Below are 57,671 nucleotides of genomic sequence, written 5' to 3'. Positions count from 1 at the left end.
GGTGTATGACCATGAACTATAATCCGATCTCCGATAACCTCTTTTAAATCCAACGGGGGAACCTTATACATTTCATCGATTTCTATAAATGTAACTTCATCATACTGCTTATTTAATTCACTAACTGGATCAATCCCTGCATGCACATATAAATATTCCTCATCCATGCAATAGTATCCGAGATTTGCTAACCAAACCAGGTGCTGGTCTCGTTCAGAAATCATTTTAAATGCGTTTTTTAAACTTTCTATTGTTTGATATCCCCCAAAGCGAAGCCATCTGTCACTTTTTCCCTCAAATACGAATTCTCTCATCATAACTTCATGATTTCCGATGATTGCATATACATTATTGGGATATTGTATTTTAAGATCTCTTACGTATTTTACAACCTGAGCAGAATCGGGCCCTCGATCAATAAAATCACCGAGGAAAATTAATTGATCTTTTTCATAATTCACATTTGAAAACTCTAGCAATTTTCTCATTGCATTGTATTGTCCGTGAATATCACTCATGACCCATTTTCGCATATTTTCCATCTCCAACATTCAGGGCTTTTTTTCTATTAAATTTACTCGTAATTTCGTTAGCATTGAAATTAAGAAAAATACTTTAAGAAGTGCTTAATCTCTTATATCAAACATATAAGATTAATAGACCGCAAGTTGCTTAAGTGCTAGCAGCGGAAAAGTTGCATTGGCAAAAGTCACTACCGCGGTATCCGGTTCAACAAATTCAAATGTTGTAGATTTTGTTGGCTTCGGTTCTGCAAATGATTCAGAAACCATGTGTTCCAAGAATCTATTGGTAACACATTCTTTTTTCTTAAAAAAGGAAAACAAAAAACCTATACTGGCAGTCAACGTTAAAAGCGGATACCCTCATTCCATAAAAATAGAGCAGGCGGCTAAATCAGCAACCTGCTAATTAATTTATTTCAAAATTCCAATTCTTTAACTGAACATCTTCACTATCGAAATTTTTTCATTTTTTGAGCCTAACTTATTTTCTTTTGTTTCTGCCTTTCTACTCCATATATTTTTTCATATTTACTATACATGAGCCATGCAGCAATTGAGAAAATAACAGGTCCGGCCAGACTCCAAATGGTTGTTTGCATATCTCCTTCTAAAGCTGGCTGGATGATACTAAAGAAGTTTGCAAGTCCAACTGTTAGAACCACTATTACCGTCCAAAAATTAGCACTTCCTTGTGATTTAAATACAATAAACGGCTTATGGATATCCACTTTCTTTTTAAAATACGGGAATGCAAGTCCTATAAAAATGTATGGTATCGTCATAGCCACGTTCGTCATCGAAACTAAGATGTTAAAGAATGCGGCCATTGTGTTTCCGCCAAAAGCGATGAGTGCAATCATTACACAAACAATAGCTGCTTGAATCCACATAGCATTTACAGGCAATCCATTCTTCGTTTCACCGATTCTTCCGGGCCACAATTTTTTTGGTGTTCCTTCAATCAGTTGCTTAAGCGGTGAAAACATCAAGGTGAAGAATGCACCGGACAATGCCAAGAACATTGAAAGTCCAACAAATCTAGCAACCGCAAAGCCCATAGTTGCAGCTGTATCGTGACTCGCTCCGAAAGCTGTTCCAAGTGAATATCCTAAGTTCGCCATAACGATATAACTTGCGTTTCCCAGGTTAACATTCTCAATCCCCATTACAGTTGACCAGTTTGTGAATACTCCAATTAACAGTATCCCTAATGAATAGCCAATAGAGATTATAGCAGCTGAGATAAGAATTCCTTTCGGAAAATTTTTCTCTGGATTTTCTGTTTCATCTACTAACCCACCCACTGCTTCAAGTCCGCCATACGCAAATAAGGCATATACGACAAATGCCAATGCAGCAATCGTATCACCTGCATAAATAGGATTTGGTGTTTGCTTAAAGGAAATCCATCCTGCGATTGGTTGTGCTAGTTGTCCCTGATTCCCTATGAGGATTGCTATTGCCCCAACCCAAAGAAATACATTTAATAATAAGACTGCAGTACCACCTAAAGAGGTTACTCTTTTGATCTTATCCAGACCCTTGGTCGATGTATACGTTACAATCAGAATCCATATAATTCCCAAGACTCCTAGCACTTGGGGCCCTTGAAGATTAAATAAGGCCCAGTCTTGAGTGGTATCTTTTCCAAATATAGCATTTGATACCGGAACCCACATTCCGGATGCGACGTTAACCATCCAAGTTATATAAGAAAAATACCACATAAACGTTCCTATAAAAGCAAACCTTGGACCAATTGATTTTTCCATCCATGAATAGATCCCGCCCTTCTCTTCTTTGAAGGCAGAACCAAATTCAGCTACCATTAAGGCAAAAGGAACAAAGAAGGTTATAGCAGAAAGCATGAACCAAGGTATAGCAGCATACCCCATCTTATAGAAAGATCTTGGAATGTTGTTGAAACCATAAACAGAAGTAAAAATCATTAATACAAGGGATATCAAAGTCAACTTTTTCATAATCTTTGCATTTGACGCCACATTTTTCCTCCTTCATGATGATCTGAAAACATTCAACGCCGAATGTTTTCTTAGTATTTCCACAAATGTTTTTTCTAAATAAAAATACAAACTCCTCTTGGGCAACCAGCAAAATGTCCTTCATCCACCTTATGAAGGACAAAATCCTCTTTCCAAGCTTCAAAATGTCCTTCATCGGATAGGAAGGTTTACAATTTATAAAAAAACTGCCTCTACTTATGGTAAGGTTCCCCGTGACATATCTAAATGAGTTTTTGAAATTAATAGAATAAACACCTATAACAAATAGTATCATCTAAATAATTGTTTTTGGCATTTTGATTGATGCTCTGTTTTATTTGCAAAAAACCCCCATGGTTATAACTCAATCGTTTTTTCAAAAATAAATACTGATACAGCCATATCCTCTTCAATCTTTGCATCCGAAAATAAATGAAGCAGTTTTGAACCTACGATCTCCTCCATTCCCTCAGGTATTTTCTGCTTATATATATCCCGAATCATTTCGGTTCGGGCACTATGAATTACTTTTTTACCCTCTTGAGATTGTGCAATAAATTTTTCTGTTGGAGTTAGAATACCATACATGGTTGTGATAGCCATATTATCCACAAAGTGAGTAAAAATTCGCTCCGGTCCCTTTCCAAAAATCTCTTTCCGCATTTTCCGTACAATATCATTAAACGCTGTTTCCTTTTTCCCCATGTCTCTCCTCCTAACAACTCGATACTATACAACAAAGTCTACAAAAAATTCAACCAGTCCTAAATTTGTCTTGTTTTTCTGGTTGAGAGGAGTATAATCAATGCCGTTGGACAAAATTTAGACAAATTTTATTGATGGAGCCCTAATAAAACTTTTTGTTAGAACTCTATTTATTATTTCCAATGGAATGATTTATTAGTATGCAATGCTAGTTGATTACTCCACCGCAAACTGTCGTCTGATGAGACGATTTCTTGTGGTGGAGTTTTTTGTTTAAAATTGGAAAATGATGTTTTTCTCTCTTGCAAAGTATTTTCCACCGTTCGTATTTGCGTCTGAAGAGATTAGGAAAATAAATTATTCATATCAGGAGGTTTTTAAAGAGATGTCTTGGATCGCCCTTCATTTTATCGGAATTATTTCATATGCAGCAAGCGGGGCTTTTGTAGCCCTTGAAGCAGAATATTCCTTTGTTGGGGTTTTCGCATTGGGTTTAACCACAGCCTTTGGGGGAGGGATCGTACGAAATTTGATTATCGGTGTCCCTGTTTCAGAGCTTTGGGACCATTCCATCATTTTAACAGTTTTAATAACACTGACATTCATCGTACTATTGCCGCTAAAGTGGATTAATCATTGGAAGCGGTGGGGTTTATTTTTTGATTCCATTGGTCTTGCTTCCTTCGCTCTTCAAGGAGCAATGTCAGCCCAAGAGGTTTTTTCGAATGATTTGGGCATAATGGTCTTGGCGTCGATGTTTACCGGCGTTGGAGGGGGGATGATTCGTGACATCATAGCGGCCCGAAAACCCCTTGCTTTAAAGGAAGAAATCCATGCAATTTTAACTATTTTATGTGCCATATGTATTTGGCTGGGTTGGAACACCCCCATTCAGTTGACGCTGATTGTCCTTATTGTTATAGCGTTACGCATGTCTGCTATTCGCTATCAGTGGCGGCTCCACCTGCCCTGCAATCATAAAAAGGGTAGGAAAACACAGATACGTATTTCTCTAGGTAGGAAATTCATAGAAAAGCCAATCTATGAAAAAAGCAAATAAAGATTTACCAGTCCAATTCTTATCAGTACCACTTTACTATTTAAGCTTTAATAACCATTTATGCCCAGTAGTCAGCCTACTGGGCTATAACAACGTACTAAAGAAAAATTTATCCGGTGACAATTAGCTTGGACTATCGAAATTATACTTCGTCAATGGGTGAAGGCAGTAAAAAACATGTTCAGCCGATTTCCATCTTTTTAATTCTATAAGAGTATTTTCTACTTAATAACCTCACTTACTTATGATACGGTTCACCGCACCTGTTTAAGAGGCAGTTTTTCTTATCATTACTAATTGTTTCACGTGGAACAAGGTATCAGATTTGGATTAAGCAATCACTGATTGCTTTGTTTTTAGGCATGTAAATCATTATTAGATTGTTCATTTATTTTCCTCCTAAATAAAAAACTCCATATCTTTAAAGATAGGAGTCCATAAATTAAGGATTCTATTAAAATAATATATATATTGAGAATTCAATCGTTACCATTACTACCCTGAACATGCCAATCTAATGTCAAATTCAATCGGTATTCTTTAATTGCTAAATAAAGCGGAATCAAACCTAAGATTGCTGGCATATCCAATCCATAATGGATCAAAATCCAAGAGGCACCTAAAGCAGATAAATAGGATAGAACGACCGTAATAATAAGATAAACACACGCTACTATTGACCGTAAATATATTAACAACAATGCAGCTGTAGAAACTGTTCGGCTCATAAAAACCTCATTACTTATGATATGGTTCACCATGGTTATTTAAGAGGCAAAAAGGCATTGTTAAACTGACCGATGCCTTTTTATAGTTTGAACTACATTAATTCTCATATGCTTATACATACTTATTTATGCTTATTTAGAGGTTTTCTGCCACTTCTCTAATTTCATTAGGATGTTTCCGTACTCGGACTGCAGATTACAGATAAATTTATAGACATAACTTTGTTACCGATACCTAAATAAATACCTATTAATTTCCTTAATGATTTCTTGTATTTCCTTAACTATCCGATTGCGTTGTCTAACAAAAAAAGTCAAAGTGAAAAGAAATTCTTCTGGCGATGAATTTCCTCGGTACATATCTTTTACCTTTGCTAAGCCAGGATAAGGCCGAAAAGGGAAGGTATTATCGTAATCATATTTACTTGAATACGAAAATTTAAGTCTGTTTAATGTACCACCAATGGTCTTCAAAAGTTTATTGTACTTTTTCGCATCTCGGACTTCTTTTCCTAATAAATCTCTTATTACTTCTGTTAATTTGTCAAAAGACTCATGAACAACGGTAAAATCGAAGGCTTTATCAGAATGATTGTCCAATTCATTCATAATCTTTTTGCTAGTTGCAATAAAATCTAAAAGGTTTAACGGCAGGATATTTACATTCGTTAATTCATTAACAAGCACTAGATGTATCCCTGTATCTCTGAACAACAAATCAAAATCCACCTTATCTGGCAGGTCTTCCTCTGTGTGCCACCACCAGTTTCCCCCTGGAGTCTGATAAATTTTTTCCTCTTGGATTGGTTCATATTTCATCATAAGATGAATGGGAATATTTGTCCCCCAAAACGATTGGTCTGCTCCCCGTGGCAGATTCTCAAAGCGTGTTGGCTCTTTATCCGTAAAGGATGCAATGATATCTTTTAGAAACTGGGCATCCTCAAGGGATGTAAATCTTGGAACCACATTGACATTTCCTTTTGTTCCGGGGAAGTCAATATTAATATGGGCTACACAATGCTCATTAATATCTTGCCAAAAATGGTCACAATACCAAGCCGACCCTGCATATCTGCCATTGGAATGTCCAGGCCACCAGGCTATTTGGATGCCGCGTTTATGTGGCTTGTTTGAAAGGATCCTCGCCAATTCAAGCATTAGAGCATTGGCGGTCGCATTATCTGTTGCTCCTTTATGCCAGGAATCATAATGGCCGGAAATAAGAATATATTCGTCCGTTTCTCCTGGAATAGTGGCAACCGGCAGACTCACACTTTTGATACCATTTTTTACAACAGTTTTCAGAACCACTGTAACTTCTTCATCTCGTAGAAGTTTAAGTAGCTGCAATCCATCAGAGTTGTTAATTCCAACAACTGGTATTTTTGTAAGCTGATCAACGTTGTCGATGGTTGGAGTGCCCCAAACGGTACCGACGGTTTCTTCATGGATTGCTTCTTCTTTGGATGGCCAAATGTGAATAAGACCTATTGCACCAGCATTTTCAATTTTTTTCACATAATCCTCGTAATAGTTCCAGCTAACCACAATTTTATCATTCATTTTTTCGAAACGATCAGTGGACTCATTGACACTTCGAGTCTTTTCACTATCGGAGTCATAGAACAAATTCCCTTTTAGCCCCTTTGGAATATGTAAACCAAAGGATCTTGTTTTTGCACGAATATCAAGTTTCTCAGGCGCAGTCACGGACACCTGTCCATGAATGGGGTCACTGAAATAGCCATCGAAATGGTAACGGTTATATTGAATATGATTACGTTCCAGTTCTTCTACAATATAATCAACCGCTTTTTCAGCCTCAGCTTCCCCGGTTAACCGTTCCCATTGGGATAGTGTATTGACATGCTGATATAAAAGATCTTTATCAATTAAATCTAGTAACTTTATATATTTTTCCAATGCTTTCATCCTCTATGAATATTGAATGATATCGGCAACGACGACAAAAAAAGCACCAATGACGACCCAAATTAACAATAAAGGCCAGAAAAACTTCACCCATTCTTGATATTTAATTTTCGAAACAGCCAGGCTTCCCATTAACATTGCAGAGGTAGGCAGGATGCAATTGGATAGTCCGTCTCCTAGTTGATACGCGAGAACAGCCGTTTGTCTTGTGACATCAATTAGATCCGATAACGGCACCATAATTGGCATGGTTGTGGCAGCGAGCCCTGTTCCTGAAGTAATAAAGACGTTCATAATCGTTTGGAAAAAGTACATGCCCAGCACTTGAATAAACCCTGGCATATGGTCAACCATCATCGCTAACCCATTAACAACCGAATCAATGACATGTCCTTGTTCTAGGACCACAACGATTCCTTTAGCCAATCCGACAATAAAGGCACCAAAGGTAATGTCTCTCGCTCCAATTACAAATTCACTTGCAATTTTGCTAGGACTATATTTTGAAAGGAATCCAACCACAACTCCTAATGCGAGGAAAAATGCAGCTAATTCCTGCATCCACCAGCCCTTTTCCGATACTCCCCAAATTAAAAGACCAAATCCGGCTAAAACGGCGAAAATCGTCAAATAATGACTTACCTTCATAGTTGGCAAGGATTTAATATCAATATTCCCGTGTGCTTCTTCTTTTTCGAGTTCAACGACAATACTGGAGGCTGGATCTATTTTCACCTTTTTAGCATAACGAATAATATAAAGACTCGTAGCAATTAATAGAACAACTAATATAATAGCGCGTAGCCACATCCCTGAAAACATCGGAATTTCCGCAATCGATTGTGCAATACCAACGTTAAAAGGATTTAGCAGTCCCGCAGTAAAACCAGCCGCAGCACCAAGCATAACCATAGCCGTCCCAGTTACCGCATCATAACCTAACGCTCTGGCAATTGCGATTCCAATCGGTACAAACGCCATGACTTCTGCAGACATCCCAATTGTCAACCCACCGACTGAAAACAATGATAAGAAAATCGGAATGATGAGAAGACCACGGTTCATAAAGGTCTTACCAACCCTTGCCGCCATCGCTTCTATCATTCCTGTAGAATTAATGATTTGAAATACACCACCAACAATGAAGATAAAAAAGACCGTATCACTTGCACTAGCCAGCCCTTTGACAATCGCTAATGGAAGATCGATAAGACTGACGGGGTTTTCTTCTACATGATGGTAGGAATTTTGGACAACTACGGTATTTCCTGAGCCCTTGTCTTCTGCGCGATCAAATTCACCTGCTGGCAAAATATAGGTAAGAAGAGCAGCAAATAATACCATGCTTAAAATGATGACAAACGTGTGGGGCATCTTAAACCTTTTTACCTTAGGCTTTCCGGCTGTAACTTGTACATTTGAGGCCAACTTATTCAATTTCACATTTCTTCACCCTTTACTGTTTATTTTGCAATAAAACGCTTACATTTGTTTGTTTCTTTTCCATTCTTCAAATTCGCTGCGAATGGCTTTAAGGTAACGATCATTTTCACACACATCAAAGGCTGTCATCGCTAAAGCCTTCGCCGCTTTATTTAAGCCTGTCAACCCTTCTTCAGAACAGGCTGCCTCTACAAATTCAGGAGTATGTGTATTTGCTGAATCTGTAATTTTGATGTATGGATGAATGGTGGCTGTCACCTGTCCAACATTTCCAATATCAGAGGAACCAATTCCACCCTTTTTAGGCGGTTCGCATACTTCTTCACCTAAAAGCTCCAAGTTATCTTTGAATATAAGGGCGAGCGCTTTGTTATTGTTTCTTTCGGCGTAGATCAAGCCTTCTTCAATTTCGATTTTGGCACCAACAGCTTCTGCAGAATAACGTGCAGCTGCATACACCTTTTCACGAACAAGCTCTAACTGTTCTACTGTCTCTGCTCTTAATAAAAATTCAGCCTCGCAGTACGCTGGGACTACATTCGTTGCCTCTCCACCCTTTGTAATAATGCCGTGAATTCTGACATCGTCCTTGAAAAACTGACGTAAGGAGTTGACAGCAACAAAGGTGTTGATGACGGCATCCAATGCACTGATCCCTTTTTCAGGACTTGCAGCTGCATGAGTTGCCTTTCCGTAATACTTAAATTTCGCATCCACACAGGCTAATCCGCCTCGCAAGACCATGGTACTCTTATGAGGATGACACATCATGGCCACATCGACATGATCGAAAACTCCATCCTCCACCATTAATATTTTTCCGCCTCCTAACTCTTCTGCAGGTGTTCCCAGAACAACGATTTTTCCCTTTAAATTTGGAATGGCCTTCTTAAGTGCCAATGCAGCACCTACCGCAGACGTCCCGATGATATTATGGCCGCACCCATGTCCCAAGCCTGCCAGTGCATCATACTCGGCAAGCAGTGCAATCGTTGGACCTCCAGACACACCTTCCCATGTTGCTCTAAAAGAGGTTTCCAGATTAGCAATCCCTTTTTCAATTGTAAAGCCAGCCTTTTCTAATGGCTCTGTCAGCCATTTCATTGCATGATGCTCTTGAAAACTCACTTCCGGATTCCGATGAATTTTTAACGCCAGGTCACGCAATTCAACGTCCATAGCATCAACTGCATCCAAGAGTGGTTTTTTCTCTTGGCCTAACTTAATATACACAAATATACAACCTCCTAAATATTCAGAATTCTCATGAGCTTATTGTTATTTTACTTTTACACCATTAATAAGTAAAATTAAGCTTTTTTAGTATTTCTATAAAAAAATTTTATAGATTTCTTAAGCATTTCATTGCAATATATTGAATATTTATTAATCTTGCATTTTTTAAAACAAAAAAGAGAATCACGTCTAACGCGTTCTCTTTCAGCTCAGTATTCCCTGATCAGCTATTTTTTTAACATAATGAACAAACTCAGCTACTGTTGCCAAACTCATGGATGCTTCTCTGTAATACATCCATGTTCTTCTTTTCATTTCCTGTCCGTTCTTAAAAATCAAATTAGAACAATGTAATTCATCACTTTGCTTTAGAAAGACACTCGGTATGATTGCATACCCAAGCCCTTTTTTCACCATCTCCCTGCAAGTTTCATAGCTATCCACTTGCATCGTTACCAAAGGTGGTTCCATAAACCTTTCATTCCACCAATATTCAATACTTTGGTCGTATGGATTATAAGGAATCGTTTTATATTTTAGAAGAACTTTTGGCTCTTTTCTGTTAATCATCGGCATTTGAGGAAGCTTCTCTAAATCAATCGGTTCATTTGCTATAATACAGACATTTTCTTCACTTAGGAGATACTTTTGCTCAGGCCAGTTATAATCCCCTCTCACGATCGCCACATCAATCTGTCCGTCCAATAGTAAATCCATTATTTCTGTACTAAAACCTGTATCTACATTCAATTGCACTCTCGGGAACATTTTCATATAGGACTTCAAAATAGACGGAAGATTGTACAATCCAAAGTGGCTATTGACTCCAATTATTAAGCTCCCGGTAAGTTCATTTTCCATATTCAATAGAAACTCTTTGATCCTTCGTAAATCGATTAAAACGCTGTTTGCATATTCAGCCAAATGATTTCCAGCAGTGGTCATCTTTATATTTTTTCCGTTCTTAGAAAAGATTTCAACCTGAAATTCTTTTTCAATTTGCCTGATACGGTATGTTAAGGCAGGCTGTGTCATAAATAGGTGTTCCGCTGCCTTTGTTAAATTTTGATCCTTTTGTAAGTATAGCAGCAGTAAACAATCTTTCTCATCCATTTCGTTTCACCACATGCTTTCAATAAGACTCATTTCTATTTAAACATACGGTGGCGATGTTTACCAGATACCTTTAAATCGTCTAGCTCCAATCAATACCTTGTATAAAATTTACTTTGTGAATATTATGATCTTCGAATGTGTTCACGCGAGATTACTAAATCCTATTTAGTGATCATTTTTACAGAGTTGCCCGTATTTATCAAGATGATTCTGCTCACCAAAAAATTCAGTTATCAAATGATGCTACAGGTAATATTGTTGATATCTTACGTTATATTGAAAAAGAAGAGGAAGTATATACAAATTCTTCAAAAAAACTACCTCTATTTATGGTAAGGTTCACCGTAACGAATCTAAATGAGGTTATAAAACCATGAATATATTTTAAAATTCATTTAAAGATTTACTATACTACAGTCAAAACTAATATCTGTTTCATTTTATTTGCCATTTTTCAACGTTGAAGTTTTTTATTTTTCAATAAATAATTTTGGTGTCTAAAAAAGTTTTAAAAATTCTTTTGCTGCTTTTGATAAGTAACTATTCTTCCTCCAAATTACTTTGGGTTCAGATATTAAGGTCTGATCCTTTAGCTGAATGACTCTCAATCCTCCCAATGAATGGAGGGATAATAACGATAGCGGTAAGATCGTCGCACCAAACCCCGATGAAACGAGACCAAGTAACATAATTAAATCCTGACATTCGCACAGTATATTTGGTTCTAAATCTAACCGTTGAAATTCATTGACAATTTGTCCATACGCACCTAAACCATAGTTTGGTCGCAGAAGAATCAATGGCAAATCGATGATTTCCTCTAACCTGCATTGTTCTAATCCACTCCACGTCCATTTTTCAGGTAAAACAAGCACATATGGGTCACTTTCCAATGTCATTTGAGAGATACTTTTTTCTGTTATTGTACTATTTGTTATCGCAATCTCAATCTGACGTTTAGATAACATTTTTATGAGATGAATCGTTTCACCTTCCCATACTTTGAAAGTAAGACCAGGATTTTTCTCACGAATATCTACCACCTTAGAAAGAATTAAAGAAGCACAATAAAGATTGGATCCAACAGATAAAATCCCACTGGCGCCTTTCCTCAATTCTTGAACTTCAACCATTGTTTCATCAAGTTTATTTAAAAGTTCTTTTGCTCGAAGAAGTAATCTTTCCCCCTCCAAGGTTAAATTAAGACTTTTGTTATCTCGATCAAATAAAACGACGCCTAGCTCTTCTTCCATTTGTTTGAGTTGTTTGCTCAAAGGGGGTTGAGCAATATTTAATTTCTTTGCAGCGGTCGTGATCTTACCTTCTTCTGCTATAGTGACAAAGTATTTTAATTGTCGAATATCCAAGATGAAACCTCCATCATACCCAAAAGATATAGTAAAAAGATAAAACAGATATTTTAAGTATTGATAAATTGAGTATACACTAAGATGTAGTGTAATTCATAAGTTGAAGGAGTGTGACTTTGTTGTTCAAAAAAAATATCATACAATTTCCAAAGCTTTTATCGGTTGGGAATATATCGAATGGATTTGTGGCCTGGCTATTTGGTTCAGCAGGACCATTATTAATTGTTTTACAAGCTGCTGCAAAAGGTCATTTGTCTAGTACCATAACCAGCTCATGGATTTTCGCCATTTATGGAATGGGGGGACTCCTAACGCTCATCGTCTCCTTATATTATGGGCAACCCATAGGCTATGCCTTTTCAATACCTGGAGCCATTCTTGTCGGCTCAAGCTTAACCCATTATTCTTTCAACCAAGTGGTTGGTGCCTATATTATAACCGGGATCCTTATTTTTCTTTTAGGATTATCTGGCCTTGTTACAAAATTGATGAAGGTATTGCCTATGCCGGTTATGATGGGGATGGTGTCAGGCGTCTTACTCCCTTTCGGAACTGAAATGATCGGCTCGGTTGTAAAAAATCCTTTACTCAACGGAATCCCGTTACTTGTCTTTCTTGCTCTTTCTTTTTTCTTACGATTTTCAAAAAAGTTTCCGCCTATATTAGGGGCGATCATTGCAGCAATTCTTTGTCTTAAATTTTTGCCGAACATTTCTGCACAGCCTCTCCATATAACAATGGGCATTCCCCATTTTATCATCCCATCATTTAGTTTTTCCGTTGTAGGGGAACTTGTCATTCCATTACTCTTAACGGTTATTGCCATTCAAAATGCCCAAGGGATTGCTATGTTAGAGACTCATGGCTATCGTCCACCGATCAATGCCATGACCAATTGGAGCGGAATCGGTACCATTATAAATGCTTTTTTTGGGGGCCACCCAGCCTGCATTGCAGGTCCCATGACGGGCTTACTTGTTAATAAAGAATCAGGCAAACTTGAACATAGGTATGTCGCTGCTATTGTATTAGGAGTATTATCCTGTCTATTAGCTCTATTTTCTCCAATAGCTTCGCAAATTCCACATGTCATTCCTGCCTCATTAATTCAATTACTAGGTGGCCTCGCCATGATTAGTGTACTGGTTGACTCTTTGAAAATGAGTTTCTCTGGTTCATTCAAATCAGGCGCCCTCTTTTCCTTTATAATCACAATCTCTGGGATCTCTATTCTCCATATCGGAGCGCCATTCTGGGGTCTGGTTGGGGGTACATTAGCCACCGTATTCTTGGATAAACAAGATTTTTATAAATCCGAATCAAGTGACCAAAACAAGAAACTAACTTGAGTGAAGCTCTTTGCAAGGACAAAATTTCCTAACACTGTTTCTTTAGACCTCGGATACATCTCATGACACAATAAAGGGACACCTAGACATAGTGCGGTCTAGGTGTCATTTATTTCTTTGTATAGAATAAAAACCTCATTTATTTATGATACGGTTCCCCCCGATTAATCCGAAACGCCCGATAAATCTGTTCCACCAATATCAGCCTCATTAACTGATGGGGGAAGGTCATTCTTGAAAAAGACAGCTGCTCGTTCGATCTCTTCACAACCTCATCGCTCAGACCCAAAGATCCTCCGATAATAAAGGCGATTTTACTTTTTCCATATGTCGCTAGTTTATCAAGCGTATCCGCAAGTTCCTCTGATGATTGCAATTTCCCCTGAATCGCTAAGGCAATCACATATGTATCTTGACTAATCTTTGCTAATATTCTTTCGCCTTCTTTTTGTTTGACCTGGAGCATTTCCGAGTCGCTTAATTCCTCAGGCGATTTTTCATCGGCAACTTCAATCACTTCAACTTTGGCATAAGCCGTTAATCTCTTTAAATATTCCTCAATGCCCTGCTTCAAATATTTCTCTTTTAATTTACCAACCGTCACAATCGAGATATTCACAATCCACAACCCTTTTTTATTTGATTACAAACAGGTTACAAACAAGATATCCACAGAAGTTATCCACATTGTCCACACCTTTATCCACATTTAGTATGGAATCACTTGTTCGCCACAATATATACAGCCGAGTTTTGACAATATTCACAGGTTGTTGATAAATTATCCACACCAATTTTTGATAAAACCGGGAACGTTTCCGTTTCATCCACAACCGTATCTAACGCAATATCCACATGTTCCTCGCAGCTATAAATCATTTTTCAACATTCCTTCCTACCTTTGTTATTTCCAGTGTTTACGATACAGAAGTCGCTCATACGACAACTATCATAACATAAGAAAAACAGGACAGTTTCAACCATCCTGTTTTCAATATATTTATTGTAATTTTTCGCTCGATAATGTCAGCGTTGTTTCTTTAAGCTTGCCATCTCGATAGAATTTAACCTTTAGTTTCTCGCCGATTTTCTTTTTCTGATATAAATGCTTACGTAGGTCAATGACGTCATTTATCTTTTGACCATCCATCTCGACAATCACATCTAACTCCTGTAAACCTGCTTGCGCTGCTGGAGAATTCGGCACTACCTGTCTTAAAGCAACACCGTAAGTCACATCCCGAGGCAATTTCAAGGCTTCTTCCTGATAGTAAGCAGGTATTTCTGATACGGATTTTAAATCCACACCCATATATGGACGTTTCACAGATCCAAACTGCTCCAAATCACTGATGATTGGCTTGGCTGAATTGATAGGAATCGATAATCCAATCCCTTCAACGGCCTCTTGGGAAATTTTCATCGAGTTAATCCCAATGACCTGGCCTGCCATATTAATTAAAGCACCGCCGCTGTTACCAGGATTAATGGCTGCGTCTGTTTGCAGAACCTCAGACTGCCAATCAACCACGCCATTTTGGTCGATATCAACCGGTATGGTCCGCTTTAACCCTGAAATAATTCCTTGCGTCACGGAGCCAGAAAAAGTCGCTCCAAGTGGATTTCCGATGGCGATGACAGGTTCCCCCATTTTTAAACTATCGGAATCACCGAATTCCGCCTTTTTCTTTACTTTGGCTGAGTCAATCTCAAGCACCGCTAGGTCCGTCCATACATCGCTTCCTAGAAGCTTTGCCGGAATCTTAGTTCCATCTGTTAAACTTACCTCGAGTTTCGTGGCACCTTCAACTACGTGATGATTAGTCACCACAAAAGCCTTGTTGCCTTCAATTTTATAAATAACACCGGAGCCTGTTCCCGCTGCCTCTTCACCGCTATCTCCATTGTTGTCAGACCAAAAGCTGGTAGACTGAATATTATTGATGCCGACCACCGCTGCGGCTGTTTTATCAACGGCATTAGTAGTATCCGTCTTTACATCATAGGAGACCTGCTGGTGAATGACATTCTGTTGGTTACCGTTGCTCGTTGTATCGGTTGCTGTATTTTGATTAGTATCAATTTTGTAAGGAAGCAAACCTCGATTGGACAAGGCTGGAATAGTAATGATAACTATAATTGCACCAAGGATGGCGCCGACTAAACTTGCAACAAAAAAACCGCCCCTGTTTCCTCTCTGTTCCCTGTAACGCCCCTGTGAATGATCATCATAATAACCCAATGAACACCATTCCTCTCTCTCGAAATGATTGCTATCTTTTATTTTGGCTTATAATAACAATTATACTCTTTCCACTTAAAATTTAATAAATTTTCCCATTTGTTTCAAAAAACTTCCCACTTTGTTCATAGATTTTTCATACTTATAAAAAAAGAACGAAGATTTCTCTTCGCTCTTTAAACAGCTGTTACTTTCGTTGGTATTTTTGGGTCTGTATCGTAAAGGTCGAATTGTTCGCCGACAATTAGGCCTCGGCTCTCTAATGTTTGCGATACTGACATTTTCGCCAAGTCTTTCATATTATTATCAAGGCTTAAATGGGCGAGATACACTCTTTTGGTACGGTCCCCAATCACATCACTCATTGCCAAAGCTGCATCTTCGTTGGAAACATGGCCGACATCGCTAAGAATTCTTCGCTTAATATTCCATGGATAGCGTCCCATTCGCAGCATTTGCACATCATGATTCGACTCAAAAATATACACGTCCGCATTCGAGATCGTCCCTTTCATCCGGTCACTGACATAGCCAGTATCCGTAATCAGGACAAGCTTTTTCCCTCCATTATGAAACACATAAAACATCGGCTCTGCTGCATCATGAGAAACTCCGAAGGATTCAATATCCACTGAACCAAAGCTCTTTACCGTTTCCATGTCAAAAACAAACTTTTGCTCAGTAGGAATTACCCCTACATTGCTTTCCATCGCCTGCCATGTTTTTTCATTCGCATAGACAGGCAATTTATATTTCCGTGCAAGTATGCCAATCCCTTTAATATGGTCGCTGTGCTCATGAGTGACAAAGATTCCAGAAAGCTTGCTAATATCACGTTCAATTTGCCCGAAAAGCATCTCCATCTGTTTGCCGCTAAAGCCGGCATCCACTAGGAAGGAATGTTCATCTGACTCGACATAAAGGGCGTTCCCCGTACTCCCGCTTGCTAGAATGCTATATCGTAACGACATACAATTTCACTCCACACTTATTTTTTCTTCGCTGTCAAAATTAATGATTTCACCCTCAAAGGCATTTACAAACAGACTCTCCTTATCATCGACCACAAAGCGCCAGGTTGGTGCTAATAATTGCGAGGCCGACAGTGGGATTAGGTTCGAATAGCCAAGCTCAATCTTCGTAATTTTACTTTTAGGTTTTAGGACACCCTTTTGATGAAGCGTTTCAATCGCCTTTAACGGAGATAATATTTCTTCTTTATTCTCTAGCTTATCAATTCCTTCGAGATAGGCTTGCTGATAGGAAACAATTTGATTATCAGCATTATATTTAAACGTAATCATCCCATTAATATTCTTATAAAAGGAGATATTCTCACTTTGCTGGTAGTAAGTAATCGTATTCTTCTTGTCGTTTTTCTCCCCAAAATGATAATGATCACCAAAAAGGACATTTTCATTCAAAAAGTTGGAAAGCTCAGCTGGTTCGAACTTAGAATTTAGCTGTATGGGTTTCTCCAGCGTAGACTCAAGCGTCGTCCCTGTTCCCATCAGAGTAACGGACTGCCCCTTTAGCTTTGCGATTTCCCCTTTAGTAAAGGTTTTCGGCTTAGCACTAAGATATTGGGCTTTAATCGGATTCTTTGGAATCTCGACATCTATTTTAATCTCATCTGCTTTCAGTTTCTCTTCGAAGGAAGCCGGTGTAATAACCTCATATTTATTGGCATCACGAATTTTCATGAATTGAAATAAAAGATAAACATCTAAGATCAAGAACGTTAAGATAAATATGGTTTTTATTTTACTCCAATCCATGCTTCAATCCCCCCAGCTCATCCATCGAAATTTCTTTCCAGGTTTTATCATAACGATAGAACCAGGCTGGTTCTAGGAGAATCAGCATATCTTCTTCCGAATCCCTTTCCATACGATAGCCCAATACCATGTCTTCAAGAAGCTCTGGCTTAAAGTTCTTTTGTTCTTGTAAAAATTTCAACGCCTCATGCCCGGAGGGAAGTGTCATCTTCTGAATTTCTGTTGTTAAAGGAAGTTCCAAGGCAATGTTCGGGCGATTATATTTGTTAATTTTATCACGGCCCCAGACCTCTGTAATTTCCGACAGCCCTCGGTCGTTAAACACAGGAAATCCATCCTGGCTGTACATTCTAAAGGTCACCGAACGCTTATACTCACTTTTTGAAACAAAGCGGTAAGGATCCGTCCAGCCGCCATGTCCATTGACAAAATCAATGCTGCGTTTCACTAAATCATACGAATTCGCAATATATTGATCGTCTACCGTCGGATTAACATAAAGAAGGATGTTGCTTTCAAAATTGACACTCATTTTACTTGAATCGTCCGTATACTCTTCCCCGCTTGGAATCGAGCTTTTTTGCACAAAGCTTGGATCACTAAAAAGCGCCTCTTTGAATTCATCGGAATTTAAGGTTTTAGGCAAATACTTATACCTCATCATTCCCCTAATCCCTTCAGGTAGGAACAGTGTCCGTCGATCCGTCGCTTTAAAGGCAAAGTAACGCGGTAAACTTGTTGCATTTTTATAAAAATCATGATTAAACTCGTTTAAATTAGTTGATGAAATGTGGCTAATATAAACCTGCTGATTTTCAGTAGAAACAAAATATACGATTCCATTTTCCTTATCTGAATTCTCAACATTAATAATGATTCGATTAAAATTAAAGGCTGGTATCTTTTTCCCTTCAATATTTAACACACTGCGATATAACTCAATCGGAATTTCACCAGGAAACATAATTTCAGCGTTGCCGCTGCTATGACTTAAGTCCTCAATATTTTCGAACTTGTCCGTCACATTTTTTATATCAAAAAATGTCCATTGCCCAATTTCCTTAATCACTTTGTCTATTTCACCGGAATTATTGATTCCATAATGTTCACCTTTGACATGGAAAAAGACTTGGTCAGGTCTGACAATTTTTTTTACCTCTTGTTTTTCACTTACGGTAACTTCTTCAACATAATTATTTTTTTCCATCAAGTCGTAATTGGGCTGGTATGTCCAAAGATTCCATGTTAAAAGAATACTAACCAATACTAATATCGTTAAAATCACTGATTTAATATTTTCGTATCTCATGACCATTCATCCTCTTCAGAACGCTCGTACGGCAGGGAAAAAGAAATGACAGTTCCTTTTCCTTCTTTACTTGTTGCCCAAATTGATCCGCCATGAGCATTCACCATTTCTTTGGCTATGGCAAGGCCCAGTCCCGTACCGCCTAATTTCCGGGTTCTTGCTTTATCCACTCGGTAGAAACGGTCAAATATCTTTCCAATATTCTCTTTCGGTATTCCCATCCCTTGATCGGATACACTGACGATGATTCTTTCTTCCTCCTCTTTAATCGAGAAGGTGACAAGCCCGCCTTCCGGGGAATACTTCAAGGCATTAGAAATAATATTGTATAAAACCTGTGTCATCTTATCCTCATCCACCTCAACAAAGATGGCGTCTTCTGGCAGCATTCGTTTAAAGGTAACGTTTTGCTCCTTCGACATTTCAAACCGGTCGATGATGCGATGATAGAACGCAACAAAATTGACCCATTCCTTAGTAAGCTTGTAATCCGTGCTATCCATTTTAGAAAGCTGAAGGAGGTCATTGACAAGACGAATCATTCTTTCAGTTTCTGTTTGTGTCACTTCTAAAAAGTTCGATGCGATTTCCTCATCCTGCCAGGCTCCGTCTGCAAGAGCCTCTAGATAACTCCTCATCGTTGTCAAAGGAGTTCGTAGTTCATGTGAAACATTGGCAACAAACTCGCGTCGTTCTTCATCAATTTTTTCCTGTTCGGTAATATCGTGAAGAACCGCAATTAGCCCGTTGACAAAGCCGGTTTCTTTTTGAATAACGGAAAAATTGGCGCGGAGAATATAACGTTTCTTTTTCGTACTATAATCGAGGATTAACGAATCCTTTTCTTCCAATAGATCCTCAAAGGTATTCGCATCGTCCAAATCTAATAACTCCACGATTGGCTGGGACAGCACTGTTTCACGTGAAACATTCAGCATCTCAGCAGCAGGTTCATTGATTAAAATAACGCGCCCTTTGCGGTCTGTAGCTATTACACCATCCGTCATATATGACAAGACAGAGGACAGTTTTCTTCGTTCGCCTTCCGTCATGGCTTGGGCTTCCTGAAGCTTTTTCGTTAAATTGTTAAAGGTAATCGCCAGGGTGCCAATTTCATCATACCCGTACACTTTAACTTTTCGCGAGAAGTTCCCCTTTGCCATTGCTAATGCTTGTTTCTTCATATCAGCAATCGGCCTCGTAATGGTTTGGGCTAATAATATCCCTAGAAGTGCTGTAATGGATAGGGCAATGGCTGTCCCTGTTGCAAAGATCCCATTAATGGTTTTCATTTGTTCAAATACATTTTCAATTTTGGCAACAAGATAAATCGCGCCAATGACTTTTTTCCCCGATTTAATTGGGGTGGAGAGGACCCAAATCCGATAACCGTTTTTCCGGTCGATTTTGATGGCGCTTTGATCTACTTCCAATGTCATGGACTGTTTCACCTGAAGCACTGTCGTCCTTTGACCCACAACCCCCTGACTGCTGGAGGGGGAAGCTCCAAGGATTTTTAGTGAGCCATTTTCAATCACCTGAACTTCTAAAATATCTCCAGTGACAAAATCCTTGAGGGTCTTTTTAATATCATCCTCGAGGACCGGGTCTTCATTAGTTCTTTCCTTTTCCATTTCCTGAACGATATTATAGCCCAGCAAATTAACACGTTCTTTTAAAGAGGTTTGGAAGTTTGTTCGCAATGTTTCTTCCAGCTGCCTGACAAAATAGACGCCGATAATTTGCATCGCCACTAATATTAGGAGGACATAGATGATTACAAATTTTACGTGTATGGAGCGGAAGAATCCAACCTTTCTCATCACTTGGATTACTCCTGTTCAGGATTACGCAAATAATAGCCAACACCACGGCGCGTAACAATCCAAGTTGGATGGCTAGGACTATCCTCTATTTTTTCACGCAGACGTCTTACGGTCACATCCACAGTCCGCACATCTCCGTAATAATCATAACCCCACACAGTTTGCAACAGGTGTTCTCTGGTCATAACTTGGCCAATATGCTTGGCTAAATAATAGAGAAGCTCGAACTCTCGGTGGGTTAATTCAATTGTTTCACCGCGCTTTGAAACCACATAGGCATCAGGGTGAATCACCAGTGAGCCTATTTCAATTTCGTTTGTCTCGGCTTCAGCATCAGGCTGCGCCAGGATTTGCTGATGGCGACGTAAATTGGCTTTCACACGGGCAATTAATTCTCTAGTGCTAAAAGGCTTTGTCACATAGTCGTCGGCACCTAGCTCAAGGCCAAGAACCTTATCAATTTCTGAATCCTTTGCCGTCAGCATAATGATCGGCATTTCGTATTTCTTACGGATCTCTCGGCAAACTTCCATTCCATCACGGAGTGGAAGCATAATATCTAAGAGAATTAAGTCTGGCTGAATTTCTTCTACTAATTGGAGCGCTTCATTCCCATCATAAGCACAATAGACAGAATAACCTTCTTTTTTCAGATTAAACTGCAAAATATCTGCAATTGGCTTTTCGTCATCAACAACAAGAATTTTCTTTTCCATACCATTTCTCCTTTTTTAAAAATTCATCTATTCCATAAATTAACTACTAGAAGTCATACCTATTCTATTTTACTTTACCACTGTTTCAGCTTAAATTCACCTATTAGTAGCATTTGTCAAGATTGGAAAGGTAATTTTTCCAATAAAATAGAAAAGTCTCTAGCAGGAACTAGAGACTTTGTTTTGGTTATCTTCTTAAAAAGTTCATCGGGTTTACCAGGCCGCCGTTTTTATATACTTCAAAATGAAGATGAACTCCGGTTGCATCGCCTGTTGCACCCATAATTCCAATCGCCGTACCTTTAGAAACCGTTTGACCCACTTTCACCTTAATCGATGACATATGTCCATACAATGTACGGAAACCATTTTTATGGTCTATGATTACTTTATTTCCATAACCGCCATTATCATAGCCTGCAAAAACCACGACGCCGTTGTCAGCTGCCTTAATGGTCTTGTTACTTGGTCTTGCTATATCGATCCCTTTATGCATCTTACCCCAGCGATAGCCCATTTGGCTGGAAACATAGCCGCCTACAGTCGGCCAGGCAAAGCTGCCCTCACCGCGGGAAGGGATTTCTTTTGTTCCTCTTACGACAATATGATTTACAGGCTGCTGTAGAATTTGTTCGCTTGTTTGCGTTTTCTTAACAGCGACACCATTTTGTTCTGAAATTAAATAATTGACAGTTCGAGACCCGTTTTGCCCTGATTGTTTTTCCTTCGTCTCACCCTTTGGCATCGATGAGTCTTCAACCACTTGATCGGAATAAGCCAGTTCTTCTTTTTGGTTTACTTCCTTTTCAACGATTACTTCTACATATGGCTTTAAAGCTGTAATATTAATTTCCTGTCCAATCTTTATAGGGGAAGCGGCTGTTAAACCTGGATTCAAAGCCAAAAGCTCTGGAACCTTTAAGCCGTATTGATGGGCAATAGATTCAAGTGCATCGCCCTCTTGAACAGCGTATTTCTTTTCTTCTAAAGTTCCTTTTTGTAAAAAGGCAACGGCATCCTTAGGAGACAGAATTTTCTCTGGAGCAATATTTTCGGCTTCAATGGAAGCATTTTTAGACAAACGAACATCTAAAAGCCTTGTTTCATTTTCTTTTAATGGTGGTAGAGCCGAAGCGTCTTGTGCTTTCCTAGACTCTAGTTCTTTTAATTGATCTTCTGAAACATATTGTAGCTTTAAGTTCGTAATAACTTCTTCAGCTGCCTTTTTATCAGCTACATATACGGCGGGCTTCCCATCGATGACAATCGCTGCTGCCTCTGCTTGAAGCTCAAACGTGTTTTTAAAGTTTTGGACGGTGTCAAGGTTATTGGCAGATGAAGGGAAAACCTCTTCTGGTATGTACTCAACCTGCTGACCAATAATAAAATTGAAATCCTGGTTGGATTTCTTAAATTCGTTTACTTTCTCATCAACCAATCTATCTACCACAGCTTTATCATTGACGTTTCCAATGTAAGTACCATTAAGATATACATGATAAACAGTGGTTAAATTTGATGATGTCGCTAATGCGACAGGACCATTACTTAAAGCAACCACGGATGCTGCTAAAGTGGTAATTATTGTTGTTTTTAACATTAATCTTTTCGTTTTAGAAATTGTATTTAACAAAAACATTTTTTCCTCCTAAACCACGGTAAACCCCTATTAAACTAGTTAAGAAATTTTCCAGAATTTTAGACCTTCTTTACTTTAACATAACTTTTTGTCAATAGATTAATAGTCTTAATAATGTAACATAAATGTATAATAGCTGACATTTTCCTACATATTTATGAAATATACTAGTCGAATTATCCCGTTTTTTCTTTGGGAATTTTTAAAAAAACAGGGAGGATTCCTTATAAATTCAGGGGTTTGGTAGTTCTAGAGTAGTAAAGTGCTTATATTAAAGCAGGGGACATTTAGAATTAAGTTTTGTAAAATAGTGGAGGAAATATTACAATAATTTTACAATGGAAGCGTTTTAAGAATAATCGAGGTTAAGAATCCAGCTAAATATGGCGGATTTATGTCCATTTTGGATAACTAATCGAGTTAAAAAAAGAAGCCTGCGCGATTGCAAGCTTCTTTTTGGAATGGCTCAGGACGGAATCGAACCGCCGACACAAGGATTTTCAGTCCTTTGCTCTACCGACTGAGCTACTGAGCCACTTTAGTGGCGGTCTGGACGGGACTCGAACCCGCGACCTCCTGCGTGACAGGCAGGCATTCTAACCAACTGAACTACCAGACCATTATTTAATTGATTGTCAGCAAGGAGACCGTCCTTGCCAGCCACTCACTGACAATCAAAAGCCAATGACCCCTACGGGATTCGAACCCGTGTTACCGCCGTGAAAGGGCGGTGTCTTAACCGCTTGACCAAGGGGCCATCATATTAAAGATGGTGAGCCATGAAGGACTCGAACCTTCGACCCTCTGATTAAAAGTCAGATGCTCTACCGACTGAGCTAATGGCTCGTACAAAAATTGTTTCCTAAACTTTGATTGCTACCGGATGCCCCCGCCTCAGTAAGCTTATGCAAGCAGCAGCTCGGCGTGTGCCCTGAAGTCATTCGGAGGAGCGTATTCAATCGTGCTCTACCGACTGAGCTAATGGCTCGTACAAAATAGATCGTACAAAATGCCTCATTTGTGACGACGCTTTTTATAATAGCATGGTCATTACTAATTATGCAATACTTTTTTATAAAAAGTTTATATAAATAAAAATGAAGACTCTCACATGGTACGATTCGCCAATAAAATTATCAATAGATCTCAAAAAGGTATCCAAAAAGTGTTTTATCTGCGGAAAAATACACTTTATCTGCGAAACTCAATAGTTTATCTGCGAAAGATCCCATTTTATCTGCGAAAATCCATTATTTATCTGCGAAACCCATTATTTAAAACAAAAGCCCGCCAAAACAGCGGGCTCCACATTCTAATTTAGATCTGTCTCCAAGGACTACGAACAACATTTGTTTGATTACGGTCCGGACCTACTGAGAAAGTAGATAACGGAATACCTGTCAGCTGTGTAACACGTTCTACATAGTGGCGGGCATTCACAGGCAGTTCATCTAGTGATTTAACGCCGGTAATATCCTCCGTCCAACCTGGCAGCTCTTCGTAAATCGGTTCACATTGCGATAACACCTTTAGGTTTGCAGGATATTCTGTAATCACTTCATCCTTATAGCGGTAAGCCGTACAGATCTTTAACGTTTCAATTCCAGTTAATACATCAATTGAATTCAACGAAAGATCGGTTAAACCGCTGACACGGCGGGCATGGCGGACGACAACACTGTCAAACCAGCCAACACGGCGCGGACGTCCTGTTGTTGTACCATATTCACGGCCTACTTCACGGATGCGCTCACCAATCTCATTCTCTAGTTCTGTCGGGAATGGGCCATCACCTACACGGGAAGTGTAGGCCTTACAAACGCCAACCACATGAGTAATTTTAGATGGGCCCACACCAGAACCAATCGTCACGCCTCCAGCAACCGGATTAGAAGAGGTAACAAATGGGTATGTACCCTGGTCGATATCAAGCATAACTCCTTGAGCACCTTCAAATAAGACGCGGCGGCCTTCATCTAAAGCATCATTTAAAACAACGGAAGTATCACAAACGTACTTAGCAATCTGTTGGCCATATTCGTAATACTCATCAAGAATATCTTCAATCTTGAAGCCTTCTGTTTCGTAGAAGCGCTCGAATAAGCGATTCTTTTCTTCAAGATTATGCGCCAGTTTTTCTTCAAAAATTTCACGGTCAAGTAAATCAGCAATGCGAATACCAACGCGGGCAGCCTTATCCATATAAGCAGGGCCAATCCCCTTTTTAGTTGTTCCAATTTTGTTAGCACCCTTACGCATTTCCTCAACTTCATCCAATTTTAAATGGTAAGGAAGGATCACATGCGCACGATTACTGATTCGGAGGTTTTCAGTTGAAATCCCTCTTTCGTGTAAATAAGCAAGCTCACTTACGAGTGCTTTCGGATCGACAACCATTCCATTTCCAATGACACTAATCTTTTCTTTATTAAAAATCCCAGACGGAATCAAGTGCAATTTGTAGGTTTCTCCATTGAACTTAATCGTGTGGCCTGCATTATTACCGCCTTGATAACGTGCAATGACCTCAGCATTTTCTGAAAGAAAATCCGTAATTTTCCCTTTTCCTTCGTCTCCCCATTGCGTACCAACAACCACTACTGATGACATGAAAGGCACCTCCAAAGTTTTTTATATCCCATAAATAAATTATTTAATATCACACCACCATAGTTTAACAATTTCACGTCTAAAAATCAAACAAAACACGAACATTTTATATTAATATATGAAATTTGTTCGTATAAATAGTAATCTATGAAAATATAAAAAGAGCTAGCCCAAAAATTAGGCTAACTCTATCATTACGCTCCTGGTGGAGAATCATAGCGCGTCTCAATATTAACGAACTTATTATATTCTTTTACAAACGCCAGCGACACCGTTCCAACTGGACCATTACGTTGTTTTGCAATAATAATTTCAATGATATTCTTATTCTCTGATTCCTTATCGTAATAGTCATCACGATATAAGAAGGCAACAATATCGGCATCCTGCTCGATAGACCCTGATTCACGAATATCGGACATCATTGGCCGTTTATCCTGACGCTGCTCGACACCACGGGAAAGCTGGGAAAGAGCAATAACAGGAATTTGAAGCTCACGAGCTAATTGCTTAAGGGAGCGGGAGATTTCCGATACTTCCTGCTGGCGGTTTTCACCAGAGCGGCCGCTGCCTAAGATTAGCTGCAAGTAGTCAATCAAAATCATTCCTATACCGTGCTCCTGCTTTAAGCGACGGCACTTGGAACGAATATCACTTATTCTTACACCAGGGGTATCATCGATGTAAATCCCTGTGTTCGACAAGCTTCCCATTGCCATCGTCAACTTACCCCAGTCTTCATCTGTCAGTGATCCTGTACGAAGCCTTTGCGCATCAATATTCCCCTCGGCACAAAGAAGACGCATAACAAGCTGCTCAGCACCCATCTCTAGACTGAAGATCGCAATATTTTCACCGGTTTTTTTAGCCACATTTTGCGCAATATTTAAGGCAAACGCTGTTTTACCCACAGATGGACGAGCGCCGACAATGATTAAGTCATTGCGCTGGAATCCTGCTGTCATACGGTCAAGATCGACAAATCCTGTCTCGAGCCCTGTAATATCACCGACCCGGTTATGCATGGTTTCGATATTATCATACGTACGAACGAGAACATCTTTGATATTATGGAAGGCACCAGCATTTTTCCGATTCGCAACTTCCATGATGCTCTTTTCTGCTTCACTTAAAAGAGCATCGACCTCATCTTCGCGAGAATATCCATCTGTTGCAATATTCGTAGCGGTTCGGATTAATCTTCTTAAAAGTGACTTTTCGCCTACGATTCTAGCATAATACTCAATATTTGCGGCCGTAGGAACAGCTCCGGCAAGGTCGCTTAAGTAACTGACGCCGCCAATATCCTCAATTAGTTTCGCTGCAGCCAATTCCTCGGTAACGGTAATCAAGTCAACCGCTTTACCTTGGTCATTTAAATTGAGCATGACATTAAAGATCTTTTGGTGAGCAGCACGATAGAAATCCTCAGGTATCAAGATTTCAGACGCCACGGTTAAAGAAGACGGCTCAAGAAAAATAGCCCCTAATACAGCCTGTTCAGCTTCAATATTTTGCGGGGGCATACGGTCTACTAATACATCATTCATATATTTAGAACCTCCTAATGAAGAGGATTATTTCAAAATAATCATATCTCAAAAAGAAAAAAGTGACCAGTAAAAAAACCGATCACGTCCCATTGATTACTTTTTATATTCTATCATGTTTATCCTGAAATTGAACTGGTAATTATTTTACAGTCAACTTTATTTTACTTCTTTCACCGACACTGTTAATGTTGCTGTTACTTCGTGATGAAGCTTTACTGGAACCTTCGTGTGACCAAGGGTACGGATGGCATCTGTTAATTCCATTTTCCGTTTATCAATCTTAATGCCGTGTTTCTTTTGCAGTTCTTCGGCAACCTGCTTAGTTGTAATCGAACCAAACAATCGCCCGCCTTCACCAGCTTTAGCTGTTAACTCAACGGTAATTTGGTCAATTTGTTCTTTCAGTTTTTTGGCTTCAGCCAGCTCTTCAGCTGCTTCCTTTTCCTGCTTTTTCTTCTGGGCATCTAATGAACTGATACTAGCATTATTAGCCTCAACAGCAAGTCCCTGCTTAATTAAAAAGTTATGAGCGTAGCCATCAGCTACATTTTTTACTTCACCTTTTTTCCCTTTTCCCTTAACATCTTTTAAAAAAATTACTTTCATTCTTTTTTTCCTCCCTCGAAATATTCATCAATCGCCAGCTTTAATTTGCTTTCTGTTTCCTCGATGGTTAAACCCGCCAGCTGGGTAGCAGCATTGGTGAGGTGACCGCCACCTTTTAAGCTTTCCATGATGACTTGAACATTGATGTTTCCTAACGACCTTGCACTAATTCCAATTACGCCTTCTGTTCGTTTTGAGATAACAAACGACGCCATTACACCATCCATGGTCAATAAAGTATCGGCGGCTTGGGCAATAATCACTTGGTCATAAAGTTCGATTTCATTTCCTTTGGCAATTGCTATCCCTTCACGATAAAAGGAGACGGATTCAATAAGCTTTGACCTTTTGATATATGTATCCACATTCTCTTTCAAAAACTTCTGGACAAGGATGGTGTCAGCCCCGTGTGCCCTTAGATAAGAGGCAGCATCAAACGTCCGTGAGCCAGTTCGTAACGTAAAGCTTTTGGTATCAACAATAATTCCCGCTAACAGCGCTGTTGCTTCGATCATCTCAATTTTCCCACGCTTTGGCTGATATTCCAAGAATTCTGTCACGAGCTCCGCGGTAGAGGAGGCATATGGTTCCATATATACCAATAATGGATTGGAAATGAAATCTTCACCGCGGCGATGGTGGTCGATCACGACAACATTATCAATTTTGTTTAACAGCCTTTCCTCCATCACCAAAGATGGTTTATGGGTATCGACGACAACGAGTAATGTTTTATCTGTGGCAATTTCAAGTGCTTCTTCTGATCCAATGAAGTGAGAGAATAATTGCTCTTGGTTCCGAATTTCATTCATCAGGCGCCCGACGCCGTTGTCCATTTCCATCGTATTTAAGACGATATAGGCTTCCTTTTGATTCATCTGCGCCACTTTATAAATTCCAATACTCGAACCGATAGAGTCCATATCTGGATTTTTGTGTCCCATAATAATGACCTTGTCGCTCGCGGTAATTAAATCCTTTAAGGCGTGGGAAATAACCCGAGCCCTGACCCTTGTACGTTTTTCAATTGGATTGGTCTTTCCCCCAAAGAATTTCACCTTACCGTTTGCAAGCTTGATGGCTACCTGATCTCCTCCCCTGCCAAGTGCTAAATCTAGGCTCGATTGCGCCAGTGCTCCAAGTTCCGGCAAAGAGGCGACGCCCGTACCAACGCCAATGCTTAAGGTGAAGGAAACATTTTGTTTGGAGGTCATTTCTCGAACCTCATCCAATATCATAAACTTTCCTTTTTCAAGAATATGAAGAATTCTTTCGCTAAAAACAGCAATAAAACGTTCAGAAGAAACGCGCTTCAGGTAAATCCCATTATCTTGAGCCCACTTATTTAGGATAGATGTGACTAAATTATTGATGCTCCCGCGCATCTGATCATCCATGCCTTGCGTTAGGTCATCATAATTATCTAAAAAAATGGTGGCTATGACAGTCCTGTCATCCTGATACTTTTTCTCGATTTCTGTTTGCTCGGTAACATCAAAGAAGTATAAAAGGCGTTCTTCACGCTTGTGAATCACACGGAATTTTCGGTTATGAAGAGTAATAATTTCTGTTTCTACTTCCTGTTTTATTAATGGAATCAGGGTATCGGCCACATCATAAAGCGATCTACCTACAAGAGTGTCTTCATCAAAGCAGGAAGTAAGATAAGGATTTGTCCACTCGATATAATACTCATCATTAATAAGCATAATTCCTATCGGCATCTCCATTAATGCTTCTTCGCCGACTTTCTTTACCCGGTAGGAAAGGGTAGAGATATACTCTTCCATTTCCTTTCTTTGCCGCCGTTCAATAACAAACATATAGTAGAGCGGAAAAAACATTAATAAAAGACCTGCCACGCTTAAAATCCAATTATATAAGGACAGGACAATGAGCAGTACCACTGTAACGCCTATTAACCCGTAAAAAGGGTAACGAATCGATCGCTTTTCTAAAAATGCAGGCATTATTTCAGCTCCTAAACTCAAGTCTTACTCTTTTTTGGCAAAACGTTTTCTAAAATCAAATCCTATATCCGTTATACCCAATAACATTATTATATAATGAAAAGTTGGTATCATGAAAGTGAGAATTGCTGCGAGGACAACGAGTCCCTTAGCAACTGACCTTTGCTGAAGAATATAGACTAAAAAGGCAAGTCCCTGAAAAAACAAAAACATTTCTAATATGTACCTTAGATTAATTAAAGCCGTATATACGTATGTTCCCTCTTTTGGATGCATCACCAAATTCAATCCAATGGAAATTAAATAGTACCATAAGAGGCTTCTTGGAAGAGAGAGATTTCGGAAACTTTCCCATGGTTGAACCTTTACGCCAAATTTCTTGGCAATCGGTAAACACACCCACTGGATAATATAAGTATAAATGATAGAACACATGACCAGAAAATATGGCACCAGTGTGTCCAACATTTTTCTGTCTTTACTTGACATCTTGAACGCAACATTAAACTTGTCCATAATATCAATTTTTAAGAACGCATTGAGTATAACATAGAAAACAACTAATCCGGCCATAAACGTGAGTGTGCTTGATATTAAAATCGCTGTGCGGCTTTTATTGACTTGTAGCGAATATCCAATGACAACACCCGTCGCTCCAAAAAGAAGCATCAATCCCAACCCCATAAACGAGCCCGCAATATAGGAAATAAATAAAGCAGCTAAGAAAAAGGCTGCGATATTTTTCATAGTGCTTTTGGCGGAAAACATGAGAAATGGGAGCGGCAAAACAAAAATTAAAATCGAATTAAGGAATGGCACATAGATTGTTAAGATTAAAAGAACAGTAAAGGCCGCTAAAAGAATGGCTCCTTCTGTTAGTTTGCGTACATTTCTCACCACTTCACCCCTAAACTTTCTGGAAACCTATCTCTTTATTTTAGCTAGATATTTGTTGTTATTCAACTAAATAAAAAAGCAGCAAGGGTTAACCCCTGCTGCTTTAAAATATTATTCACCTGCAACGAATGGTAATAATGCCATTTGACGTGCACGTTTGATTGCAACTGTTAGTTTACGTTGGTATTTAGCGCTTGTACCAGTTACACGACGTGGTAAAATCTTTCCACGCTCAGAGATGAATTTTTTAAGTAAATCCACATCTTTGTAATCGATGCGAGAGATGCCATTTGCTGTGAAATAGCACACTTTACGACGCTTTGCGCGACCGCCTTTACGTCCTCCTGCCATGAAAATTCCCTCCTTTATTATTTTTTATATAGTAACGTTCAGAAAGGTTTGGTTAAAATGGAAGATCGTCATCAGAGATGTCAATTTGTCCATTTCCTGCGAATGGATCTTCATCCATACGAGTAAAACCTTTATTTTGATTTTGGTTCGGGCGTTGTTGATTCTGATTGCTGCTGCCATATGAATTACCTTGAGGTTCCATAGGAGGAGCACCGTAATAATCGTTGCTTCTTCCACCGCCACCGCCGCCAGAAGTAGACTTAGGCTCTAGAAATTGAACACTTTCTGCTTGAACCTCTGTAACGTATACACGTTTACCATCTTGTCCTTCATAGTTGCGGGTTTGAATGCGGCCATCAACACCTGCAAGACTGCCCTTTTTCAAGAAGTTCGCCACATTTTCAGCCGGTTTACGCCAAACGACACAGTTAATAAAGTCTGCTTCACGCTCACCTGACTGACTAGAAAATGGACGATTAACTGCTAGAGTAAAGGTAGCAACAGGAACCCCATTTGGTGTATAACGCAAATCAGGATCTTTTGTTAAACGGCCAACAAGCACGACACGATTCATCATCAGAATCAACTCCTTTTCTTTTGACAAATTGTTCCACGTGGAACAATTTTACCAAAAAATATATATTAATCTTATTCTTCTTCTTTAATTACGATATGGCGAATGATATCTTCGCTGATTTTTGCAAGACGAGAAAATTCTTGTACTGCAGCAGCTGAAGATGTAGTTTTAGCGATTTGGTAGTATCCGTCACGGAAATCGTTGATTTCGTAAGCTAGACGGCGCTTACCCCAATCCTTAGTTTCAGCAGTTTCCGCACCGTTATCAAGAAGAATTGTGTTAAAACGCTCAACTAGAGCCTTTTTTGATTCATCTTCAATATTTGGGCGGATGATGTACATGATTTCGTACTTATTCATCACAGTCACCTCCTTTTGGTCTAAACGGCCCGAATGGGCAAGGAGCAATTATTCATTACTCACAAGTTGAAATTATAGCACAGACAAAGTTTAAAAGCAATATCATTCACACGAATGCCATTTTAAAAGTAAAAAGCTCTGCAAATTGTGCAGAGCCTTATGTTATGGCTTTGTTACCTAGCCTGTTGATTTCCACTCCAGGCGGCTTCGCTTTCCGCGGGCGTGCCGGGGAGCCTCCTCGGAGCTTCGCTTCTGTGGGGTCTCCCCAGCCCCGTACTCCCGCAGGACATTGATTTACTTCCTCGAATCCGCCCACGCACGAAGGAAATGCGATAGCATTTTCGAGGAGTCTTCGCTGCCTTCCGCTCCAATCAACAGGGTACCATAAGAATTTAATATAGCCTTTTGATTAAACATTAAAGCGGAAGTGGATAACATCTCCATCTTTCACGATATATTCTTTACCCTCTAAGCGAACTTTACCTGCTTCTTTCGCCGCATTATGACTGCCGGCTGCTAATAAATCATTAAAGGACACTGTCTCAGCACGGATAAAGCCGCGCTCAAAATCAGAGTGAATGATTCCCGCACATTGCGGTGCTTTCATGCCGTTTCTAAACGTCCAAGCACGAACTTCCTGAACCCCTGCCGTGAAATAAGTAGCTAACCCTAGCAAGCTATAGGCGGCACGGATTAATTGGTCAAGTCCAGATTCCTCGATGCCAAGTTCTGAAAGGAACATGGCTTTTTCTTCACCTTCTAATTCCGCGATTTCCTCTTCGATTTTTGCACAGATTACGATCACTTCTGCATTGTCAGCCTTAGCGAATTCCCGAACCTTTTGAACATATTCATTTTCTGAAGGATCAGCAATATCATCCTCGCTCACGTTCGCTACATAAAGGACTGGCTTGATCGTTAATAGATGCAATCCTTTTACTAATTTCATTTGTTCTTCTGTAAAGTCTACGGTACGAGCAGGTTTTTCTGCTTCAAAAGCATCGCGCAGCATTGCAAGGACTTCAAATTCAGCCGCTGCTTCTTTATCTTTTTGCTTCGCTAATTTTTCCACACGTCCAATTCGCTTTTCAACAGATTCCATATCAGCTAGGATTAACTCTAAGTTAATCGTTTCGATATCATCGATTGGATCCACTTTCCCCGATACGTGGGTAATGTTTTCATCTGCAAAGCAGCGGACTACTTGGCAAATGGCATCCACTTGACGAATGTGGGAAAGGAACTTGTTTCCTAGCCCTTCACCTTTACTTGCCCCTTTTACAATTCCGGCAATATCGGTAAATTCAAATGCCGTTGGAACGGTCTTTTTAGGTTGAACAAGCTCGGTTAATTTTTGTAATCGGTAATCTGGCACTTCTACAATTCCAACGTTTGGATCAATCGTACAGAATGGATAGTTTGCAGATTCCGCACCTGCTTGGGTAATTGCATTAAATAACGTAGACTTACCAACGTTCGGCAGACCTACAATACCAGCTGTTAAAGCCATTCATGTTTCACTCCTCTAGAAAAATAAATCTATTTGTAAAAACTTAATTCTTAGTTTGAAATAGACAAGCCTTTCACAATTATAGGCATTCCAATAAAAAAAGACAACTGCCGCTTTTTAGGCGGCAGTTAGTTTATTTTATTAAGATTAACTAAACAATCGTATAATGTGCTTCCAAGCCCATTATCAGATTCTCTGCTCGAAGTTAAGTTATTGACCGACCCGCCAAATTCCTGCCAAATCCCTTCATCGATATTAATCGTATTAGGGTGGGCATTGGTTAAAATTGAAATTTGACCTTTTACTTCGCCTCGGTCATTCCAAACTCTCACATAATCACCATTGTGTAATGCCAAATCATCAGCAATATTTTTAGCAATCTCAACCTTTAACTTCGGTTTCGGAGTTAGAAGGTGATAGTTTTGAGAATGATTTGAGCGCATCGGGTGAATCGTCAGCAGATGATATGGAAACTTTTCCGCCAACTCAGGATTTACCCATTTGGATTCATCAGGAACGGCTAATTTTAATAGTCCGCCATCACCTTTATCCATAGCCGTAAACTCATATTTACCACTAGGGGTTTTAAATTTCCGGTCGTGCCAAGGAATAGCTGCAACAGGCAATTCCACGGTATGCTGCTCTTTTAATTTTTCAAGAGTAATACCGGACTTTGCTAATGGTCTCAATGTCATTTCAAGGAACTGATCTCTTGAAAAAGCAAATTCCCCACCAAATCCAAGCCTTTCTGCCAATTGCGTCCAAATCCATAAATCAGACTTTGCATCACCAGGGGCCTCAACAAGCTTTGGACCATAATTCACATAATGATGATACATTGAAGAGTAATAAAAATCCTCTTCTTCAAAAGCTGTCGTGGTTGGCAATACATAATCTGCCATTCTTGCTGTATCGGTCATATATTGTTCGATGACCACAAGTGTCTGTACAGAAGAGAAGGCCTTATCCACCACATGGGTGTCAGGCACCTGCGTCAACGGATTCCCACATGTGACGATAATCATCTGAATTTCCGGATTGGTGGCACGAAGCACTTCTTCCGCCTGTTTCATAATTGAAAATTGCCTATGCGTCTGTTTGCGGTCGGCAAGGGTTAACTCCTCAAAGGCAAAGCTTTGTCCTACTTGAAGATTGGCATAATTCGCCCCGCCGCCGGCAATTCCTATATTTCCACTGACAGCGACAAGCGCATCGATTAGGCGGATCGTATTCCCGCCATTTCGATAGCGCTGCAAGCCTAACCCCATATAGGTTGAAGTAGGTTTATCTCCATAAATCCTCGCTAGCCGAGTAATGGTTTCCATTGGGATTTCTGTCATTTCACAAATTTTTTCTAGGGAAATGCCATTAAGAAGTTTCTCTAGATCTGTAAAGCCGTATGAATGTTGTTGGATAAACGCTCGATCTTCTAATCCTAAACGAAGCATTTCTTTCATAATTCCGGCAGCCAATACTCCATCCATACCAGGCTTAATCGTAATGTATTCATCCGCTATTTTCGCGGTTGCATTGAAGAGTGGGTCGATCACATATAGAGAAGCGCCGCGCTTTTTGGCTTCCAATAATTGTTCGTAAAAATGCATGTTCGTCCGAGCTACATTTCTTCCCCATATTATAATATTTTTGCTGTTAAAAATATCATTCGGTTCATGACTAAACGCATTACCGAAATCCCATTTCTGTGCTTCAATCCCCGCACCCCAGCAAAGCGAGCCATAAAGCTCTGTTACACCACCAAAGGCATTAAAGAAACGCTGATCTAGGTTTTTCAACATCCCGTTATTCGCATAATCATGACTATGCAGAACCGCCGTGGACCCGTATTGTTCTTTTATTTCAGTTAATTTTGCAGAGATTTCATCGAGCGCCTGCTCCCAGGATATTTGTTCAAATTTGCCGTTTATTTTTTTCAACGGATACAATAATCGGTCTGTTGAGTTTGTTCTCGTTTCCAATTGACGACCCCTGCCGCAGATTTTCCCTTTTGTAATCGGATGGGATGGATCGCCGTCGACTTTGATCACCTTATTATTTTCGACTGTTACATGAAATCCGCAGCTATCCCAGCAATTTAATGGACAGGCCGCCTGCAGAATCTTAGCCAATTTCCCCACCCCCAAATTTCTACTATTTCTTATAAAAAATAATACAGCATTACAAAAAAAGAAGCATGAAAAAATTACTCTTCATGCTTAACCAAAATTTTCTTCATTTTTCTTGAAAACTCTTTTCTCGGAATAAGGACGCTGTGACCGCAGCCTTCACATTTAATTCGAACGTCCATTCCCATGCGAATAATTTTCCAGCGGTTTGCCCCGCACGGATGTTGTTTCTTCATTTCGACAACATCATTTAAAGCATATTCCTTTTCCTCCATCAAACTCACCTTCCTTTAAACACTAGGTTCTTTTACGTTACCTGAATCCTTTGAATACATAACCATTCGTGGATATGGAATTTCAATGCCGTTCGCATCTAGTTGAAGTTTGATATCTTTTCTTATTTTTCTCGAAACAGCAGTATGCTGCATTGGCAATGTTTCCGCCACAATCCTAATGACTACCTCGGAAGGGCCAAAACTTTGAATACCTAAATACTCAGGAACCTTCACCAATTCCACATACTGCTCTGGCATTTTTTCGAGCAGATCTTTAATAACCTTTTCAGCCTTATCAATATTTTCCTCATACGCAATGCCAACATCGATAATCGCCAGACTATTATTAAGCGAGAAGTTTGTTACTTCAATTATACTCCCATTAGGCAGAATATGGACTTCCCCTGTCCAACTTTTTAATTTGGTTGTTCTTAGCCCAATTGTTTGGACGGTCCCTTCAAACGGGCCAATGCGAACATGGTCGCCGACGGAAAATTGATCCTCAAAAATGATAAAAAAGCCGGTAATTACATCTTTAACCAAGCTTTGAGCTCCAAACCCGACAGCTAAGCCGACAATTCCTGCCCCGGCTAGCAATGCTTTCACATCAATCGTTAAAACAGAAAGAATCATCATAAACGCAATAAAATAAACAACATATGAAAGGATATTATCCAAAAGCTTCGCAAGTGTTTCTTCGCGCCGCTCGGATGTGTTAAGCGGAGAGAGGTTTCTGATTTTAAAAATATTATGGATTGCTAATTTACCAATCCGGATTAAAATATTGGCCATCACAATGATAGCAATAATTTTTAATATTCCTTCTCCAAGGTTTAGCCATGTATCTTCATTTTGAAATTTAGTGATTAGCTTTTGCATGCCTTTTTCAGTCAGACTCATTTTTTACTGCCTCCTCAAAACAGCCTTAATAAATCAAATTTTATCATAACAATTTTTCTACTTACTTTGTAGCATTATGATTTTTTCTTTTTCTATCCACTTCATGTATAGATTTACTGAATTTTCCGTATACTAATAAAACCTAGAGTGGGGAGTGGAATTAATGAATCTAAAATCAAGTTTTTTTGACAGGAGGGTCAAGACCCGCATCAATCATGATGATGATCTGGCGTCCGAAAGCTTAGCAGAGGAATTGCTGACCATTATTCCGAAAGTGACAAGCCGCCCGATTGTAATTGTTTGTATTGGGACTGACCGCTCCACCGGTGATTCATTAGGACCACTTGTTGGGAGCTTGCTCGAAGAAAAAAACCTCAAATCCTTTTATGTGTACGGCACTTTAGATGAGCCAATCCATGCAGTGAATTTAGCAGAAAAGCTGCAGGAAATCCATATCAAGCATGTTGATCCGTTTATCATTGGAATTGATGCCTGTTTAGGACGAATGAAAAATGTGGGTGTAATTCAACTTGGTAATGGACCAGTTAAACCAGGAGCTGGCGTCAACAAAGAACTTCCTGCCGTAGGTGATATACATATCACAGGCATAGTCAATGTAAGTGGATTTATGGAATTTTTCGTATTACAAAATACCCGCCTAAATCTTGTTATGAAAATGGCGAAAACAATTGCGAGCGGGATTTATGAGGCCAGTCTTCTTTATCCAAAGCAGCGCTGGAACGACTTAAAATGGTTAGATGAAGAGCAAACAAATTAAAAAGAGCAGAAAAAAATGTCTGCTCTTTTTTGATGCTGTTTATTGTAAAAGCCAATGATAAATATATGGAATGGTAACGATCATCCCCGTAACAACAATTCCAGGGAGGAGGTTCGCAACCTTGATTTTGACCATCCCTGTAAGATTAAGACCAATCGCAAAAATCATAATCCCGCCCGTTGCTGTCATTTCCACGATAAATTGGTCCATTAAGGCTTGGGGGACAAACCGGTCAATCTGGGTCGCAAATAAAGCAATCAAACCCTCGTAAAGAACCACCGGAATAGCTGAAAAAATAACACCAATCCCTAGAGTCGTCGTTAAGATTAAAGCAGTAAATCCGTCAATCAAGGATTTCGTGTACAAAACATCATGATCACCGCGAATGCCGCTATCCAGGGCACCAATAATCGCCATCGCCCCAATCACAAAGATGAGCGTCGCTGTGACAAATCCTTCCGAAATACTGCCTTTTCCATTCGAGCCAACCTTTTTTTCCAGCCAACCGCCTAAATCATTTAATTTATCCTCGAGCTTTAATAACTCTCCAATTACAGCACCGACTACTAAACTAATAATCACAATTAAGAAATTTTCACTTTTTAGACCCATTTGCAAGCCTAAAACCATGACAGATAGCCCGATTGCAAACATAACCGTTACTTTCATACTTTCAGGAATTCTGTTTAGCAGCTTCCCACACAGCGTCCCAACAATAATTAATAACCCGTTAACAAGTGTACCTAGTAAAAACATCGTGTATTCACCTTTGCTTCGCCTTTCGAAATAATAATATTACTAAACTACCATATTAGAATAAAAAAATAAACCATCGTGAGGATGGTCTAAAGGTTTTCTTCTTGTCCAAGCATTTCCAGGATCCGTTCAAGGTCTTCCTGCGAGAAAAATTCAATTTCAATTTTCCCTTTATTTTTGTTCTGCTTAATATTCACCGTCGTTCCAAACCGCTCACGCAATGTATGCTCACGTTCTTGGATGAAGACATCTTTTTTCTTCTCTGGCTTTTTTGTTTCACGTGAAACATTTTCATTTATTTGTTGAATTAATTTTTCCAACTGGCGGACATTTAAGGCTTCTTGAATGACTTTCTCTACTAAAACAGACAATTTAGCTTTTTGTCTGAGCCCTAGTAAAGCACGGCCATGACCCATCGATATTTTTCCAGTTGATATCAACTCTTGTATTTGCGGAGGGAGGGACAGCAGGCGGATGTGGTTGGCGACATGCGGGCGGCTTTTACCTAAACGCTTTGCTACCTCTTCCTGTGTCAACTTCAGCTTTTCCATTAACGTTTGGTAGGCTAGTCCCTCTTCAATTGGATTTAAGTCTTCTCGTTGTAGATTTTCGAGTACCGCTAATTCCATCATTTGCTGCTCGGTAAGCTCCCTGACTACAGCCGGAATCGTTTCAAGCTTTGCTGCTTTTGCAGCCCGGAAACGGCGTTCACCCACAACAATTTCATAGCCTTTAATCGTTTTCCTGACAACAAGCGGTTGTAAGATTCCATGTTCTAAAATCGACTCTTTTAATTCATCGATTGTCTCTTGCAGGAAGGTTTTACGTGGCTGATAGGGATTCGGTCGGAGTTCCTTAAGTTTAATTTCTTGGACTGTTTCTTCCTTACCAGCATCCGCAAAAAATGCATTTAGGCCTTTTCCTAAACCTTTAGCCATTTGAGACCACTTCCTTCGCTAAATCTAAATACACTTCCGCTCCCCGGGATTTTGCATCATAGGTAATAATCGGTTCCCCATGACTTGGAGCTTCACTTAGACGCACATTTCTTGGAATAATGGTTTTATAAACCTTATCTTGAAAGTATTTTTTTACTTCTTCTATGACTTGAATGCCAAGATTGGTTCTTGCATCGAGCATGGTTAATAATACGCCTTCAATTTTTAAATCTTGATTTAAATGCTTCTGCACTAATCTAACGGTATTTAATAACTGACTTAGGCCCTCAAGTGCATAATATTCGCACTGTACAGGAATTAAAACGGCATCAGAAGCCGTTAAGGCATTAATCGTTAACAAGCCCAAAGATGGCGGACAGTCGATAATAATATAATCAAATTGATCTTTCACTTCGCCAAGAGCACGTTTTAAACGAACCTCTCTAGATATCGTCGGAACAAGTTCAATTTCTGCCCCAGCTAGTTGAATCGTTGCTGGAAGAGCATATAAATTTTCAACCGATGATGGCTTAATAACGTCTTTTGCCTCGACATCATCTACTAAAACATCATATATACACTGGTCCACTTCTGCCTTTTCAATTCCAATCCCGCTTGTTGCATTTCCCTGCGGGTCAATGTCTACTAATAAGACACGTTTCCCTATATATGCTAAGCAGGCACCTAGGTTGACAGAGGTAGTCGTTTTGCCGACTCCACCTTTTTGATTCGCGATTGCAAGAACTTTGCCCACGATGTCACCTACCCTTTATTTCTTTAAAAATAATATTCTTTCATTCTATCTTTCTATAGCCATTATCCCCTATATAAGGAGGGAAAGTAAAATTCCATTCTATTATTTTATCATGAATTTGATAGGTTGTAGTTTTTTTTCAAAAAATATTCCAGTCAGTTAATTTTTCCAAAGGGCTGTGTTAAATTTGGTTGTTGATTTCCGCTCCGGGCACTCGCTTTCCGCGGGGAGGTCCTGGAGCCTCCTCGGCGCTTTGGCGCCTGTGGGGTCTCCAGTGACCTCTCTATCCCGCAGGAGTCGAGTGCCCTCCGCTCCAATCAACAAGGTGGAAAAACAATACTGACCTTTAACAAGCCTTTCAAAAAAGAAGAACCAAACAAATAAATTGTCTGGTTCTTCCAAATTCTATTTATTTTTTCTTAGGTATCCGAATTGTGAATTGGTAAAATTCGTCAAATTCTTCTTCTTCTGCGTCAAGATTAATACCACTGTCCGATACCATTGTAAGAGACTGGCGAATCGTATTGACAGCAATCCTCATATCTTTACTAAAAGCCTTACGTTTAGGCTTTGGCTTTTCATTTTTCTGTTCGAGCAGCCTGACTACTCGATCTTCGGTCTGCTTAACATTCAGGTTCTTTTCAATAACCTCTGCCATTAAGGTTACTTGTTTCTCTGGGTCCTTTAGAGGAATTAGTGCACGTGCATGACGTTCAGTAATAATTTTATTTAATAAAGCTTCCTGAACTGGCTGTGGCAATTTAAGCAGGCGCAGCTTATTAGCGACGGTTGACTGTCCTTTACCAAGACGCTGTGCTAATGCCTCTTGCGTTAAGTTGTGCAACTCAAGCAATTTTCCGTAGGCAATTGCTTCTTCAATTGGTGATAGCTCTTCCCGCTGCAGATTCTCAATTAAAGCAACCGAGGCTGTTTCGGTATCGGTAAAATTTTTCACGATGGCCGGCGCTTCTGCCCAGCCAAGTTTTTTCATAGCTCGCCAGCGGCGCTCACCGGCGATAATTTCATATTGGTCAATTGCAAATTCCCTCACAACAATCGGTTGAATGATACCATGTATGTGAATCGTTCGTGATAGCTCTTCAATCTTATCTTCATCAAATACTGTTCGTGGCTGAAAACGGTTTGGAACAATCTGGTCGATCGGTATTTTTTTAATTTCCTCGTTTCTTACCACTTCTATTTCCTGTTCAAGGTCAACCGCAACCTCTTGTTCTCCTTTATCGCCAAAGCCAAAAAAGCGTGTAATTGAATTCTTCATCCCCAACACCACCTTTACGAAACTCCCTATTACTAATTCTATAAACGAATAATTTCTTCCTGCCTAATGAGGCAACATTCACAAAAATTGCTAGTGTTCCTTATTCGATTGGTGCCTTACTTGGTGTTCCCGGTTTTCGCGGATATTTCTTCGGCGTTTGTTTTTCTTTTTTTATAATTAAAATGCTTCGTTCACTTTCTTCTAACGGTAAGGTAAAGGTAAACATTTTTTCAAGCTTCCCGCCGAGAGTAGTGATCGCCTTTTGACCCACTTCCAATTCATCCTTGGCAGATGCCGCCTTCATTGCTATAAAGCTGCCGCCTACTTTGACTAGTGGCAGGCAAAATTCACTCAAGACAGACATTCTGGCAACGGCTCTTGCTGTCACAACATCAAAATTCTCGCGATATTCTGGATTTACCCCGAAGGTTTCCGCGCGGTCATGGACAAAGTGAACATTTTCCAAACCCAATACGTTTGCAAGATGATTTAAAAAGGAAATGCGCTTATTTAACGAATCCACAATCGTTACCTCGATTTGAGGGAAAGCGATTTTTAACGGTATACTCGGGAATCCGGCACCCGCTCCGACATCACAAAGATGAAAGGACTTGGAAAAGTCAAAATAAAACGATGAGGTAATGGAATCATAAAAATGCTTTAAATAAACGTCTTCCTTATCGGTGATAGCCGTTAAATTCATTTTTTCGTTCCATTCCACCAAGGTCTCATAGTACTTTTCAAACTGGTCAAGCTGCCTGTCAGTAAGGGTGATACCCTTTTCCTGAAGACTTTCTTTAAATTGTCCTATGTTCATAAATCTTCCTCACTGTCTAGCGGCAACGCCTAGGCGCTTCCGCTTTTCTTACTCATTAATAATTCTCGCAACTCGGCCTTGCTCAAGATAGACAAGCAGAATGGATATATCTGCAGGGTTTACCCCGGAAATACGGGAGGCCTGGGCAAGTGATAACGGCTTGATTTGCTTCAGTTTTTGTCTTGCTTCTGTTGCCAGCCCTGTAATGGCATCGTAATCGATATTATCAGGAATTTTCTTATTCTCCATTTTCTTTAAGCGGTCAACCTGCTGCAGTGATTTTTCAATATAGCCCTCGTATTTAATCTGAATTTCCACTTGTTCTTTTGTTTCTTCATCAAGCAGAGACTCCGATTGCGTTAAGGTCTCTAACAAGGCATAGGTCATCTCCGGCCGCTTTAACAAATCAGAGGCGCGGATTCCATCCTTTAGTTCACTGCCGCCAATGCTCCTAATTAGTTCTTGCACTTCAGCAGTCGGCTTCAAAATAATCGAACGTAATCTTTGCTTTTCCGTTTCAATTGCGTCCTTTTTCACTAAAAAGGCTTCATACCGTTCATCTCGGATTAACCCAATTCGATGACCAATTTCCGTTAATCGTAAATCAGCATTATCATGTCTTAGCAGCAAACGATATTCAGCTCTAGATGTTAGTAAACGGTAAGGTTCATTTGTTCCTTTGGTAATCAAATCATCGATTAATACCCCAATATAGGCATCGGAACGACTTAATACTAACTGCTCTCGGCCAAGCGAATTTAATCCTGCATTAATTCCGGCCATTAAGCCCTGGCCTGCCGCTTCTTCGTATCCTGATGTCCCGTTAATTTGCCCTGCGGTATATAAGTTTTGCACGACTTTTGTTTCAAGTGTCGGCCATAGTTGAGTCGGCACGATGGCATCATATTCAATCGCATAGCCGGATCTCATCATTTGCACGTTTTCAAGCCCAGGGATGGTTTTTAGAATTTGCTGCTGTACGTCCTCAGGCAGACTCGTTGATAAGCCTTGTACATAAACCTCCTGGGTATTTCGGCCCTCCGGCTCAAGGAAAATTTGGTGGCGTGGCTTATCGTTAAATCGCACGACTTTATCTTCAATCGATGGACAATAACGCGGACCAGTTCCTTTAATCATTCCGGAATACATCGGTGAACGATGAAGATTATTGTCAATCAACTGATGCGTATGTTCATTCGTATACGTTAACCAGCATGGAAGCTGATCGGTTATATACTTCGTTGTTTCATAGGAAAAAGCTCTTGGCGTTTCATCGCCAGGTTGAATTTCCGTTTTGCTGTAGTCAATCGTATGACTGTTTACCCTTGGCGGCGTTCCTGTTTTAAAACGGACCAATTCAAAACCGAGCTCCTCTAGATGCTCAGACAGCTTAATCGATGGCTGCTGATTATTCGGTCCGCTTGAATATTTTAATTCACCGAGGATAATTTCTCCGCGCAGGAACGTGCCTGTCGTAATGACAACCGTTTTTGAACGATAGATGGCACCCGTTTTTGTGATGACACCTTTGCAAATTCCTTCCTCTACAATTAACCGTTCGACCATTCCTTGTATTAAGGTCATATTGGGCTCATCTTCAATGGTTTTCTTCATTTCATGCTGATAGGCAAACTTATCAGCCTGGGCTCTTAATGCCCGTACGGCCGGCCCCTTGCCCGTGTTCAGCATTCTCATTTGGATATGGGTTTTATCAATGTTTTTACCCATTTCCCCGCCTAAAGCGTCAATTTCTCTTACGACAATCCCTTTGGCTGGTCCCCCTACGGATGGGTTACACGGCATAAACGCAACCATATCAAGATTGATTGTAATCATTAATGTTTTGGCACCTAACCGTGCCGCCGCGAGGCCCGCCTCACAGCCCGCATGGCCGGCACCGACGACGATAACGTCGTAATTTCCTGCTTCGTATTGCATGTTGCTCCTCCTTTTCCATTTAGAACGGAAACATTCCTACTTGACTAGCTCCAGCGCCTAGGGGCGCTTCCGCTTTTCTACTTCCCTAGGCAAAATTGCGAGAATAGCTGATCGATGAGGCTTTCATGAACGCTGTCGCCAATGATTTCCCCTAGCAATTCCCATGTTCTTGTTAAATCTATTTGGACGATATCAATCGGTGTGCCTATTTCTACACCCTCGATTGCTTCTTCGATCGAATGTAAGCTTTGGTTTAATAATGCAATATGACGGCTGTTGGAAACATAAGTCATATCCCCAGCCTCCAGCGAACCTTCAAAGAATAAAGAGGCAATTGCTTCCTCCAGTTCATCTACTCCTTGATCCTCTAGAAGTGAAGTCGTTACAAGTTTATTATCCTTCGCTAATTCTTTAACACGCTCTAAATCGATTTGCTGCGGCAGATCTGTCTTGTTGACAATGACAATAACATCCATCCCTTTAACCGCCTCAAACAGATTTTCATCCTCTTTAGTCAGTTTGTCAGAATAGTTCAGCACCAGTAAAATCAAATCCGCTTCTTTTAAAACCTGACGTGAACGTTCCACGCCAATCCGTTCGACTATATCTTCTGTTTCCCTGATACCCGCTGTATCCAACAGTCTAAGCGGCACACCGCGCACATTTACATACTCTTCAATGACATCACGGGTTGTCCCTGGAATGTCGGTGACTATAGCCTTATTTTCCTGCACCAGACTATTTAATAACGAGGATTTTCCTACATTCGGCCGCCCGACGATGACGGTTGAAAGACCTTCGCGTAAAATTTTCCCTTGCTGCGAGGTTTGCAGGAGCTTAGTTATTTCTTCTCTGACCGCGTGTGCTTTTGGAAGCAGCATATTATGAGTCATTTCTTCTACATCGTCATATTCGGGATAATCAATATTAACTTCTATATGAGCCAAAATCTCTAAAATTTCCTGACGCAGCCGTTTGATCAGTTTTGATAAGCGCCCTTCCATTTGACCTAATGCCACATTCATCGCCCGGTCCGTCTTCGCTCTAATTAAATCCATCACCGCTTCAGCTTGTGATAAATCAATCCGTCCGTTTAAAAATGCCCGTTTCGTAAATTCACCTGGCTCCGCCAGCCTCGCTCCATTTTTCAATACATGCTGGAGAACCCTGTTCACGGATACAATTCCGCCATGGCAATTTATTTCAACTACATCCTCTTTTGTAAAGGTTTTTGGTCCCTTCATCACGGAAACCATCACTTCCTCGACGACTTGGCCACTTTTCGCATCAATCAGATGACCATAGTGAATCGAATGGGTTGGCTGTTCCAATAGCTGCTTCCCACCTACACCTCTAAAAAGCTGGTCCGCTATTTTTATGGCATCATCACCGCTCAACCGGACGATGGCGATTGCTCCCTCACCCATCGGTGTCGATATCGCTGCAATTGTATCAAACTCCATCTATCTCACCTCACCTAAAAACCATATTTATATGAAAAAAAATTTTTTTATCCAAAACACTAGAATACCACATCAATTTCGGTTAAAAAAGCAAACTAATCCACTTTTAATTATCCACAATACAGTAATGTCCATTTATTATTTTAACTTATCCACATGTGAATAACAATAAAACAAAAATAGTGAAACAACTCTCAAAATTTATGCACAAAAAAACACCCTATCATAATTGATAGGGTGTTTTTTGGATCATTTATCTTCTTACTGGTGAAATGATAATAAATCGATGAGGCTCCGATCCATCGGAAAAAGTTTTCACGCGTTTATTTTCAGATAAAGCGGAATGAATAACTTTACGCTCATAGGAAGGCATCGGTTCTAATGCTACATCTTTACCTGTCTTGACTGCCTTTTCAGCAAGACGATGTGCAAGTTGAATAAGGGTTTCACTTCTTCTGTTTCGGTAGTCTTCAGCGTCCAAAATAACGGTTAAATACTGATTCGAAAAGCGGTTTATCACTAATTGCGTCAAATATTGCAGCGAATTTAACGTCTGACCCCTTTTTCCAATCAGCAAAGCAATCTTTTCTCCAGTCATAATGAAGTGAACCTGTTTGCCGTCGCGTCTGATCTCTATTTCGGCAGGAGCGCCCATTTGTTCACTCACCTGAGTTAAAAATTTCTTTGCTTCCTCAAGTGGATCAATAATGACTGTAACCTTTACTACAGCTGGACGTGAACCAAAAATACCAAAAATCCCTTTTTTTCCTTCGTCAATAATGTCTACATCTGTGCGGTCTTTCGTTGTCTGTAATTGAGCTAAAGCTGATTCTACTGCTTCTTCGACTGTTTGTCCTGTAGCAGTTACCTGTTTCACTTTTTTGCTCCTCCCGCTTTGCCGGTGGCTTGTGCCTTCAGATCCGGCCCTTTAATAAAATAGGTTTGAACAATCATAAAAATATTTCCGACAACCCAGTACAATGAAAGAGCTGCTGGGAAATTAAAAGCAAAAACGACAATCATAATCGGCATCATCCAAAGCATCATCGCCATTTGTGGATTCTGCTCCTGTCCGGCCATCATCAATTTTTGCTGAATAAATGTAGTGATACCTGCAATAATCGGTAAAATGTAATACGGATCCTTTTCACCGAGGTCAAACCATAGGAAACTATCTTGGGCAATTTCTCTTGTTCTCGAAATCGCATGATAAAAACCAATTAAGATAGGCATTTGAACAATTAGTGGGAAACAGCCAGCCATAGGATTGACACCATGCTTTTGGAAAAGTGCCATCGTTTCCTGCTGAAGCTTTTGCTGTGTCTTTTGATCTTTTGAGCTGTACTTTTCGCGAAGTGCTTTCATTTCTGGCTGCAATGCCTGCATCGCTTTCGAGCTTCTGGTCTGCTTAATCATTAACGGTAAAATGGCTAACCGAACTAAGATTGTTACAACAATAAGCGATAAACCAAAGCTGCCACCAAGTATATGCGCACCTTCTTTAATCACCCAGGATAATGGATAGACAATGTATTCATTCCAAAAACCCGTACTTTCGGCAGTAATCGGCTTCTTTATTTCGCTGCACCCTGTTAGGAACAGAAATACAGACAGTAAACCGAATGAAAGTAATATTCGTTTTTTCAACCAATTTTTCCTCCTTGCCATATATAGTGAAAAAATTTTCTATGTAGGTTATATCATAAGTAGTTTATCATTTATTCAAATGGATTGTCTTCAATACTTTGACTAATCGTTTTCAATTATTGCCTTAAAGATTTTTCTTCAAAACCTTTCCTACCTTAAGTACATGAGACAAACTCTTTTTCACGTCAAAAAAATCCATTTCCGCTGCTGGCTTCCTTGCAATAATCACAAAATCAATTCCTGAAGCCAACTGATCCTTTATCTCAAAAACAGCCTGCCTAAGATATCTTTTGATTCTATTTCTTGTTACGGCATTTCCAATCTTTTTACTGACAGACAGGCCGATTCGGAAATAATCTTGATCCTCTTTTGTTAAGGCATAGACAACGAATTGCCGATTTGCAAAGGATCGGCCCTTCTGAAAGGCTGCTTGAAACTCTTTATTCTTTTTTACTCGGAATTCTTTTTTCATAAAAAAACTCCTTTTTCCGGGCTAGCCCGCTTTTAATTGAAAAAAAGACCACTGAGACGGTCAGTGGTCTAAGCTGATAATACTTTTCTTCCTTTACGACGACGACGAGCAAGAACCTTACGTCCGTTTGCTGTGCTCATACGACTGCGGAATCCGTGAACTTTGCTGTGTTTACGTTTATTTGGTTGGTACGTTCTTTTCATATATGACACCTCCCCGAGGAATAACTCTCAATTCAAATGACAGTCTTAATTATTATAAAGACGTCTATCATGAATTGTCAACTACTCTCCAACTATTGTTTCCTATTTCCAAATTTTTTTGCATACACCTGCTGGCTTCCAGAAAATCTAAAACGATAAAAAAAGGGAGCCGCTCCAAGAAAAAAATTTTCACTTTATAGTGTTCATTTATCACCTGTGGATAAAAAATCGACACTTTTCGCATTATCCACACAAGATATTGACAGGTTTTTCACAGAATCAGTACTTGTGGACAATTTTTATGCACATAATGTTACTGTTGTGGATAAACTTCGAAAAACCATTGCGTACCTTGCTATTATTTGATATTATATTTGTGTTTTCACTCTTAACAACTACATCGCAAATATTAATTATCCACAAATTGTGGATAAGCTGTGGACATGTTATCCAAGGTCTCTGTAAAAACTTGTCCACAAGGGGTGGATATTGTCGAAACTCCACATTATTTCCTTATTATATGTTTTCCACAACCACTGTTTCGTATAATACCAAATTAATAGATTATAATCCTTCGCTGACAAATCTTTTTCATAAAAACTTTGTCGAATAGGATACCTGGTTGAGAAAAGAATACTCCATATACAATAAATATTTTATGGAGTTAGACAGTAGGAAATCGCCGTATAAATAAAAATTTCATATAAAAAGGGAGGGAAACTAGTTGGAAAATATTGCGGATCTTTGGAATGCAGCTCTAGCCAATATTGAGAAGAAAATAAGTAAGCCTAGCTTTGATACCTGGCTTAAGTCTACAAAAGCTCATTCTCTTCAAGGCAATCTGCTTGTCGTAACAGCTCCAAATGAATTTGCCCGCGACTGGCTGGAGGAACGATACTCTCAGTTAATAGCTGGCATTTTATATGACATCACCGGAGAAGAATTATCGGCAAAGTTTATCATTCCGCAAAATCAAAAAGAGGAAGATCTCGACATCCCAACGCCTCCAAAAAAGGTGAAAAAAGATGAGGATCACGCAGAATTTTCTCCGAACATCTTAAATCCTAAATACTTGTTTGATACATTTGTTATTGGTTCTGGCAATCGATTCGCCCACGCTGCCTCACTTGCAGTAGCAGAAGCACCAGCAAAAGCCTACAATCCACTTTTTATTTATGGCGGAGTTGGATTAGGAAAAACCCACTTAATGCATGCTATTGGTCATTATGTAATAGATCATAATCCATCGGCAAAAGTGGTTTATTTATCGTCTGAGAAGTTTACGAATGAATTTATTAACTCGATTCGTGACAATAAAGCGGAAAGCTTTCGCAATAAATATCGAAATGTAGACGTCCTTCTTATTGATGATATTCAGTTTTTAGCTGGTAAAGAATCGACCCAGGAGGAATTTTTCCATACCTTTAATGCTCTCCACGAGGAAAGCAAACAAATTGTTATCTCAAGTGACCGGCCGCCAAGGGAAATCCCAACATTAGAAGATCGCCTCCGTTCACGCTTTGAGTGGGGCTTAATCACGGATATCACGCCGCCAGATTTAGAAACGAGAATCGCTATCCTTCGTAAAAAAGCAAAAGCCGAAGGACTTGATATACCAAACGAAGTGATGCTCTATATTGCTAACCAGATAGATACAAACATTAGAGAATTGGAAGGCGCCTTAATTCGAGTTGTTGCTTATTCCTCGTTAATAAATAAAGACATCAATGCCGATTTAGCGTCGGAGGCCCTGAAGGATATCATTCCTAGCTCGAAGCCAAAGGTGATCACCATCCTTGATATTCAAAGGGTTGTTGGCGAGCACTATAGCGTCAAACTAGAAGACTTCAAGGCCAAAAAGCGGACAAAGTCTGTGGCTTTCCCTAGACAAATCGCTATGTATTTATCACGCGAATTAACTGACTACTCTTTGCCAAAAATAGGAGAAGAGTTTGGCGGACGTGATCATACGACAGTGATCCATGCTCATGAAAAAATTTCGAAGCTGCTTCAGTCTGATTCCACACTTCAAAAGCAAATGAAGGAATTAAATGAACTGTTGAAAATCTAACTAAATTGTGAATAACTACCTAAGACTTGCACACAGTCTGTCCACATGTGGATAGGCTGTGTTTCTATTGAAAACAGGAGTTATCCACATACTAACAGGACCTACTAGTACTTCTTCTATTTTTTAAAAAAATAATATTATATGCTTTCGCATTAAAATTGATGCTTACGAGGAGGATTTTTCAATGAAATTTATCATCCAGCGCGACCGTCTTGTACAGAGTGTGCAAGATGTTATGAAGGCAGTTACATCCAGAACAACCATTCCAATCCTAACAGGTATTAAAATTGCTGCCACAACAGATGGGGTTACCTTAACAGGAAGTGACTCTGATATTTCGATTGAATCATTTATCCCTAAAGAAGAAGCTGGGGATGAAATTGTTGAGATCAAACAAACAGGAGCAATCGTGCTCCAGGCCAAGTTTTTTAGTGAAATCGTTAAAAAACTACCAACCGATTCCGTTGAAATTGAAGTACTTGGATCTCTTCAAACAGTTATTCGTTCTGGAAAATCGGAATTTAATCTTAACGGCCTTGATGCTGAAGAGTATCCTCTCCTACCCCAGATCGAAGAAAATAATAAATTTCAAATTGCGACTGACTTGTTAAAAGCGATGATTCGCCAGACACATTTTGCGGTGTCCACCTCAGAAACACGCCCAATCTTGACAGGTGTAAACTGGAAGATTGAAAATGGGGAGCTTACCTGTATTGCAACAGATAGCCACAGGCTTGCCTTAAGGAAGGCGAAAATTGAGGCAGGGAGCAATGAAACCTATAATGTGGTGATTCCAGGTAAGAGCTTGAACGAGTTAAGTAAAATTATTGATGACAGTAATGAATTGATTGATATCGTCATTACTGAAAATCAAATTTTATTTAAAGCGAAGCACCTGCTATTTTTCTCAAGATTGTTAGAAGGCAACTATCCTGATACTTCTCGTTTAATTCCAAGTGAAAGTAAAACAGATGTAACAGTTAATACAAAGGAATTCCTTCAAGCAATTGATCGTGCCTCACTTCTTGCACGTGAAGGGAGAAATAATGTCGTTAAGTTCTCAACTATTGAGGATGGAATCATTGAAATTTCATCCAATACGCCAGAAATCGGAAAGGTAGTTGAAGAAATTCAAAGCCAGGCGATTGAGGGAGAAGATTTAAAGATTTCCTTTAGTGCGAAATATATGATGGATGCGCTAAAAGCTTTAGAGGGAACGGATATCAGAGTAAGTTTTACTGGAGCGATGCGCCCATTCCTAATTCGCCCTCTTCATGATGAAACCATTTTGCAGCTCATTTTACCGGTAAGAACGTACTAAATATTTATGCAAGTCCATGTATATGCCGCCATACCACTGGCGGCTTTATTTACTATAGCAAGATAATTTTTGAGATTTCTTTGTATCTCAGTCAAATATTTAGTAAAATAAAGTATTGAGACCATTTTAGGAATGAGGGTGACGAGGGTGCCTGAAAAAATCAATCTGAACACGGAATTTATTACATTAGGACAATTTTTAAAAGTAGCTGATGTAATCCAATCAGGTGGAATGGCAAAATGGTTTTTAAGTGAACACGAGGTTTTGATCAATGGTGAACAGGACCAAAGAAGAGGAAGAAAGCTTCGTGCAGGAGATAAAGTCCAAATTGCCGGCTTTGGGGAGTTTGTGATTACTGAGTAGCTAAAGGAATGAAATTCCTATGTATATCGAAAAATTAGCCTTAAAAGATTACCGCAATTATGAAGAGTTATTTATTGAATTTGAAAATAAAGTAAATGTGATTTTAGGAGAAAATGCTCAAGGCAAAACAAATGTAATGGAATCCATATATGTGTTGGCAATGGCTAAGTCACATCGAACCTCGAACGATAAAGATCTTATTCGCTGGGATCAAGATTATGCTAAAATAGAGGGTAGGGTTCAAAAACAACACAGCTCGCTGCCGTTGCAATTGGTCATCTCCAAAAAGGGCAAAAAGGCAAAGTTGAACCATATTGAACAGCAAAAATTAAGTCAGTATGTGGGGAATTTGAACGTAGTGATGTTTGCACCGGAGGACCTTAACTTAGTGAAAGGCAGCCCGCAAGTGCGAAGACGGTTTATTGATATGGAAATTGGCCAGGTGTCGCCAATTTATTTACATGATATGAGTCAATATCAAAAAATACTCCAGCAGCGAAATCATTATTTAAAAATGATGCAGATAAAAAAGCAGACTGATCAGACAATGCTTGAAATTTTAACGGAACAGTTTATTCAAATGGCAGTAAAAATTGTGACGAAGCGCTTTGAATTCCTGCGTTTACTAGAGAATTGGGCAAAACCGATCCACCATGGTATATCACGGGGGCTAGAATCACTTGAAATAAACTATAAACCTTCCGTAGAGGTATTAGAAGGACAAGATTTGTCGAAAATGGTAGCATGCTTTGAAGAAAAGTTTGGTAGTGTCCGTGCGAGGGAAATCGAACGGGGAACAACATTATTTGGCCCTCATCGCGACGATTTGTTATTTATTGTAAATGGAAGAGATGTTCAAACCTTCGGATCACAGGGTCAGCAGCGAACAACAGCACTGTCTGTCAAACTGGCTGAAATTGAATTAATTTGTGCAGAAATTGGGGAATATCCGATTCTGCTCCTGGATGATGTTTTATCAGAGTTAGATGATTACAGACAGTCTCATCTCCTCAATACCATCCAAGGGAAAGTCCAAACCTTTGTGACAACCACCAGTGTGGAAGGGATTGACCATCAAACATTAAAGGAAGCGTCCACCTTTGTGGTGGAGTCCGGCTCTATTAAGAAAGTCAACTGAGGTGGAACATGTATATTCATATCGGGGAAGATCACAATATCCGGGCCAAGGATATCATTACCATCCTGGATAAAGAAAGTGCGAATCAGTCAGAGCTGGTTGAAGAGTTCTTGACACGCCATAAAGAGAAAGTCATGAATTTGTCTAAAAACCCCTATAAGTCAGTTATTATTACCTATGACAAAGTCTATTTATCCCCGATTGCTTCAGGAACTTTGAAGAAACGTTCAAGCCATTTGAATATACAGGAATTTTTATAAATCATTTTGTTTTTACAACGAAAATATTGAGATATTTTTGTATGAAGGTGCAGGTGAACAGGCATGACTATGGAACAAAAAGCATTAGAAGAACAATCTTACGGTGCGGACCAAATACAGGTCCTTGAAGGACTAGAAGCAGTAAGAAAAAGGCCTGGTATGTATATCGGTTCAACAAGTGGAAAAGGCCTCCATCATCTTGTTTGGGAAATCGTCGATAACAGTATTGACGAGGCGTTAGCAGGATACTGCGATGAAATCAATGTCATTATTGAAGAGGATAACAGTATCACCGTTAAGGATAATGGACGTGGGATTCCGGTTGATATTCAAGAAAAGATGGGCAGACCAGCAGTAGAAGTCATTATGACTGTTCTTCACGCCGGCGGTAAATTCGGCGGTGGAGGCTATAAGGTCTCTGGCGGACTACATGGTGTAGGTGCGTCAGTAGTAAATGCTCTATCTACAGAGTTAGAGGTATACGTCCACCGTGATGGAAAAATTCACTCGATCAAGTTTGAGCGAGGAGCGGTGGTACAAGAATTAGAAGTAATTGGAACAACTGATATTACCGGTACAGTAACCCACTTTAAACCAGATGGTGAGATCTTCACAGAAACATTGGTTTATGAATATGACATTCTAGCTACCCGCCTTCGTGAGCTTGCTTTCCTAAACAGGGGAATCAAAATTACGATTGAGGATAAGCGTGTTGAAAATAAACACAATGAATATTACTACGAAGGCGGTATTAAATCCTATGTGGAGCATTTAAACCGCACAAAAGAAGTCATTCACGAAGAGCCGATATACATCGAAGGTGAACGCGATGGGATCAGTGTTGAAGTTGCTCTTCAATATAACGAAGGCTATACAGATAGCATTTATTCCTTCGCCAATAATATCCACACCTATGAGGGTGGAACACATGAATCAGGCTTTAAAACAGCATTAACTAGGGTCATTAATGATTACGCCCGAAAAAATAGTTTGATTAAAGAAAATGATACCAATCTTTCCGGAGAAGATGTCCGTGAAGGATTAACAGCGATCATTTCAATTAAACACCCAGACCCGCAATTTGAGGGACAAACGAAAACAAAACTCGGAAACTCTGAAGTCAGAGCGATTACCGACACTGTTTTTGCAAGCCATTTAGAAAAATTCTTATTAGAAAATCCGACCGTTGCAAGGAAAATTATTGATAAGGGATTAATGGCCGCAAGAGCAAGACTCGCAGCCAAAAAGGCGAGAGAATTAACCCGCCGCAAAAGTGCACTAGAGGTTTCCAGCTTACCAGGGAAACTGGCGGATTGTTCTTCTAAGGACCCTTATGAAAGTGAACTGTATATCGTTGAGGGTGATTCTGCGGGTGGTTCCGCTAAGCAAGGACGGGATCGTCATTTCCAAGCGATTCTGCCCTTAAAAGGGAAGATCCTTAACGTTGAGAAGGCTCGTCTTGATAAGATTCTATCGAACAACGAAGTTCGAGCAATGATTACTGCAATTGGAACAGGAATCGGGGAAGATTTTGATATTTCTAAGGCCCGTTATCATAAAATTGTTATTATGACCGATGCGGATGTCGATGGTGCTCATATTCGAACACTTATCTTAACGTTCTTTTACCGCTATATGAGAAAAATTTTAGAGGCGGGGTATATCTACATTGCACAGCCGCCGCTCTATAAGGTGCAGCAAGGCAAACGGGTAGAATATGCCTATAATGATAAAGAGCTTGAGCGGATTTTCGCAGAGCTGCCAAGCCAGCCGAAGCCAAATATACAGCGTTATAAAGGTTTGGGAGAAATGAATCCTGAGCAACTATGGGAAACCACGATGGATCCATCAATGAGAACGATGCTTCAGGTAAGTCTAGAAGATGCCATCGAAGCAGACGAAACGTTTGAAATGTTAATGGGTGAAAAAGTAGAGCCCCGCCGAAACTTCATCGAAGCAAATGCACAATATGTGAAAAATTTAGATATATAAAAAAGCTTAATAATACAGGGTAGAGGTTTGACCACTATCCTCCTTTTTCTTTTTCCTAGAATATAGGGTAATGCCTTATAGGAGGTACCAATGATGGCTGAAACACCAAATTCTCAAATTAAAGAGATTAATATCAGTCAGGAAATGAAGTCTTCCTTTCTTGACTATGCGATGAGTGTTATCGTTTCTCGTGCCCTTCCGGATGTCCGGGATGGGTTAAAACCCGTTCATCGCCGTATTTTATATGCTATGCATGATCTTGGAATCCATGCGGACAAACCTTATAAAAAATCTGCCCGTATCGTTGGGGATGTTATCGGTAAATATCACCCCCATGGTGATTCTGCCGTATATGAAACAATGGTGCGGATGGCCCAGGACTTCAACTATCGTTATATGTTAGTAGATGGCCACGGGAACTTTGGTTCTGTGGATGGGGACGCCGCAGCTGCCATGCGTTATACGGAATCAAGAATGTCGAAAATCTCAATGGAATTATTAAGAGATATCAACAAAGATACGATTGATTACCAAGATAACTATGATGGTGAAGAAAGGGAGCCTGTTGTTCTGCCGGCAAGATTTCCAAACCTATTAGTCAATGGAACTACTGGTATTGCAGTTGGGATGGCAACCAATATCCCGCCGCACCAGCTTGGTGAAGTAATTGATGGTGTCTTAGCTGTCAGTCATGACCCTGAAATAACGACTCAAGAGTTGATGGAAATCATTCCTGGTCCTGACTTTCCAACTGGCGGAAGCATTTTAGGGCGGAGCGGTATACGTAAAGCTTACGAAACAGGCCGAGGGTCTATCACCCTCCGAGCCAAAGTAGAAATTGAACAAAAAACAAATGGTAAGGAAGTTATCATTGTTAATGAATTGCCCTACCAAGTAAATAAAGCGAGATTGATTGAAAAAATTGCCGAATTGGCACGCGATAAAAAAATCGACGGCATTACCGATCTAAGAGATGAATCTGACCGCCGAGGTATGAGGATTGTCATTGAGGTTCGTAAAGATGCCAATGCTAACGTCCTTTTAAATAATTTATATAAACAAACAGCTCTGCAGACCAGCTTTGGTATTAACACTTTAGCCCTTGTGAATGGACAGCCGAAGGTGCTGAGTCTAAAGGAATGCTTAGTTCACTACTTAGATCATCAAAAAGTAGTAATTCGCCGGAGAACAGAGTTTGAATTGCGCAAAGCGGAAGCACGTGCCCATATTTTAGAGGGCTTAAGAATTGCACTAGACAATTTAGATGCTGTTATTACGCTTATTCGAAACTCACAAACAACTGACATTGCCCGCGAAGGCTTAATGACTCAATTCAACCTATCTGAAAAACAAGCACAAGCGATCCTAGATATGCGCTTGCAGCGTTTAACAGGCCTAGAACGGGAGAAAATTGAAGAAGAATATCAAAGTCTTATGAAGCTAATTGCTGAATTAAAAGCTATTTTAGCAGATGAGGAAAAGGTTCTTGAAATCATCCGCGGTGAATTATTGGAGATTAAAGAACGATTTAATGATAAACGTCGTACGGAAATCCTGGCTGGCGGCATTGAAAATATTGAGGATGAAGATTTAATTCCGCGTGAAAACATCGTCCTCACCCTTACCCATAACGGCTATATTAAACGTTTGCCGGTGTCGACTTATCGTGCGCAAAAACGTGGCGGTCGCGGTATTCAGGGAATGGGAACGAATGAAGATGATTTTGTGGAACATTTAATCACCACTTCAACCCATGATACGATACTATTCTTCACCAATAAAGGTAAGGTATATCGTTCGAAAGGCTATGAAATTCCAGAATACAGCCGTACAGCGAAAGGAATTCCGATTATAAATCTCCTTGGCATTGAAAAAGGAGAATGGGTAAACGCGATTATACCGGTTGAAGAATTCGTCGATGATTGGTCACTGTTCTTTACAACAAAAGAAGGTATCTCAAAACGATCTCCGCTGACATCCTTTGCCAATATTCGTAATAATGGCTTGATTGCATTAAGCCTTCGTGAAGGCGATGAACTTATTTCAGTTCGCTTAACGGATGGCACTAAGCATATTATTATCGGGACGAAAAATGGGATGCTGATCCGTTTCCCAGAAACTGATGTTAGGTCAATGGGCCGGACGGCTACTGGAGTAAAAGGTATTACTTTAGATAGTGACGATGAAGTAGTTGGGATGGAAGTATTAGAAGATAATAATGATGTTCTTATTGTAACGAAAAAAGGTTACGGAAAACGAACACCAGCTGCCGAATACCGCATTCAAGGCAGAGGCGGTAAAGGTATCAAAACCTGCCACGTTACCGAGAAAAATGGAAATCTAGTTTCCATGAGAGCAGTAACTGGTGAAGAAGATTTGATGTTAATTACAACCGGTGGTGTCCTTATTCGGATCGATGTAGCTGGTATTGCAAAAATTGGTCGAAATACTCAAGGTGTAAAACTCATTAGTATAAAAGAAAATGAAAATGAATTTGTAGCTACAGTAGCTAAGGTAGAAAAAGAGGAAATAACTGAAAATGAAAGCGACAGCGAGGGAGAAGAAATCTCCGCTGAAGAAAGTGTTAGTAATATCCCTGAGGGCGAAGAATAATAAGTAGAGAAAAGGAGCATACATGGTATGTTCCTTTTTCTTCTCTACATAGAAAAAAACATTTGAAAAATCGTTGACTTTCATTATTACAGATGATATATTTATTAAGTCGCTTACGAGCGATTGAGAAAATCGACCTTTGAAAACTAAACAAACAA

At 39.7% G+C, this 57,671-nt stretch carries 51 protein-coding genes, 4 tRNA genes and 1 pseudogene (1 of these 56 running past the window's edge); 11 read left to right on the top strand and 45 right to left on the bottom strand.

Annotated elements, in window-relative coordinates; genetic code table 11:
- Window positions 1–533, bottom strand: partial view of a metallophosphoesterase family protein gene (locus tag ABES02_RS17110; protein ID WP_430137341.1) — the 5' portion only. It extends 208 nt beyond the left edge of the window; the window shows 533 of its 741 coding nt (coding positions 1–533); it begins with the start codon at window positions 531–533; its stop codon lies off the left edge, out of view.
- A gap of 166 nt (window positions 534–699) precedes the next feature.
- On the opposite strand from ABES02_RS17110, the gene ABES02_RS17105 reads away from it, so the two are divergent.
- Entirely contained in the window at window positions 700–930 is a 231-nt protein-coding gene (locus tag ABES02_RS17105) for a hypothetical protein (RefSeq protein WP_430137338.1), read from the top strand.
- A 70-nt stretch (window positions 931–1,000) separates the two neighbouring features.
- Here ABES02_RS17105 and yjeM read toward each other — a convergent pair whose 3' ends face one another.
- Window positions 1,001–2,527 carry a glutamate/gamma-aminobutyrate family transporter YjeM gene (gene yjeM, locus ABES02_RS17100; protein ID WP_430137336.1) on the bottom strand — a complete coding sequence of 509 codons (1,527 nt, stop codon included), beginning with the start codon at window positions 2,525–2,527 and terminating at the stop codon, window positions 1,001–1,003.
- A 357-nt stretch (window positions 2,528–2,884) separates the two neighbouring features.
- A complete protein-coding gene (locus tag ABES02_RS17095; protein ID WP_283876314.1) occupies window positions 2,885–3,232 on the bottom strand; it encodes a DUF2294 domain-containing protein in 348 nt (115 codons plus the stop codon).
- Window positions 3,233–3,617: 385 nt separating this feature from the next.
- Between ABES02_RS17095 and ABES02_RS17090 the strand changes: the two genes are divergently transcribed.
- A complete protein-coding gene (locus tag ABES02_RS17090; RefSeq protein WP_430137333.1) occupies window positions 3,618–4,292 on the top strand; it encodes a trimeric intracellular cation channel family protein in 675 nt (224 codons plus the stop codon).
- Between the two features lie 551 nt (window positions 4,293–4,843).
- Here ABES02_RS17090 and ABES02_RS17085 read toward each other — a convergent pair.
- The 6 genes and pseudogenes from ABES02_RS17085 to ABES02_RS17060 all read right to left on the bottom strand — a co-directional run.
- Window positions 4,844–4,999: pseudogene (locus tag ABES02_RS17085) on the bottom strand (MMPL family transporter); the annotation flags it as partial.
- A gap of 246 nt (window positions 5,000–5,245) precedes the next feature.
- On the bottom strand, window positions 5,246–6,946 hold the full coding sequence (locus ABES02_RS17080; protein ID WP_430137331.1) for a M28 family peptidase: 1,701 nt from the start codon (window positions 6,944–6,946) through the stop codon (window positions 5,246–5,248).
- Window positions 6,947–6,958: 12 nt separating this feature from the next.
- On the bottom strand, window positions 6,959–8,398 hold the full coding sequence (locus tag ABES02_RS17075; RefSeq protein ID WP_430137328.1) for a YfcC family protein: 1,440 nt from the start codon (window positions 8,396–8,398) through the stop codon (window positions 6,959–6,961).
- A gap of 39 nt (window positions 8,399–8,437) precedes the next feature.
- Window positions 8,438–9,631 (bottom strand): M20 family metallopeptidase, encoded by a 1,194-nt coding sequence (locus tag ABES02_RS17070; protein WP_430137326.1) that lies wholly within the window; start codon window positions 9,629–9,631, stop codon window positions 8,438–8,440.
- A gap of 207 nt (window positions 9,632–9,838) precedes the next feature.
- Window positions 9,839–10,747 carry a LysR family transcriptional regulator gene (locus tag ABES02_RS17065; protein ID WP_430137324.1) on the bottom strand — a complete coding sequence of 303 codons (909 nt, stop codon included), beginning with the start codon at window positions 10,745–10,747 and terminating at the stop codon, window positions 9,839–9,841.
- Window positions 10,748–11,247: 500 nt separating this feature from the next.
- Entirely contained in the window at window positions 11,248–12,117 is an 870-nt protein-coding gene (locus ABES02_RS17060) for a LysR family transcriptional regulator (RefSeq protein ID WP_430137321.1), read from the bottom strand.
- 122 nt (window positions 12,118–12,239) lie between these two features.
- On the opposite strand from ABES02_RS17060, the gene ABES02_RS17055 reads away from it, so the two are divergent.
- A complete protein-coding gene (locus ABES02_RS17055) occupies window positions 12,240–13,469 on the top strand; it encodes a benzoate/H(+) symporter BenE family transporter (protein WP_430137318.1) in 1,230 nt (409 codons plus the stop codon).
- A gap of 139 nt (window positions 13,470–13,608) precedes the next feature.
- On the opposite strand, the gene rlmH is transcribed toward ABES02_RS17055, so the two are convergent.
- The 25 genes from rlmH to ABES02_RS16930 form a co-directional block, all read right to left on the bottom strand.
- Window positions 13,609–14,088: a 23S rRNA (pseudouridine(1915)-N(3))-methyltransferase RlmH gene (gene rlmH / locus ABES02_RS17050; protein ID WP_430137316.1), complete on the bottom strand. Its 480-nt coding sequence runs from the start codon at window positions 14,086–14,088 to the stop codon at window positions 13,609–13,611.
- Between the two features lie 101 nt (window positions 14,089–14,189).
- Window positions 14,190–14,348 (bottom strand): CxxH/CxxC protein, encoded by a 159-nt coding sequence (locus ABES02_RS17045; RefSeq protein ID WP_430137314.1) that lies wholly within the window; start codon window positions 14,346–14,348, stop codon window positions 14,190–14,192.
- 121 nt (window positions 14,349–14,469) lie between these two features.
- Window positions 14,470–15,711 (bottom strand): S1C family serine protease, encoded by a 1,242-nt coding sequence (locus ABES02_RS17040; RefSeq protein WP_430137311.1) that lies wholly within the window; start codon window positions 15,709–15,711, stop codon window positions 14,470–14,472.
- A gap of 176 nt (window positions 15,712–15,887) precedes the next feature.
- Window positions 15,888–16,682 carry an MBL fold metallo-hydrolase gene (locus tag ABES02_RS17035; protein ID WP_430137308.1) on the bottom strand — a complete coding sequence of 265 codons (795 nt, stop codon included), beginning with the start codon at window positions 16,680–16,682 and terminating at the stop codon, window positions 15,888–15,890.
- Window positions 16,683–16,688: 6 nt separating this feature from the next.
- Window positions 16,689–17,489 carry a two-component system regulatory protein YycI gene (locus ABES02_RS17030; protein WP_430137305.1) on the bottom strand — a complete coding sequence of 267 codons (801 nt, stop codon included), beginning with the start codon at window positions 17,487–17,489 and terminating at the stop codon, window positions 16,689–16,691.
- Complete coding sequence (locus ABES02_RS17025) at window positions 17,476–18,798, bottom strand: YycH family regulatory protein (RefSeq protein WP_430137303.1); 1,323 nt, start codon at window positions 18,796–18,798, stop codon at window positions 17,476–17,478. Before ABES02_RS17025 ends, ABES02_RS17030 begins: the two co-directional genes overlap by 14 nt.
- Entirely contained in the window at window positions 18,795–20,621 is a 1,827-nt protein-coding gene (gene walK, locus ABES02_RS17020; protein ID WP_430137473.1) for a cell wall metabolism sensor histidine kinase WalK, read from the bottom strand. The genes ABES02_RS17025 and walK overlap by 4 nt, the downstream gene beginning before the upstream one ends.
- A gap of 8 nt (window positions 20,622–20,629) precedes the next feature.
- Window positions 20,630–21,340, bottom strand: coding sequence for a response regulator YycF (gene yycF, locus ABES02_RS17015; protein ID WP_430137301.1), 711 nt, complete (start codon window positions 21,338–21,340; stop codon window positions 20,630–20,632).
- A 187-nt stretch (window positions 21,341–21,527) separates the two neighbouring features.
- A complete protein-coding gene (locus ABES02_RS17010) occupies window positions 21,528–22,979 on the bottom strand; it encodes a peptidoglycan DD-metalloendopeptidase family protein (protein ID WP_430137298.1) in 1,452 nt (483 codons plus the stop codon).
- 462 nt (window positions 22,980–23,441) lie between these two features.
- Window positions 23,442–23,514, bottom strand: a tRNA-Phe gene (locus tag ABES02_RS17005).
- A 7-nt stretch (window positions 23,515–23,521) separates the two neighbouring features.
- A tRNA-Asp gene (locus tag ABES02_RS17000) sits at window positions 23,522–23,598 on the bottom strand.
- 66 nt (window positions 23,599–23,664) lie between these two features.
- A tRNA-Glu gene (locus ABES02_RS16995) sits at window positions 23,665–23,736 on the bottom strand.
- Between the two features lie 13 nt (window positions 23,737–23,749).
- Window positions 23,750–23,825: transfer RNA gene (locus ABES02_RS16990), tRNA-Lys, on the bottom strand.
- A 471-nt stretch (window positions 23,826–24,296) separates the two neighbouring features.
- Window positions 24,297–25,589, bottom strand: coding sequence for an adenylosuccinate synthase (locus ABES02_RS16985; protein ID WP_430137296.1), 1,293 nt, complete (start codon window positions 25,587–25,589; stop codon window positions 24,297–24,299).
- 194 nt (window positions 25,590–25,783) lie between these two features.
- On the bottom strand, window positions 25,784–27,139 hold the full coding sequence (dnaB, locus tag ABES02_RS16980) for a replicative DNA helicase (RefSeq protein WP_430137293.1): 1,356 nt from the start codon (window positions 27,137–27,139) through the stop codon (window positions 25,784–25,786).
- Between the two features lie 159 nt (window positions 27,140–27,298).
- The gene (rplI, locus tag ABES02_RS16975) at window positions 27,299–27,748 is read right to left on the bottom strand and encodes a 50S ribosomal protein L9 (protein WP_430137291.1); all 450 of its coding nucleotides are present in this window, start codon (window positions 27,746–27,748) and stop codon (window positions 27,299–27,301) included.
- The gene (locus ABES02_RS16970) at window positions 27,745–29,718 is read right to left on the bottom strand and encodes a DHH family phosphoesterase (protein WP_430137288.1); all 1,974 of its coding nucleotides are present in this window, start codon (window positions 29,716–29,718) and stop codon (window positions 27,745–27,747) included. Before ABES02_RS16970 ends, rplI begins: the two co-directional genes overlap by 4 nt.
- A gap of 24 nt (window positions 29,719–29,742) precedes the next feature.
- Window positions 29,743–30,615: a YybS family protein gene (locus ABES02_RS16965; protein WP_430137285.1), complete on the bottom strand. Its 873-nt coding sequence runs from the start codon at window positions 30,613–30,615 to the stop codon at window positions 29,743–29,745.
- Window positions 30,616–30,726: 111 nt separating this feature from the next.
- Entirely contained in the window at window positions 30,727–30,966 is a 240-nt protein-coding gene (gene rpsR, locus ABES02_RS16960; RefSeq protein ID WP_024030263.1) for a 30S ribosomal protein S18, read from the bottom strand.
- A gap of 52 nt (window positions 30,967–31,018) precedes the next feature.
- Complete coding sequence (gene ssb / locus ABES02_RS16955) at window positions 31,019–31,543, bottom strand: single-stranded DNA-binding protein (protein WP_430137282.1); 525 nt, start codon at window positions 31,541–31,543, stop codon at window positions 31,019–31,021.
- A gap of 71 nt (window positions 31,544–31,614) precedes the next feature.
- Window positions 31,615–31,902 (bottom strand): 30S ribosomal protein S6, encoded by a 288-nt coding sequence (rpsF, locus tag ABES02_RS16950; RefSeq protein ID WP_289987072.1) that lies wholly within the window; start codon window positions 31,900–31,902, stop codon window positions 31,615–31,617.
- Between the two features lie 409 nt (window positions 31,903–32,311).
- Window positions 32,312–33,412, bottom strand: coding sequence for a redox-regulated ATPase YchF (ychF, locus tag ABES02_RS16945; RefSeq protein WP_430137279.1), 1,101 nt, complete (start codon window positions 33,410–33,412; stop codon window positions 32,312–32,314).
- A gap of 128 nt (window positions 33,413–33,540) precedes the next feature.
- On the bottom strand, window positions 33,541–35,538 hold the full coding sequence (locus tag ABES02_RS16940; protein WP_430137276.1) for a molybdopterin-dependent oxidoreductase: 1,998 nt from the start codon (window positions 35,536–35,538) through the stop codon (window positions 33,541–33,543).
- Window positions 35,539–35,612: 74 nt separating this feature from the next.
- Entirely contained in the window at window positions 35,613–35,810 is a 198-nt protein-coding gene (locus tag ABES02_RS16935) for a DUF951 domain-containing protein (protein ID WP_430137273.1), read from the bottom strand.
- A gap of 15 nt (window positions 35,811–35,825) precedes the next feature.
- Entirely contained in the window at window positions 35,826–36,710 is an 885-nt protein-coding gene (locus ABES02_RS16930; protein WP_430137271.1) for a mechanosensitive ion channel family protein, read from the bottom strand.
- A 163-nt stretch (window positions 36,711–36,873) separates the two neighbouring features.
- On the opposite strand from ABES02_RS16930, the gene yyaC reads away from it, so the two are divergent.
- Entirely contained in the window at window positions 36,874–37,488 is a 615-nt protein-coding gene (gene yyaC / locus ABES02_RS16925) for a spore protease YyaC (RefSeq protein WP_430137268.1), read from the top strand.
- A 39-nt stretch (window positions 37,489–37,527) separates the two neighbouring features.
- Here the strand turns inward: yyaC and ABES02_RS16920 are convergent, their stop codons facing one another.
- The 11 genes from ABES02_RS16920 to rpmH form a co-directional block, all read right to left on the bottom strand.
- Window positions 37,528–38,244, bottom strand: coding sequence for a DUF554 domain-containing protein (locus ABES02_RS16920; RefSeq protein ID WP_430137265.1), 717 nt, complete (start codon window positions 38,242–38,244; stop codon window positions 37,528–37,530).
- Window positions 38,245–38,333: 89 nt separating this feature from the next.
- On the bottom strand, window positions 38,334–39,182 hold the full coding sequence (locus ABES02_RS16915; RefSeq protein WP_430137262.1) for a ParB/RepB/Spo0J family partition protein: 849 nt from the start codon (window positions 39,180–39,182) through the stop codon (window positions 38,334–38,336).
- Window positions 39,175–39,936, bottom strand: coding sequence for a ParA family protein (locus ABES02_RS16910; RefSeq protein ID WP_430137259.1), 762 nt, complete (start codon window positions 39,934–39,936; stop codon window positions 39,175–39,177). The genes ABES02_RS16915 and ABES02_RS16910 overlap by 8 nt, the downstream gene beginning before the upstream one ends.
- A 409-nt stretch (window positions 39,937–40,345) precedes the next feature.
- Window positions 40,346–41,215, bottom strand: a complete 870-nt coding sequence (noc, locus tag ABES02_RS16905; RefSeq protein WP_430137255.1) for a nucleoid occlusion protein — start codon at window positions 41,213–41,215, stop codon at window positions 40,346–40,348.
- A gap of 100 nt (window positions 41,216–41,315) precedes the next feature.
- Window positions 41,316–42,032, bottom strand: a complete 717-nt coding sequence (gene rsmG, locus ABES02_RS16900; protein WP_430137252.1) for a 16S rRNA (guanine(527)-N(7))-methyltransferase RsmG — start codon at window positions 42,030–42,032, stop codon at window positions 41,316–41,318.
- 48 nt (window positions 42,033–42,080) lie between these two features.
- The gene (gene mnmG / locus ABES02_RS16895) at window positions 42,081–43,970 is read right to left on the bottom strand and encodes a tRNA uridine-5-carboxymethylaminomethyl(34) synthesis enzyme MnmG (protein WP_430137250.1); all 1,890 of its coding nucleotides are present in this window, start codon (window positions 43,968–43,970) and stop codon (window positions 42,081–42,083) included.
- A gap of 77 nt (window positions 43,971–44,047) precedes the next feature.
- Window positions 44,048–45,433 (bottom strand): tRNA uridine-5-carboxymethylaminomethyl(34) synthesis GTPase MnmE, encoded by a 1,386-nt coding sequence (gene mnmE / locus ABES02_RS16890; protein ID WP_430137247.1) that lies wholly within the window; start codon window positions 45,431–45,433, stop codon window positions 44,048–44,050.
- A 253-nt stretch (window positions 45,434–45,686) separates the two neighbouring features.
- Window positions 45,687–46,310: an RNA-binding cell elongation regulator Jag/EloR gene (gene jag / locus ABES02_RS16885; protein WP_430137243.1), complete on the bottom strand. Its 624-nt coding sequence runs from the start codon at window positions 46,308–46,310 to the stop codon at window positions 45,687–45,689.
- A complete protein-coding gene (spoIIIJ, locus tag ABES02_RS16880) occupies window positions 46,307–47,080 on the bottom strand; it encodes a YidC family membrane integrase SpoIIIJ (RefSeq protein ID WP_430137240.1) in 774 nt (257 codons plus the stop codon). Before spoIIIJ ends, jag begins: the two co-directional genes overlap by 4 nt.
- Before the next feature lie 124 nt (window positions 47,081–47,204).
- Window positions 47,205–47,552, bottom strand: coding sequence for a ribonuclease P protein component (rnpA, locus tag ABES02_RS16875; protein WP_430137237.1), 348 nt, complete (start codon window positions 47,550–47,552; stop codon window positions 47,205–47,207).
- 68 nt (window positions 47,553–47,620) lie between these two features.
- Complete coding sequence (rpmH, locus tag ABES02_RS16870; protein ID WP_101658869.1) at window positions 47,621–47,755, bottom strand: 50S ribosomal protein L34; 135 nt, start codon at window positions 47,753–47,755, stop codon at window positions 47,621–47,623.
- Between the two features lie 724 nt (window positions 47,756–48,479).
- On the opposite strand from rpmH, the gene dnaA reads away from it, so the two are divergent.
- The 7 genes from dnaA (at window position 48,480) to gyrA (ending at window position 57,513) form a co-directional block, all read left to right on the top strand.
- A complete protein-coding gene (gene dnaA, locus ABES02_RS16865; RefSeq protein WP_430137234.1) occupies window positions 48,480–49,826 on the top strand; it encodes a chromosomal replication initiator protein DnaA in 1,347 nt (448 codons plus the stop codon).
- A gap of 184 nt (window positions 49,827–50,010) precedes the next feature.
- A complete protein-coding gene (gene dnaN / locus ABES02_RS16860) occupies window positions 50,011–51,147 on the top strand; it encodes a DNA polymerase III subunit beta (protein WP_430137231.1) in 1,137 nt (378 codons plus the stop codon).
- Window positions 51,148–51,294: 147 nt separating this feature from the next.
- Window positions 51,295–51,510, top strand: a complete 216-nt coding sequence (yaaA, locus tag ABES02_RS16855) for a S4 domain-containing protein YaaA (protein ID WP_430137229.1) — start codon at window positions 51,295–51,297, stop codon at window positions 51,508–51,510.
- Window positions 51,511–51,529: 19 nt separating this feature from the next.
- Entirely contained in the window at window positions 51,530–52,648 is a 1,119-nt protein-coding gene (gene recF, locus ABES02_RS16850; RefSeq protein ID WP_430137227.1) for a DNA replication/repair protein RecF, read from the top strand.
- A gap of 8 nt (window positions 52,649–52,656) precedes the next feature.
- Window positions 52,657–52,908, top strand: a complete 252-nt coding sequence (gene remB, locus ABES02_RS16845; protein WP_430137224.1) for an extracellular matrix regulator RemB — start codon at window positions 52,657–52,659, stop codon at window positions 52,906–52,908.
- A 69-nt stretch (window positions 52,909–52,977) separates the two neighbouring features.
- Entirely contained in the window at window positions 52,978–54,900 is a 1,923-nt protein-coding gene (gene gyrB, locus ABES02_RS16840; protein ID WP_430137470.1) for a DNA topoisomerase (ATP-hydrolyzing) subunit B, read from the top strand.
- A 93-nt stretch (window positions 54,901–54,993) separates the two neighbouring features.
- On the top strand, window positions 54,994–57,513 hold the full coding sequence (gene gyrA, locus ABES02_RS16835) for a DNA gyrase subunit A (RefSeq protein WP_430137221.1): 2,520 nt from the start codon (window positions 54,994–54,996) through the stop codon (window positions 57,511–57,513).
- The last annotated feature ends 158 nt before the right edge of the window (window positions 57,514–57,671 follow it).

The sequence above is a fragment of the Neobacillus pocheonensis genome, assembly GCF_050477905.1.
GTDB classification, from domain to species: Bacteria; Bacillota; Bacilli; order Bacillales; family Cytobacillaceae; genus Neobacillus; species Neobacillus pocheonensis_A.
The sequence above is the reverse complement of the archived record's forward strand: the minus strand, read 5'-3'. Positions and strand labels throughout refer to the sequence as shown.

Bases quoted from the DNA above. Each gene is read 5' to 3' on its own strand.
- ABES02_RS17095 (WP_283876314.1), bottom strand. From the start codon at position 3,232: ATGGGGAAAAAGGAAACAGCGTTTAATGATATTGTACGGAAAATGCGG.
- ABES02_RS17090 (WP_430137333.1), top strand. From the start codon at position 3,618: ATGTCTTGGATCGCCCTTCATTTTATCGGAATTATTTCATATGCAGCA.
- ABES02_RS17065 (WP_430137324.1), bottom strand. From the start codon at position 10,747: ATGGATGAGAAAGATTGTTTACTGCTGCTATACTTACAAAAGGATCAA.
- ABES02_RS17045 (WP_430137314.1), bottom strand. From the start codon at position 14,348: ATGATTTATAGCTGCGAGGAACATGTGGATATTGCGTTAGATACGGTT.
- ABES02_RS17035 (WP_430137308.1), bottom strand. From the start codon at position 16,682: ATGTCGTTACGATATAGCATTCTAGCAAGCGGGAGTACGGGGAACGCC.
- ABES02_RS17030 (WP_430137305.1), bottom strand. From the start codon at position 17,489: ATGGATTGGAGTAAAATAAAAACCATATTTATCTTAACGTTCTTGATC.
- ABES02_RS17025 (WP_430137303.1), bottom strand. From the start codon at position 18,798: ATGAGATACGAAAATATTAAATCAGTGATTTTAACGATATTAGTATTG.
- walK (WP_430137473.1), bottom strand. From the start codon at position 20,621: ATGAGAAAGGTTGGATTCTTCCGCTCCATACACGTAAAATTTGTAATC.
- yycF (WP_430137301.1), bottom strand. From the start codon at position 21,340: ATGGAAAAGAAAATTCTTGTTGTTGATGACGAAAAGCCAATTGCAGAT.
- ABES02_RS17010 (WP_430137298.1), bottom strand. From the start codon at position 22,979: ATGTTTTTGTTAAATACAATTTCTAAAACGAAAAGATTAATGTTAAAA.
- ABES02_RS16985 (WP_430137296.1), bottom strand. From the start codon at position 25,589: ATGTCATCAGTAGTGGTTGTTGGTACGCAATGGGGAGACGAAGGAAAA.
- dnaB (WP_430137293.1), bottom strand. From the start codon at position 27,139: ATGAATGATGTATTAGTAGACCGTATGCCCCCGCAAAATATTGAAGCT.
- rplI (WP_430137291.1), bottom strand. From the start codon at position 27,748: ATGAAAGTAATTTTTTTAAAAGATGTTAAGGGAAAAGGGAAAAAAGGT.
- ABES02_RS16970 (WP_430137288.1), bottom strand. From the start codon at position 29,718: ATGCCTGCATTTTTAGAAAAGCGATCGATTCGTTACCCTTTTTACGGG.
- rpsR (WP_024030263.1), bottom strand. From the start codon at position 30,966: ATGGCAGGAGGACGTAAAGGCGGTCGCGCAAAGCGTCGTAAAGTGTGC.
- ssb (WP_430137282.1), bottom strand. From the start codon at position 31,543: ATGATGAATCGTGTCGTGCTTGTTGGCCGTTTAACAAAAGATCCTGAT.
- rpsF (WP_289987072.1), bottom strand. From the start codon at position 31,902: ATGAATAAGTACGAAATCATGTACATCATCCGCCCAAATATTGAAGAT.
- ychF (WP_430137279.1), bottom strand. From the start codon at position 33,412: ATGGCTTTAACAGCTGGTATTGTAGGTCTGCCGAACGTTGGTAAGTCT.
- ABES02_RS16935 (WP_430137273.1), bottom strand. From the start codon at position 35,810: ATGGAGGAAAAGGAATATGCTTTAAATGATGTTGTCGAAATGAAGAAA.
- ABES02_RS16930 (WP_430137271.1), bottom strand. From the start codon at position 36,710: ATGAGTCTGACTGAAAAAGGCATGCAAAAGCTAATCACTAAATTTCAA.
- yyaC (WP_430137268.1), top strand. From the start codon at position 36,874: ATGAATCTAAAATCAAGTTTTTTTGACAGGAGGGTCAAGACCCGCATC.
- ABES02_RS16920 (WP_430137265.1), bottom strand. From the start codon at position 38,244: ATGTTTTTACTAGGTACACTTGTTAACGGGTTATTAATTATTGTTGGG.
- ABES02_RS16915 (WP_430137262.1), bottom strand. From the start codon at position 39,182: ATGGCTAAAGGTTTAGGAAAAGGCCTAAATGCATTTTTTGCGGATGCT.
- noc (WP_430137255.1), bottom strand. From the start codon at position 41,215: ATGAAGAATTCAATTACACGCTTTTTTGGCTTTGGCGATAAAGGAGAA.
- rsmG (WP_430137252.1), bottom strand. From the start codon at position 42,032: ATGAACATAGGACAATTTAAAGAAAGTCTTCAGGAAAAGGGTATCACC.
- mnmG (WP_430137250.1), bottom strand. From the start codon at position 43,970: ATGCAATACGAAGCAGGAAATTACGACGTTATCGTCGTCGGTGCCGGC.
- mnmE (WP_430137247.1), bottom strand. From the start codon at position 45,433: ATGGAGTTTGATACAATTGCAGCGATATCGACACCGATGGGTGAGGGA.
- rnpA (WP_430137237.1), bottom strand. From the start codon at position 47,552: ATGAAAAAAGAATTCCGAGTAAAAAAGAATAAAGAGTTTCAAGCAGCC.
- rpmH (WP_101658869.1), bottom strand. From the start codon at position 47,755: ATGAAAAGAACGTACCAACCAAATAAACGTAAACACAGCAAAGTTCAC.
- dnaN (WP_430137231.1), top strand. From the start codon at position 50,011: ATGAAATTTATCATCCAGCGCGACCGTCTTGTACAGAGTGTGCAAGAT.
- recF (WP_430137227.1), top strand. From the start codon at position 51,530: ATGTATATCGAAAAATTAGCCTTAAAAGATTACCGCAATTATGAAGAG.
- remB (WP_430137224.1), top strand. From the start codon at position 52,657: ATGTATATTCATATCGGGGAAGATCACAATATCCGGGCCAAGGATATC.
- gyrB (WP_430137470.1), top strand. From the start codon at position 52,978: ATGGAACAAAAAGCATTAGAAGAACAATCTTACGGTGCGGACCAAATA.
- gyrA (WP_430137221.1), top strand. From the start codon at position 54,994: ATGGCTGAAACACCAAATTCTCAAATTAAAGAGATTAATATCAGTCAG.